The sequence below is a fragment of the Halobacteriovorax sp. RT-2-4 genome (genome assembly GCF_047085445.1).
Lineage (GTDB): Bacteria > Bdellovibrionota > Bacteriovoracia > Bacteriovoracales > Bacteriovoracaceae > Halobacteriovorax_A.
Genome location: NZ_JBKIXY010000001.1, coordinates 1,392,450 through 1,450,120, shown reverse-complemented (window position 1 = coordinate 1,450,120; position 57,671 = coordinate 1,392,450). Strand labels below are relative to the sequence as shown.

The 57,671-nt window shown below is 36.5% G+C and carries 51 protein-coding genes and 2 tRNA genes (2 of these 53 cut by a window edge); 26 read left to right on the top strand and 27 right to left on the bottom strand.

What is annotated here, in order from left to right:
* On the bottom strand, nucleotides 1–171 hold the start of the coding sequence (locus ACMAYL_RS06860; protein WP_103218960.1) for a hypothetical protein. Its footprint begins 171 nt before the window's first position; 171 of the gene's 342 nt are visible here — the first part of the coding sequence; it begins with the start codon at nucleotides 169–171; the stop codon falls past the left edge of the window.
* A 94-nt stretch (nucleotides 172–265) separates the two neighbouring features.
* Nucleotides 266–700, bottom strand: coding sequence for a hypothetical protein (locus ACMAYL_RS06855; protein ID WP_103218961.1), 435 nt, complete (start codon nucleotides 698–700; stop codon nucleotides 266–268).
* A 121-nt stretch (nucleotides 701–821) separates the two neighbouring features.
* On the opposite strand from ACMAYL_RS06855, the gene ACMAYL_RS06850 reads away from it, so the two are divergent.
* Complete coding sequence (locus tag ACMAYL_RS06850) at nucleotides 822–1,988, top strand: thiolase family protein (protein WP_103218962.1); 1,167 nt, start codon at nucleotides 822–824, stop codon at nucleotides 1,986–1,988.
* Between the two features lie 43 nt (nucleotides 1,989–2,031).
* Entirely contained in the window at nucleotides 2,032–3,096 is a 1,065-nt protein-coding gene (locus ACMAYL_RS06845; protein WP_412470908.1) for a Crp/Fnr family transcriptional regulator, read from the top strand.
* Here the strand turns inward: ACMAYL_RS06845 and ACMAYL_RS06840 are convergent.
* Complete coding sequence (locus ACMAYL_RS06840; protein ID WP_412470907.1) at nucleotides 3,093–4,688, bottom strand: hypothetical protein; 1,596 nt, start codon at nucleotides 4,686–4,688, stop codon at nucleotides 3,093–3,095. The two genes, ACMAYL_RS06845 and ACMAYL_RS06840, sit on opposite strands and share 4 nt — an antisense overlap.
* A gap of 164 nt (nucleotides 4,689–4,852) precedes the next feature.
* Here ACMAYL_RS06840 and ACMAYL_RS06835 point away from each other — a divergent pair, with 164 nt between their 5' ends.
* From ACMAYL_RS06835 to ACMAYL_RS06820, 4 genes are all read left to right on the top strand, one after another.
* Complete coding sequence (locus ACMAYL_RS06835; RefSeq protein ID WP_158246935.1) at nucleotides 4,853–5,644, top strand: GYF domain-containing protein; 792 nt, start codon at nucleotides 4,853–4,855, stop codon at nucleotides 5,642–5,644.
* Nucleotides 5,645–5,650: 6 nt separating this feature from the next.
* The gene (locus tag ACMAYL_RS06830) at nucleotides 5,651–6,379 is read left to right on the top strand and encodes an alpha/beta hydrolase (protein WP_103218966.1); all 729 of its coding nucleotides are present in this window, start codon (nucleotides 5,651–5,653) and stop codon (nucleotides 6,377–6,379) included.
* A complete protein-coding gene (locus ACMAYL_RS06825) occupies nucleotides 6,369–6,890 on the top strand; it encodes a hypothetical protein (RefSeq protein WP_103218967.1) in 522 nt (173 codons plus the stop codon). The genes ACMAYL_RS06830 and ACMAYL_RS06825 overlap by 11 nt, the downstream gene beginning before the upstream one ends.
* 61 nt (nucleotides 6,891–6,951) lie before the next feature.
* Entirely contained in the window at nucleotides 6,952–8,874 is a 1,923-nt protein-coding gene (locus tag ACMAYL_RS06820) for a serine/threonine protein kinase (RefSeq protein ID WP_103218968.1), read from the top strand.
* Nucleotides 8,875–8,903: 29 nt separating this feature from the next.
* Here the strand turns inward: ACMAYL_RS06820 and ACMAYL_RS06815 are convergent, their stop codons facing one another.
* Nucleotides 8,904–9,650, bottom strand: a complete 747-nt coding sequence (locus ACMAYL_RS06815) for a hypothetical protein (RefSeq protein ID WP_103218969.1) — start codon at nucleotides 9,648–9,650, stop codon at nucleotides 8,904–8,906.
* Between the two features lie 163 nt (nucleotides 9,651–9,813).
* Between ACMAYL_RS06815 and ACMAYL_RS06810 the strand changes: the two genes are divergently transcribed.
* Nucleotides 9,814–10,458, top strand: coding sequence for a hypothetical protein (locus ACMAYL_RS06810; protein ID WP_146037909.1), 645 nt, complete (start codon nucleotides 9,814–9,816; stop codon nucleotides 10,456–10,458).
* A gap of 21 nt (nucleotides 10,459–10,479) precedes the next feature.
* Here ACMAYL_RS06810 and ACMAYL_RS06805 read toward each other — a convergent pair whose 3' ends face one another.
* Nucleotides 10,480–10,908 carry a hypothetical protein gene (locus ACMAYL_RS06805; RefSeq protein WP_103218971.1) on the bottom strand — a complete coding sequence of 143 codons (429 nt, stop codon included), beginning with the start codon at nucleotides 10,906–10,908 and terminating at the stop codon, nucleotides 10,480–10,482.
* Nucleotides 10,909–11,166: 258 nt separating this feature from the next.
* Between ACMAYL_RS06805 and ACMAYL_RS06800 the strand changes: the two genes are divergently transcribed.
* Both ACMAYL_RS06800 and ACMAYL_RS06795 read left to right on the top strand, forming a co-directional pair.
* Complete coding sequence (locus ACMAYL_RS06800; protein ID WP_412462978.1) at nucleotides 11,167–12,063, top strand: YihY/virulence factor BrkB family protein; 897 nt, start codon at nucleotides 11,167–11,169, stop codon at nucleotides 12,061–12,063.
* On the top strand, nucleotides 12,060–13,490 hold the full coding sequence (locus ACMAYL_RS06795) for a hypothetical protein (RefSeq protein WP_412469926.1): 1,431 nt from the start codon (nucleotides 12,060–12,062) through the stop codon (nucleotides 13,488–13,490). Before ACMAYL_RS06800 ends, ACMAYL_RS06795 begins: the two co-directional genes overlap by 4 nt.
* Here the strand turns inward: ACMAYL_RS06795 and ACMAYL_RS06790 are convergent.
* The 4 genes from ACMAYL_RS06790 to ACMAYL_RS06775 are packed head-to-tail and all read right to left on the bottom strand — an operon-like array spanning nucleotide 13,483 to nucleotide 19,647.
* Nucleotides 13,483–14,331 carry a class II glutamine amidotransferase gene (locus ACMAYL_RS06790; RefSeq protein WP_392990823.1) on the bottom strand — a complete coding sequence of 283 codons (849 nt, stop codon included), beginning with the start codon at nucleotides 14,329–14,331 and terminating at the stop codon, nucleotides 13,483–13,485. The two genes, ACMAYL_RS06795 and ACMAYL_RS06790, sit on opposite strands and share 8 nt — an antisense overlap.
* Before the next feature lie 32 nt (nucleotides 14,332–14,363).
* Nucleotides 14,364–14,972, bottom strand: coding sequence for a TetR/AcrR family transcriptional regulator (locus ACMAYL_RS06785; protein WP_103218975.1), 609 nt, complete (start codon nucleotides 14,970–14,972; stop codon nucleotides 14,364–14,366).
* Nucleotides 14,972–18,166: an efflux RND transporter permease subunit gene (locus ACMAYL_RS06780; RefSeq protein WP_412462976.1), complete on the bottom strand. Its 3,195-nt coding sequence runs from the start codon at nucleotides 18,164–18,166 to the stop codon at nucleotides 14,972–14,974. The genes ACMAYL_RS06785 and ACMAYL_RS06780 overlap by 1 nt, the downstream gene beginning before the upstream one ends.
* The gene (locus ACMAYL_RS06775) at nucleotides 18,163–19,647 is read right to left on the bottom strand and encodes a TolC family protein (RefSeq protein WP_412470906.1); all 1,485 of its coding nucleotides are present in this window, start codon (nucleotides 19,645–19,647) and stop codon (nucleotides 18,163–18,165) included. Before ACMAYL_RS06775 ends, ACMAYL_RS06780 begins: the two co-directional genes overlap by 4 nt.
* Before the next feature lie 392 nt (nucleotides 19,648–20,039).
* Between ACMAYL_RS06775 and ACMAYL_RS06770 the strand changes: the two genes are divergently transcribed.
* From ACMAYL_RS06770 to ACMAYL_RS06750, 5 genes are all read left to right on the top strand, one after another.
* Complete coding sequence (locus tag ACMAYL_RS06770) at nucleotides 20,040–20,558, top strand: YkgJ family cysteine cluster protein (protein WP_412470905.1); 519 nt, start codon at nucleotides 20,040–20,042, stop codon at nucleotides 20,556–20,558.
* A gap of 12 nt (nucleotides 20,559–20,570) precedes the next feature.
* On the top strand, nucleotides 20,571–21,209 hold the full coding sequence (locus tag ACMAYL_RS06765) for a class I SAM-dependent methyltransferase (protein ID WP_412470904.1): 639 nt from the start codon (nucleotides 20,571–20,573) through the stop codon (nucleotides 21,207–21,209).
* A complete protein-coding gene (locus ACMAYL_RS06760) occupies nucleotides 21,209–21,541 on the top strand; it encodes an arsenate reductase family protein (protein ID WP_233189733.1) in 333 nt (110 codons plus the stop codon). Before ACMAYL_RS06765 ends, ACMAYL_RS06760 begins: the two co-directional genes overlap by 1 nt.
* Nucleotides 21,542–21,544: 3 nt before the next feature.
* Nucleotides 21,545–22,276: a tRNA-uridine aminocarboxypropyltransferase gene (locus ACMAYL_RS06755; protein ID WP_103218981.1), complete on the top strand. Its 732-nt coding sequence runs from the start codon at nucleotides 21,545–21,547 to the stop codon at nucleotides 22,274–22,276.
* A 127-nt stretch (nucleotides 22,277–22,403) separates the two neighbouring features.
* Nucleotides 22,404–24,710: a hypothetical protein gene (locus tag ACMAYL_RS06750; RefSeq protein WP_412470903.1), complete on the top strand. Its 2,307-nt coding sequence runs from the start codon at nucleotides 22,404–22,406 to the stop codon at nucleotides 24,708–24,710.
* A 2-nt stretch (nucleotides 24,711–24,712) separates the two neighbouring features.
* On the opposite strand, the gene ACMAYL_RS06745 is transcribed toward ACMAYL_RS06750, so the two are convergent.
* The 3 genes from ACMAYL_RS06745 to ACMAYL_RS06735 form a co-directional block, all read right to left on the bottom strand.
* Nucleotides 24,713–25,084 carry a hypothetical protein gene (locus ACMAYL_RS06745; RefSeq protein ID WP_392990832.1) on the bottom strand — a complete coding sequence of 124 codons (372 nt, stop codon included), beginning with the start codon at nucleotides 25,082–25,084 and terminating at the stop codon, nucleotides 24,713–24,715.
* A gap of 82 nt (nucleotides 25,085–25,166) precedes the next feature.
* Nucleotides 25,167–25,805, bottom strand: coding sequence for a hypothetical protein (locus tag ACMAYL_RS06740; RefSeq protein ID WP_412470902.1), 639 nt, complete (start codon nucleotides 25,803–25,805; stop codon nucleotides 25,167–25,169).
* A gap of 19 nt (nucleotides 25,806–25,824) precedes the next feature.
* A tRNA-Arg gene (locus ACMAYL_RS06735) sits at nucleotides 25,825–25,901 on the bottom strand.
* 115 nt (nucleotides 25,902–26,016) lie between these two features.
* On the opposite strand from ACMAYL_RS06735, the gene rsgA reads away from it, so the two are divergent.
* The 5 genes from rsgA (at nucleotide 26,017) to ACMAYL_RS06710 (ending at nucleotide 30,041) form a co-directional block, all read left to right on the top strand.
* Nucleotides 26,017–27,003: a ribosome small subunit-dependent GTPase A gene (gene rsgA / locus ACMAYL_RS06730; RefSeq protein ID WP_412470901.1), complete on the top strand. Its 987-nt coding sequence runs from the start codon at nucleotides 26,017–26,019 to the stop codon at nucleotides 27,001–27,003.
* Between the two features lie 133 nt (nucleotides 27,004–27,136).
* The gene (locus ACMAYL_RS06725) at nucleotides 27,137–27,598 is read left to right on the top strand and encodes a PilZ domain-containing protein (RefSeq protein ID WP_103218986.1); all 462 of its coding nucleotides are present in this window, start codon (nucleotides 27,137–27,139) and stop codon (nucleotides 27,596–27,598) included.
* Nucleotides 27,599–27,643: 45 nt separating this feature from the next.
* Nucleotides 27,644–28,732 carry a hypothetical protein gene (locus ACMAYL_RS06720; RefSeq protein WP_103218987.1) on the top strand — a complete coding sequence of 363 codons (1,089 nt, stop codon included), beginning with the start codon at nucleotides 27,644–27,646 and terminating at the stop codon, nucleotides 28,730–28,732.
* A 19-nt stretch (nucleotides 28,733–28,751) separates the two neighbouring features.
* On the top strand, nucleotides 28,752–29,495 hold the full coding sequence (locus ACMAYL_RS06715; protein WP_103218988.1) for a hypothetical protein: 744 nt from the start codon (nucleotides 28,752–28,754) through the stop codon (nucleotides 29,493–29,495).
* Nucleotides 29,496–29,504: 9 nt separating this feature from the next.
* On the top strand, nucleotides 29,505–30,041 hold the full coding sequence (locus ACMAYL_RS06710; protein WP_103218989.1) for a peptidylprolyl isomerase: 537 nt from the start codon (nucleotides 29,505–29,507) through the stop codon (nucleotides 30,039–30,041).
* Between the two features lie 19 nt (nucleotides 30,042–30,060).
* Here the strand turns inward: ACMAYL_RS06710 and recJ are convergent, their stop codons facing one another.
* The 3 genes from recJ to ACMAYL_RS06695 all read right to left on the bottom strand — a co-directional run bounded on the left by recJ (nucleotide 30,061) and on the right by ACMAYL_RS06695 (nucleotide 33,563).
* The gene (gene recJ / locus ACMAYL_RS06705) at nucleotides 30,061–31,782 is read right to left on the bottom strand and encodes a single-stranded-DNA-specific exonuclease RecJ (RefSeq protein WP_412462972.1); all 1,722 of its coding nucleotides are present in this window, start codon (nucleotides 31,780–31,782) and stop codon (nucleotides 30,061–30,063) included.
* Between the two features lie 46 nt (nucleotides 31,783–31,828).
* The gene (locus ACMAYL_RS06700) at nucleotides 31,829–32,074 is read right to left on the bottom strand and encodes a hypothetical protein (RefSeq protein ID WP_021265840.1); all 246 of its coding nucleotides are present in this window, start codon (nucleotides 32,072–32,074) and stop codon (nucleotides 31,829–31,831) included.
* A 145-nt stretch (nucleotides 32,075–32,219) separates the two neighbouring features.
* Entirely contained in the window at nucleotides 32,220–33,563 is a 1,344-nt protein-coding gene (locus ACMAYL_RS06695; protein WP_412469922.1) for a hypothetical protein, read from the bottom strand.
* Between the two features lie 144 nt (nucleotides 33,564–33,707).
* Between ACMAYL_RS06695 and ACMAYL_RS06690 the strand changes: the two genes are divergently transcribed.
* Nucleotides 33,708–34,451 (top strand): acyl-[acyl-carrier-protein] thioesterase, encoded by a 744-nt coding sequence (locus ACMAYL_RS06690; protein ID WP_412470900.1) that lies wholly within the window; start codon nucleotides 33,708–33,710, stop codon nucleotides 34,449–34,451.
* Nucleotide 34,452: 1 nt separating this feature from the next.
* Here ACMAYL_RS06690 and ACMAYL_RS06685 read toward each other — a convergent pair whose 3' ends face one another.
* From ACMAYL_RS06685 to ACMAYL_RS06670, 4 genes are all read right to left on the bottom strand, one after another.
* Entirely contained in the window at nucleotides 34,453–38,025 is a 3,573-nt protein-coding gene (locus ACMAYL_RS06685) for a fibrinogen-like YCDxxxxGGGW domain-containing protein (RefSeq protein ID WP_412470899.1), read from the bottom strand.
* Nucleotides 38,022–42,035, bottom strand: coding sequence for a tail fiber domain-containing protein (locus tag ACMAYL_RS06680; protein ID WP_412470898.1), 4,014 nt, complete (start codon nucleotides 42,033–42,035; stop codon nucleotides 38,022–38,024). Before ACMAYL_RS06680 ends, ACMAYL_RS06685 begins: the two co-directional genes overlap by 4 nt.
* A gap of 138 nt (nucleotides 42,036–42,173) precedes the next feature.
* Nucleotides 42,174–42,971, bottom strand: a complete 798-nt coding sequence (locus tag ACMAYL_RS06675; protein WP_392990846.1) for a hypothetical protein — start codon at nucleotides 42,969–42,971, stop codon at nucleotides 42,174–42,176.
* Nucleotides 42,968–43,444, bottom strand: a complete 477-nt coding sequence (locus ACMAYL_RS06670; protein ID WP_412470897.1) for a hypothetical protein — start codon at nucleotides 43,442–43,444, stop codon at nucleotides 42,968–42,970. The genes ACMAYL_RS06675 and ACMAYL_RS06670 overlap by 4 nt, the downstream gene beginning before the upstream one ends.
* 178 nt (nucleotides 43,445–43,622) lie before the next feature.
* Between ACMAYL_RS06670 and ACMAYL_RS06665 the strand changes: the two genes are divergently transcribed.
* Complete coding sequence (locus ACMAYL_RS06665) at nucleotides 43,623–45,002, top strand: M48 family metallopeptidase (protein ID WP_412470896.1); 1,380 nt, start codon at nucleotides 43,623–43,625, stop codon at nucleotides 45,000–45,002.
* 36 nt (nucleotides 45,003–45,038) lie between these two features.
* On the opposite strand, the gene ACMAYL_RS06660 is transcribed toward ACMAYL_RS06665, so the two are convergent.
* Complete coding sequence (locus ACMAYL_RS06660) at nucleotides 45,039–47,873, bottom strand: hypothetical protein (protein WP_412470895.1); 2,835 nt, start codon at nucleotides 47,871–47,873, stop codon at nucleotides 45,039–45,041.
* Nucleotides 47,874–47,965: 92 nt separating this feature from the next.
* Here ACMAYL_RS06660 and ACMAYL_RS06655 point away from each other — a divergent pair, with 92 nt between their 5' ends.
* The 4 genes from ACMAYL_RS06655 (at nucleotide 47,966) to ACMAYL_RS06640 (ending at nucleotide 52,467) form a co-directional block, all read left to right on the top strand.
* Nucleotides 47,966–48,598, top strand: coding sequence for an NAD(P)H-binding protein (locus tag ACMAYL_RS06655; RefSeq protein ID WP_103219006.1), 633 nt, complete (start codon nucleotides 47,966–47,968; stop codon nucleotides 48,596–48,598).
* Between the two features lie 169 nt (nucleotides 48,599–48,767).
* Nucleotides 48,768–50,627, top strand: a complete 1,860-nt coding sequence (locus ACMAYL_RS06650) for a CheR family methyltransferase (RefSeq protein ID WP_412470894.1) — start codon at nucleotides 48,768–48,770, stop codon at nucleotides 50,625–50,627.
* Between the two features lie 66 nt (nucleotides 50,628–50,693).
* The gene (locus tag ACMAYL_RS06645; protein ID WP_412469914.1) at nucleotides 50,694–51,788 is read left to right on the top strand and encodes a hypothetical protein; all 1,095 of its coding nucleotides are present in this window, start codon (nucleotides 50,694–50,696) and stop codon (nucleotides 51,786–51,788) included.
* 40 nt (nucleotides 51,789–51,828) lie between these two features.
* Nucleotides 51,829–52,467 (top strand): LysE family translocator, encoded by a 639-nt coding sequence (locus ACMAYL_RS06640; RefSeq protein WP_233189736.1) that lies wholly within the window; start codon nucleotides 51,829–51,831, stop codon nucleotides 52,465–52,467.
* Here ACMAYL_RS06640 and ACMAYL_RS06635 read toward each other — a convergent pair.
* The 7 genes from ACMAYL_RS06635 to ACMAYL_RS06605 form a co-directional block, all read right to left on the bottom strand.
* The gene (locus tag ACMAYL_RS06635) at nucleotides 52,464–53,162 is read right to left on the bottom strand and encodes a phosphoribosyltransferase (RefSeq protein WP_103219009.1); all 699 of its coding nucleotides are present in this window, start codon (nucleotides 53,160–53,162) and stop codon (nucleotides 52,464–52,466) included. The two genes, ACMAYL_RS06640 and ACMAYL_RS06635, sit on opposite strands and share 4 nt — an antisense overlap.
* Nucleotides 53,163–53,174: 12 nt before the next feature.
* Entirely contained in the window at nucleotides 53,175–53,660 is a 486-nt protein-coding gene (locus ACMAYL_RS06630; protein WP_412462965.1) for a cyclic nucleotide-binding/CBS domain-containing protein, read from the bottom strand.
* 276 nt (nucleotides 53,661–53,936) lie between these two features.
* Nucleotides 53,937–54,012, bottom strand: a tRNA-Gly gene (locus ACMAYL_RS06625).
* A gap of 116 nt (nucleotides 54,013–54,128) precedes the next feature.
* Complete coding sequence (locus ACMAYL_RS06620; protein ID WP_412470893.1) at nucleotides 54,129–54,983, bottom strand: AraC family transcriptional regulator; 855 nt, start codon at nucleotides 54,981–54,983, stop codon at nucleotides 54,129–54,131.
* A gap of 62 nt (nucleotides 54,984–55,045) precedes the next feature.
* Complete coding sequence (locus ACMAYL_RS06615) at nucleotides 55,046–55,975, bottom strand: KamA family radical SAM protein (RefSeq protein WP_412470892.1); 930 nt, start codon at nucleotides 55,973–55,975, stop codon at nucleotides 55,046–55,048.
* Entirely contained in the window at nucleotides 55,972–56,232 is a 261-nt protein-coding gene (locus tag ACMAYL_RS06610; protein WP_103216321.1) for a hypothetical protein, read from the bottom strand. Before ACMAYL_RS06610 ends, ACMAYL_RS06615 begins: the two co-directional genes overlap by 4 nt.
* Before the next feature lie 15 nt (nucleotides 56,233–56,247).
* Nucleotides 56,248–57,132, bottom strand: a complete 885-nt coding sequence (locus ACMAYL_RS06605) for an exonuclease domain-containing protein (protein ID WP_103216322.1) — start codon at nucleotides 57,130–57,132, stop codon at nucleotides 56,248–56,250.
* 142 nt (nucleotides 57,133–57,274) lie between these two features.
* Between ACMAYL_RS06605 and lpdA the strand changes: the two genes are divergently transcribed.
* On the top strand, nucleotides 57,275–57,671 hold the start of the coding sequence (gene lpdA, locus ACMAYL_RS06600; protein WP_103216323.1) for a dihydrolipoyl dehydrogenase. Its footprint extends 992 nt past the window's final position; 397 of the gene's 1,389 nt are visible here — the first part of the coding sequence; its start codon is at nucleotides 57,275–57,277; its stop codon lies off the right edge, out of view.

Here is a 57,671-nt window from a genome sequence, read left to right as displayed (position 1 = left end):
CGTGTATTGATAATCAAGAACAGTCATAAACCTATGTGAATTATTATAAATTTCACAATTAACAAAAGGTCCCCAATTAATTTGGCCTTCCACTGTGCGGTGTCTTTCTTCTTGTGCCCAAATCTTTTGAGTTAAAAAAAGTAGCAGCGCTAAACATAATAGCTTTTTCATAAAAATCCCTCTCTAATGAATATTTATATAAAAATGCTATTAGAGATTAGAGGCTCTGGCAAGTTAACGAGGGTAAAGCTATAGGTGCGACGTGTTACTGGTTTAGTAGTCTATCGGCCTGGATTGTTAGGCCAACATTCTCTCTTGTCACTTTGCAGTATAGTTGCGTACCTTTGAAAGTTTCTTCTTTCCACATATCCTGGTAATCATCCCAGTTTTCGTCTGCAAAGAATTGATCAAAGAAGGCACCGATTGAATCCACTAATCCTTCTAGAAGCTTAGTGTGGTCACCGTTTTCTTCTAGATCCATTGAGGCAAAGTATGTTGTAGCAGCAGCTGCTTGGTTTGATGTGTCCACAAGAGAAGCAATTACTAGAACTTCACCTTTGTGCAATCTTCCATAGACTTCAAAAACTTTATTAGCATCAAATAACTCGTTGCGATACGTATCTTGAAGAAGTTCAAGTACAGAATCTGCCCACTCATTTGGAAGATCAATTAAAAATGGCCCGTTTGTTCTTGAAAGCATTCGCAATATCCTTTTTTAACGCTACGAAAATCTATATAGAAGTAGAAGATAATTAACAAGCCACTGTTTGTGTGTCAATATATCTGGACTTTAAATAAGACTAAATAAAAAGGAGTAAATAATGAGTGTTTATATTCTTTCTGGTGCTAGAACACCAAGTGGAAGTTTCTTAAGCTCACTTGCAGAAGTTGGAGCAACTCGCTTAGGTGCAACGGCAATTGAAGCTGCAGTTGAAAAAGCGGGAATCGCAAAAGATAAGGTTGATGAAGTATTTATGGGGAACGTTGTTCAGGCAGGTGTTGGACAAGCTCCAGCTCGTCAGGCCGCAATCTTTGCAGGTCTAAGCGAAGCAACTCCATGTACAACAATTAACAAAGTTTGTGGATCGGGGATGAAGACAATTATCTCTGGTGCTCAGTCAATTATGACAGGTGACAATCAAGTTGTTGTTGCTGGTGGTATGGAAAATATGTCACAAGCTCCTCACTTGCTTATGAACTCTAGAACTGGTGTTGCAAAATTTGGTGCAGCAGAAGTTAAAGATGCTATGCAATGGGATGGACTTTGGGATGTTTATTCTGACCAAGCAATGGGAAATTGTGCAGAAGAGTGTACTGAAAAATATAACCTAACAAGAGAAGCACAAGATGCTTATTCAATTGAGTCTTTTAAAAGAGCTCAAGCTGCAATCGAAGCTGGGATTTTTAAAGATGAAATCGCTCCAGTAACAATCAAAGGTCGTAAAGGTGACGTAGTTGTTTCTGAAGACGAAGGACCATTCAAGGCTAAGTTTGATAAGATTCCTGGTCTAAGACCAGCTTTCAAAAAAGATGGAACAATTACTGCTGCTAACGCATCAACTATTAATGATGGTGCTGCTGCTGTTGTTCTTGCAGGTGAAGAATATAAAGACCAAGCAGAATTTAAAATCGTTGGTTGGGCATCTCACGCTCAAGCGCCAACTTGGTTTACAACTGCTCCAATTGAAGCAATGAAGAAGAACCTTGAGAAAACTGGACTAAAACTTTCAGATATTGATGTTTTTGAAATCAATGAAGCTTTCGCAGCTGTTCCAATGGCAGCGATGGCAGAAATGGGAATTGATCACGCAAAACTTAATATCTATGGTTCTGGTGTATCACTTGGTCACCCAATTGGAACTTCTGGTACTCGTATTGTGGTAACACTTATGACTGCTATGAAAAACCAAAATGCAAAGTACGGTTTGGCCTCTATTTGCATCGGTGGCGGTGAGGCGTTATCATTGATATTAGAAAAAATTAAATAAATTTGCAGGACTTTCGTAGTCCTGCTTTTTAGTAGGACTATGGATGGCCCAAGCTCAAACACAAAAACAACACAAATCTGGTATCGTTCGATTCAAAGCAGGTGAAGTTCTTTTCAACCAAAACGATCCAGCGGATTCTCTTTATATTATTCAAAAAGGACAGATAAGACTCTATATTCCAAAAGGACAGGGCTTTGTTGAAATTGCAATCCTTCGTGCTGGTGAAGTTATTGGTGAGATGGCCTATTTTGATGATAAGGGATCAAGAAGAAGTTGTTCTGCTGCTGCCATTGTTCCTACAGATGTTGTTCGCGTTACATTTTCTGCATTCGATAAAACAATGCAGGGTCTTAATCCATGGTTTAAAACAATCGTTAATACTCTTGCTGAACGTTTGAGAAAGACGAATGATCGTGTAAAAGCACTTGAGACCAACTCTGTTGGTTTTGGTAAAGATGGTAAAGTTGGTGAGTATGTATTCTTTCACACAACTGATGTTTTAAGAATTCTTGCAGGGATTTATCTTTCTTCTAAGGTGCACGCGCAAAAAGGTGAGGACGGTGCACACCGTATTCATATTAGCTCAATTCGTTATTACCTATTCGATATCTTTGGTGTTTCTGAAATTAAGTTTGAAGAGATGATTGAACTTTTAAAAAGAGAAGGTTTGATTGTTATGGAAGACGATAAGGACGGACAACCAAAACTTGTAAAAATACCTAATCTCGAAAGCCTTCGAAGTATTGTAGCTTTTGTTAATGCTGAAAAAATAAAAACAGATGATAAGAAAATAAAAACAACGAAGAAGTGCAATCTAATTCTTTCTCGTATGAAGAATCAACTTCTTGCAAAAGGTATTACTAAAGGAAAGTCTTCTGCCGATTTATCTGCAGTTATTGCTGAGCTTAGAGAAGGTGAAGCGATTGTTAACGCTGAAGATATTCGTCCTGCAATATTAGCGGGAATTGTGGAAGATATTTTCGTGGATGACAAAGGTAATATGACTAATGTTGTTGATATGGATAAATTGATTAAAATTTTACCGGGCCTAATCTTTCAAGTTGCTTGGCAACGTTTAAATGAAGAAAAGGCCGGTAATAGTTATTAGTTTCCAGTTGGATAGAAGTTTACTTCAACATTGGCACCATCACTATAAACAGCATTTCCATAAAGTTTTAAGAAGTAACCAGTTTCGTTCATAACAGGTGTCGCTGGAGTGTCATCTGTTGGACTTGTCACCTTAATATTGAAGTTTGAATAATAAGCAGGATTAGATCCTGATTTCATTAATTGCCATCCATTTGTCGAACTCTTATTAATAGTCTGCCCATTAATCTTAAGAGTAATCGAACTTTCAACAGGCTTACTATTAAGTTTTACGTAACCATAAAAGTTTTGTGGTGTTTGATAGCTTACAACTAAACATTCTGGATATTCCACAATTGCATTTCCATTTAAGCGAATAATGTGGCCAGAGTGTTCTTCTCCAACTGAAGGAGAGTATCTAGTTGCAAAGTTTCCTCTCTCACCAATATAAGTATAGCCGTTGCTCATTCCTTCAAGAATTGGTGTTCCAGCTTGAGAGCTTCCTCTTACATACTTTGTGATAATTAGAGAACTAGTATCGATAAGAGCACCTGGCTCTGCTACTTTCCAGTAGTTGTATTTGTGGTTTAAGATTGCATCTTTAATAGATTCATTCACATGATCAAATATATTATTGAAGTTATTTTGTGTACACACATCTATCCTGTCATTAGAACCATCAAAGTTAGCACGAATAAATGGGTATGGATTACTTCCACTTAAGTTGTCATATGGTTGACTGTAAACTAGGTCACTAGCACCATGGTAGTTGTAGTTTCTTTTCCCTTTAGATACTTGTGGGCAATTGTAAGGGCTAGGGTCAATTGATGGAGCTAAAGAAATTAGTCTCATCATCGATGAATTAAGTTCGTAGCTACCAACATTACTACAAGTTGAGTTAAACGTTGCAGCTGTACTACGTGTTGTTCCAAGCATTTGTTTATCATCACTTGTATATAGTGATTGAGAGTAAAGTGCTCCATTATAATTACCACGCATACATAGAAGGTCATGGGCCATGGCCTTACGATACTTTACAGATAGTGAGTGGTAATTTGGTAAGTTTACACCCGTTGTATTCCATGAGTTATCATCCTCGTTAGACATGATAACAATAATTGTATGAGCACCTTTTCTAAGGGCACCATTTAATTGATTTAATTTTACAAGTTCGTTAATACGAGAAAGACCGCCTTCTTTTGTTCCTGATTGGGGACTAAAGTTTGAAATAACATTTGAAGCGGCATAGCGAGATATTGTTGTAACTCCTGAAGGATTAATTCCTGAGCGAGAAAAAAAGTATGTGCCATTATTACCTGAACCAATAAGAGGCGCCATAAGAACCTGGTAATCAAATCGATCCGCAATATTGTTTACAACATTATTTAGTGCTGTTTTAGTCTGGCTACTAATAAAGCTGGTACTTGTTGAGTTATCCCAAACAAAGAGTAGGTCAACAGGTGGCCTAATATAAGTAAACTTAGAACACATTTCACTGTTTACTGTCTGAGTAGGGTCTGTCCCAAATGAGTTAGAATTCTTGCGTGTTGCAAATTCTTCTTTCGCACAAGAGGCCATGAATAATAATGTCAAAACAAGTAAGATCTTTTTCATCAATTAACTCTTCGGTTAAGAAAAATTAAAACTTAAATATAATTCAGCCTTTTTTACTAAAGTATTATTCACATTTGATGCTTCTTAGGGGCAATATTTTTCATTAATTTTGTTAATGATATCAACAGGTTAAAATAGGAAGTGCAAATCAAATGGAGAAGAAAATGGCACAATGGTATTACGTTGAAAAAGGTGAAAGAGTAGGACCTGTTGAATTAGAAGAGGTTGAAGTCCTATTTGGAAAAGGAAAGCTGACGCCTGATAGCTATGTTTGGACTAAAGGATTTGATAATTGGAAACTTATTTCAGAAGCGACTGAGCTAGGACATTTATTAAATAAGCGTGTAATGGATGAACTTCCTCCAGAGCTCGATATGCCTCCTGTCATTGATGATCAGCACGTCGTTCTTTATTCATGGGATGATATCAAAGATGATGAAAAAATAATTACGATTAAAATTGGTCTTGATCGAGGAATGGAAGAAGTTGAGTATGGGCCGTTTAGTGTAATTGATTTACAAAAGGCTTATCAGCAAAATCGTATTAATGAAAAAACTCTTGCTTATATACCTGGTGAAAACGAATGGGTTTTCTTAGCAGAAACACCAATTGCTAAGAAGGTAATGGGGACTGTTCCTCCATTAATTACAGATGATGAAAGAAGATTAAATCAAAGAAAACCATTTGTTGCTCGTATGTTCTTTCATGATTCTCAACAAGTATTTGAAGGAGTTTGCCGCGACATCTCAATTGGTGGAATGCAAGTTCTTGTTTCGAATTTTCCATTTAATGTAGGTGATGAGGTCACATTAAATGTTCACCCTGAAAATACTGATTACCACTTTATTGCCTCGGGCCTAGTAGTAAGACATCTTAATGAGAACCAAGGTTTTGCTCTCCGATTTGTTAATCTCTCAGACGAAGCTGAAAGCTCGATTAAAAGCTATATCGGTTAATTGAAGATGGATACTTCGATTTATATTCGTGAGTATCATTCAGGTAATGAGGAAGCAAAAACCCTCATTCTTTTTCATGATATTGGCGGAGGCCACTATACTTACGATAGTTTAATTCCCTTGCTTGTGGAAGAAGGGGTGAATGTTGTTTGTTTTGATTATATTGGCCATGGCCTAAGTTCTGGCACACGTGGACACTTTGAAAGTATTAATCACGTTAAGAATTTTTTAAATGAACTATATCAACATAGTAAACTTGCGCAAGGTGAGGAGATTTATACTCTGGCCGTTAATCAAGGTGCATTAATCTCTCTTTTTTATTCCACGCTATTTGATAATGTAAAAGGTAATATATTCTTAAATCCTAAAATTAGAACTGAATATAATAAGAACTTAAAAAATGAATTAATATCTAAAATACCATGGCAACCAAATTTCTTGTCACGCTCTCATATTAAGCTATCAAAGCAAAGCAATGACTTAACGGCCAATAACTTTGTAACAAAGAAGACTCTAGTTGTTCTTAACCAAATCTTGAAAAAAGTTCAATTGAACGTCTATTTCATGCAATGTCGAAACTTAATCTTTAGTAGTAATAAAGACAGTATTATCTTTGAGACAATTATGAGTGAATTTAGAGAAGAGGTTGAAATCCCTGAGTTTAATTCTGTAAAGACCATAAAAAAACAAGACATTATTTTCAAAGAAACTTATAATTGGATACATGAAAACTAAAATTTTAGCTCTTTTTGCCCTGGTTTTATTAACTTCTTGCGGAAATATGACAAAGAACTTTGTCAAAGGCGGAGAATCTATTATCAAGGGTGGTACTGCTGGTGGTAAGCCTTGGAATGATCCTTTGAAGTTTCAACGCCTCTCTTGGTATTCAGAGCTTAATTTAATGTATGATGTTTTCTTAACTAAAATCGAGCCAAGCTCTCCGTTTTGGCAATGGTTTTCTGAAGGTGAGTCAAGACGCCTTAAAGAGTGTAAGGATGTCTATGTTGCTATCACATTTAGTTTAGACTCTGACCGAATTTCTCATGCAATGTTTTATAATCAAGTTTTATCGAAAGAGCTTCAGCCTGTCGTAACTAATGACTTTGATCTTGCCATTGCAAACCATCCAGACTTCAATAAATTCTTTTTGTCGTTATACAAGAGTAAAACACTTTGTGCTACATCTGATATCGGTGACTTAAAGATTCATTTTCCAAATTATAGAGTGAAAACTCTGCATTTTTAGTCAAAAACTTATCTAAAGTTTGCACTCTGAAGTTCCGATAAAAATTCGAGGAGCTTTAGTAATGAGTGAAGAAAAGAAATTTGATAGATTTGGTCGATACCTTATTCTAGATCACCTAGTTGATGGTGGTATGGCCAAAATTTGTCGAGCTCGCTTTCTGGGGGAGCAAGCCGATAAAATTGTAGCAATCAAAATGGTTCAGCCACAATTTTCATCTGACGAAGCATTTCAAACTATGTTCATGGATGAAATTAAGACGACATTTGGATTATTACATCCAAATATCGTTCAGACCTATGACTATGGTTTTCATAATGGTCAGCTTTTTGTTGCGATGGAATATTGTGATGGTAGAAACTTAAAGCAATATATCGATAAACTTAAAGAACATAACTATGTCTTTCCTGTTGAAATCTCAGCTTTTATTACGATTCAAGCAGCCCAAGGCCTTCACTACGCTCACACATTCACTGATAAACTAACAGGGAAACCTGCAAATATTATTCACCGTGATATTTCACCTCATAATATCATGTTAACTTTTGATGGCTCAGTAAAGGTAATCGACTTTGGTATTGCAAAGTCTGAAACTAACTCTGAAGCGACTCAGGCGGGAACTATTAAAGGTAAGTTATCATACCTTGCTCCTGAATACTTAGATGGTTTAGATCTTGATCCACGTTACGATCTATTTGCTACAGCAATTACATTATGGGAAATGCTATGTTCTAGAAAGCTTTTCAAAGCTTCAAATGATCTAGCGGTATTAAAGAAGATTCAAGAATGTAAAATTCCTGTACCTTCATCAATTAACCCAATGGTTCCAAAAGAACTTGATAAGATTATTTTAAAGGCCCTTCATAAAGATCGTAACAAGCGTTACCAATCTCTTGAAGAGTTTGCTCGAGCTTTAAATAAGTTCTTATACTCAACTTATCCAGACTTCAACTCTTCAGATCTTTCATACTTTGCTAAAGAGTTATTCAAAGATGAGATTAAAGTTGACCGTGAAAGAATGTATGAATTTGGTCAGATTGAGCTTGGCCCATATATTAAAGATTATAAAAATGAAACAGAAGGTAAGCCTTACAGTAGTGATGATAGTGTTGATGCAACTCAACCATCTGTAGCTAAGAAGAGAAAAGAAAAAGAGGCACTTTTTGAACTTGATATTGATGAACAAACAGATATTCAAGTAGAAGGTTCATTACCTAAACTTGATATGGCCTCAAAGTCATCAAAAACAAAAATTAATAAGATTGATATTCGCTCTAATAAGACTAGTGCTAGTACTAAGATCAAACGAATTAAGAAAAAGAAGAAAGTTGAAGCAAAGAAAAAGAACTACTTCATTCATGTTGCCTCTGTGGCAGCAATTGCTGCTGGAGTTTACTTTGCCAAGGATCATATTCCTTTCTTGAAAAATTCATCAACAACTCCAACTGAGGTTGCAACGACAGTAGAGCCAAAGGCTAAAACAAAGCGTGAGCCTACAAGTAACCAGCGTGGAACGATAACGCTTAAGAACTTCAGTCGAAATAAAGATAAACTTTATATCAATGGATCTGAACAAAGTGTTGATGTTTTAAATCGTATAAAAGTAAATGCAAATGAACTATTAACTGTTCGTGTAGAGAAGACAGGGCGTGAGCACTTCATTGTCCAAGATATTTCAATTCAGGATGGAGAGTCTCGTAATATTCAAGTTGAATCGATGCCAAAAGCATACTTTGGATATCTACAAACAAGTTCTGCTTGTTTAAAGGGAACGATCAGTTTTGAACTTTTTGGAGAGCAAAGAGAAGAGAGATTACCTATCCGCTTTGTTCCAGGGATTCCATTTGCAACTGGAATAAGTCCACAAGGTGATAGTGTTCCAAAGGAATATGAAGTCATTATTAAGGATGCAAAGAGCTCTGTACCACATAAGGTAAGTTTCGAAATTCAAAATTCTAAGGTCGTCGATCTTTGTAAATTATTATAAAAAAAAAAGCCCGCTTAGCGGGCCTTTTTTTATCTTGATAATGCTTTAATTAGTGTTGCAAGAACTGACTCTTGAAGCTTTGTTATTTGACCAATATTGGCCATAATAATAAATGGACTCTTTAGAATATTTCCACAAATAGTTAATTCACCCTTTTCTTCACTGTATTCTACAATTTGAAAAGCATTTACGAATTCTTCTTCAAAGTGTTTCATTAACTTTGCTTCAAATTCTTTTCCCTTAACTGGGTTTGGTTTTTTGTCCCCATCAATCGTTATGTGAACGAGTGCCTTTTTATCGCTATTTTTTGAAACGTCTTCGATATCATTATAGATAAGCTTTAGATTATTAGCACCTAAGTTGATTTTGAAAATATGCCACAGTTCTTCGAAAAAGGCAGTTCTATCATTTGGCCATAGAGCTTTTAGGTGATCCACTACTTCGAATAGCTCTTCTAGTAGAACAATATTATTTTGCAAAATCCAGTTACTTGAAATCTTATCAAATACTTGTTTTAGTTTATCGTTTGATTCTGCTTCAAATTGTTCAGAGCTTTCAAAAAAATTATTTCCTTCATGTAGTGGAGTGTACTTTGATTCTTTCTTTAGAAAGTTATGGACAACCTCTTCTTCTAATAATTCAGGAGAATAAAAGATGCAGTCAAATTTCTCTTCAGATACTTCTGACACGTCAGCAATCTTGCTTTTTGTGTTGCTATTTAAATCTCTGATAATAATTTGATTCTGATTTTTAATAAAACCAATCTGGCGTTGCATTATGTCCCCTCTGTGTGTCCTATTGCAAAATATTATCGAATTAGTCGAGCATACGTCAATCTTCTAGGCCCTCGAGGATATTGTTTGTCGCTGTTTTTGACGAAATAGGGGAATAAAAGAGCATGGGGATGTTGGAATTTGAACTCGATGATATAATTAACATATGTTGTCATTAAAATTGATGATTGGCCTATGTCCGATCTTATTATTTTCAACAAATAGTATTGCTCAGGATGCCTGGCTTCTCGATGATTTTTATACACAAGGTAGCAAAAAGGAAGAGAAGAAGAGAGCTAAAACTCATTACAAGAAAGATTCCGCACTTTACCAAATTGATATAAATGGCGACATTGTAAGAGAGTATATTGGAACCTCAATTGTTGATGGTATCCCGACTTTACAGATTTATGATGTTCAAAAAAGATTAATTTTTAGTTATCGATTTCCAATTTCAGGATTTAATTCTCACATCTATCGAATTAAAAGAAGAAAGATTTCAGAAAATAAAACAGCAACACTCTTCTACCAATTTAATGGTAATACTAACTATATCAATACATATGGTTCTTCCAATTTATGGGGTATCGTAGTTGAGAATGGAAAATTAGATAATATTAAAATTCATAACTTCGGACAAATTTGGCAAGAGAACAAAGATAATTATGGCCTTTATAAGAGGGCGCATTTAGTTAACTTTATGGATGTTAATAATGATGGACAACTAGATGTCGTTATCTCTAGTGGTTCAGTCTATAAGGCTTACTCCCATGTTAATGGGAGTAAGTGGTCTCAAACATATAAAAAATAAATTGGTTCTTTTTTAGGATTTTTACGAAGCTTTCTTAACTTCGTCTTTCTCTTTTGTACTTCTCTTATCTGAGAGGTGAGTTACATTTGAATGATCAGTAGTCTCTTCACGCTTTAGGTTATTAGCGTAAGAATCTTTGTTCGCTCTGAAGAATGTATAAGCACTAACTGCAATTGGAAGTAGAATAAAGAAAAGGTAAAGTAAGCTTTCTGAGGCATTACTTTCTGTATAACTTTCTACTTTTAAAAGTTCTGGGCTATGTACTCTTTCTGTTTTTGCTGTAGAGGGTTTTCTCGTTGGAGAGAAGTCATATCCTTTTGCTTTTGAAGGTTCAACTTCTTTATATTCTTCGATTGAAGAAGTATATGTATCTTCTACCGCTGGTTTTCTTGCAAAAGAAAATTGTGACGATAAATACATTAATGAAATTGCGATAATTAACTTACTCATTATTTTCTCCATCCTAGAAGTGACCAGGGCCACCTTAGTATTTTACCACCATTTTAAAAGCAGTTTGAGATGGTAATCTTTGACCATCAGCTAATCATACTTATCGGCTAACTTTTGTAGGTACTTAAAATTGCGGAAAAAAAAAGAATGAACAAACTAAAATTCAGGGATTTATAACCGATGAATATATATAGGAATCGATGAAAAGAAGAGAAAGGGAGTCAGGTATTCGTACCTGAATAGCAAATGAAAAAATATATGAACGCCGTTAGGCTCGATCCTGACAAAATTGAAAAAGACTTTCTTGAATTTTGTAAGACATTCGTACTTCGCTTAATTGCCTCAATTTTTTTATTTAAAAAGAGAAAAGGAGAAGTACTGGCCGGTGCAACAACTTTCTTTACGATCTTAAGTTTTGGCCCGGCGATCATGATTCTTATCTCAATTATTGGTGCTTATCTAGGTGATAGTGATACGGCAAAAGAACATATCATTTCAATGATCTTTTCAAATTTTCCACAAATTGATACTTCTGTCTTAAATGCTATTAAGCATCTAGTAGAAGAGCAGGTAAAGGGCTCATTTGTGGACTGGCATCAGCTTGGTCTTTGGTTCTTTGCTTGTTTAGGTATTAGTACTTCATTTATTTTTGGAATTAATACTCTTTCAAAAGTGGATATTGACGGGGGAATGATTCAAGATGATCTAAGATCTGCTATTTTTGGTGTTGTCTTAGCTCTCTTTTTTCTAATCGTTTCATTTTTGATGGAAAAGAATGTGATTGTTGGTTTGTTATCAAATGTAACAAAACACTCAAATGAACTTTATTATCTTATTGAATTACTCTTGTTACCATTTACAATTACAACCTTTGCTCTTGTATATAAGGTCTCAGCACAAATCAAGGTTAGCTATAAAGATGCGCTCTGTGGTGCATGCGTATTTGTTATGTGCTTCTTCATCGGCAAATCGACCTATTGGGTTTATCTTAAGTATTTTAAAGATGATTTAGTTAGTGACTACGGAAGTTTTTATAACCTACTCGTAGCAATGATTTGGGTTTATTATATTATATGTTCCTTCTATTTAGGGGCCTGTTATACTTATGTGCCTAAGATTAAGATTTTCGATGGCAAGAAAAGAGGTAAGCGTTGATTAAAGAAGATGTCATTCTATTGATGTGCCATGAAATATGTGAGGATTTACATATTGATAAGGTACTTCGAAAGAATTTCTTTGCTTATTTCTATTCATGGTCTTTTAGCTCCTATAATCAAGTTGAAAAAATTATTAATGAAATTGATGAAGATCAATCCTTTTACAATCGATGGAAAAGCTCATTCAAATATATCAATGCTAAGTTTACTTATGAGGAAAAGAAGCAGATTTTCTTTCGCCTTTTTGACGTATTTAGTACGAAGATTAGAAATAAGAAAGCGCCAAATGTATTACGTGAAGCTTATGAACATCTAGAGATTAAAGAAGAAGATCTTGAATATATCAGAGATGGATTTTATCGTACCCATTACTTTAATAGAGCAGGACTTAGAGATTACTCAAATGCCTTATTGTTCTCATTAATGATCTCATATTCTAATGATGGTGTTTTGGATCAAGCTGAATTTGAAAGCCTTCGAAATATTTTACGTCATATTAGTGGACACATGCCAAAGGTTCCAATCCATTCATTTGATATTAAGAATGTTTTGGCAGTAAATGCATATTCTAAAGATGAAATTCTAAAAATGCGTAATGAAGTCATTGCCGCTGTAAAGTCTGATGGCGAAGTAAATAAAAGGGAAATTGCAGCTGTTAAATCAGTTATTAAGAAGATGCATCTCGGTGAGTTTCACGACGATAGCTGGAAAGTTGTCTCCCCATTTATTTCTTTGATTGTCCTTCTCGCAGATCACGAATTAACTGAAAAAGAAGAAGAGTGGTTTTTTGATAACTACGATGCGAACTTCGTCGTTAATAATATAGAACAGGTATTTTGGCTCTTTAGTGTCCTTATTCAAGTACCAACTGTCTTTAAGAAAAATCGTAAATTTATACGTAAAATATGGCACGAAGAGAAACCGCTTTACGATATGGCCAATATGCTATTTCTAACTTTTGCGAAACACTTCTTAAGATTAGATGAGAATAGACTGACAACTTTTTCTGATTTTATTAAATCTGGAAGAAAGAAAGGGATTGTTGAGGGTATCGATGAAATCTTATCAGGTAAGGTCGTAGAAGAAGAGATTCTTCTGATAATTAATCTTGTTTTAAATGATCGTTATGACCTTGAAAAAATCAATGGCTTTTTAAATAAGAAGTACATTGAAAGGGTTTTCAAAGGTATTAAGAAAGAAGATTCAAAGCTTAAGTATCTCGCAATTTGTCATATCTTATTTGCTGATGAAGCTATTGATGGGAATGAGTACAAGGCCCTTTGGGAAGCATTTGCTACATCGCGATTAAACCCTCAGATGCTCCAATCTGTTATTTATGATTACTCGATCAGTAGAATGAAGGTATACAAAATGGATGATTACCATGAGTACTTAAACTCGGGGAAATTCTATCGAGCTATCTAAGGCTTTTGTTAAATAATCTCATTTTAAAATCTACACCCATAATTTCCATAGGCTTAAGATCAATCCAAATATTGTCACCAGATAGTGGCTCACTTGAAAAGATTAGATGGTTTACAAAACCTGTCTTAGTTGGTGCCTCACATTCTGGGGAAAAACTACTACAGGTATCTCGATCGAGACATTTATTCTTATATGTAGAATAGTAAAGCTTTTTACCACCATTAAAGGCAAGCATAAGGTTTCCATTTGTTAAGATAAATGAAATGAAGTTATCTGTTGGTGGAGCTTTTGGATCAAAGTTCAATTCGCCAATAATTTCAATAAGCTCATCAATTGCACTGTTGATAATATTTGTGACAAATTCGATATCAATTTCTTCTTCACTTAAGTTGATCTCTTTTGAGATCTTTGAAAGGAGAAAGTAGAAGAGAACCTCACTGTCAGTTGTCCCTAAAATAAATTTTTGAAAATACTCTGGGATATGTGAAAGAATCTTGTCACGACACTCATCAAAATTTTTAATATTTCCATTGTGTGCGAAGGTCCAATGCCCATATTGAAATGGGTGAGTGTTAAGAATATTAGTCTCTCCAATGGTGGCCTTTCGAATATGTCCAAGTACGGTTTGTGATGAAACTACACCAGAAACCTTTTTGAAGATCTTATCTTCGAGTGCAGCACAAGTAGATTTGATAATATGTGGTGAGTTTCTTACATAGTAGGCAACGCCCCAACCATGTGGGTGTTCTCGACTTTGTACCTCAAGGGCATTGTCAGCCTGAACAAGGCTTTGGTGAACTTGACTTAATATAACTGATCTAAATCCAAATAATCGACACATAGAAAAAATTCCTTCTATGTGTCTGATCGGATTTATCTAATAAAATTTAAAGTTGAACGAACATTTCTTTTAATAGACTCAATTTTTTCCTCTTCAGAGAAATTGCAGACCTTTTCTTTCATGAGTTTGATAAAAGAAGACTGGGCAACAAGAGAAATAATGATGATATTATGCATGATATTTCTAGCGGCCCAGATGAGCTTTTCTTCATCACCAGAATAATTAATTTCTTTCTGAATCAGTTCCATTAAAACATGTGTCCCAGGAGGCCCCATTGGTTCCTCTAGGCATGTTGGAGGCATAATTGCTTCATCCAGTGGAAGTGTATTCATAAGAAAGAGTTTCATGGAATTAAAGAAAGTATTACTTTCATCCATGAAGTATTTGTAGATTTCAATGGCCAGGTCTTCAGTTGAAGAAATCTGTCCTTTGATCTCGTCTAGCTTATCACGCATACGTAAAACGTTTTCATTTAATACTTCTGCATAAAGTCCAGCTTTTGATTTAAAGTGGTAATTTATTGCAGAAACATTCGCATCTGCTTCCTTTGCAATGTCACGAATTGAAGTATTATCATAACCGCGGTCGGCAAAAAGCCGACTCGCAGTTGCTAAAATTAAATCTCTAGTTGTCTTGCTCATTATACTTCTACCTCTTTCGTCTCTACGATCTCAGTAGGAGCTTCTTCATTATTTGATTGAGCTGTGTTTCCTTTCTTGAAAATCTTATTCGAAATTCTATCCGTAAACTCAACAAAGTCTTCAATAATTGCGTAAGCACATGGAATGAAGATAAGAGTCATAATTGTTCCCGAAGTTAGCCCCCATGCCATCGACATCGTCATTGGAACAAGCATGGCATCTGAACCACCAATTCCGTAAGCTGTCGGTAATAGTCCCGATACAGTCGTAAGAGAAGTAACAAGTACAGCTCTTAAACGTAAGCCAGAAGCTTTAACAAGAATTTCATTTAAACTAAGTTTTCCTTCTGCTCTTAACTCATCAATGAAGCTGATTAGAACAATACCTGAGTTTACGATAATCCCAGCTAGACCAATAATACCAATTAAGGCAAGGAAGCTGATTGGACGTGAACGATCAGGGTAACCACTAAGGATTGGCGTCGCAAAGGCAATTGAGAAACCAATAAATCCAAGAGGGATTGTCATCATAATAATCATTGGACGAAGAAAACTCTTAAACAGGAATACAAGAATTGCAAAAATAGCAATAATTGCAAGGACACCTGCTTGAGCGAGTGACTCCAGTGATTCTTTCGTACTTTCTGCGGCACCACCAAAGCGTAGTGAAACACCTGGATATTTAGCTGAAACCTTATCAAAGATCTGCTTTAGCTTGATATTTGCCATTGCAGATGTCGCATTAATATTATCAACAGAGCCAATTAGTGTTTTAGACCTTTTGAAGTCATAACGCTTAACATTTGGAGTACCATTCTCTTTACGAATTTTGGCAAATGACTTTAGTGGAATAAGGTTTCCACGATTATCCATAACTTGAATGTTAAGGATATCATTTGGTTTACCTCTAAGTGCTTTCTTAAAGCGTACTTCAAGGTCTACATCCTTATTATCTAATGTAACAGTACTTGCAATACTTCCTGCGATAGCTGCTCTAATGGCCGTACCAATTTGAGAAGCTGATACACCTAGCTGATCTGCACGTACATAGTCGATATCTACGTAAACTTCTTCATCACCGTATACATCATCAGTTTTTAGATCAAGAATTCCATCGATCTTTCCTAGCTCTCCTGAAATCTCACCAATGATTGCATCAAGTTGATCAAAACTATTTGCTCTGAATGTACCTTGAATATCTTCACCAACAGGTGGACCGTTAACTTGAGATTCAAATGTTAATGACTTAAGTCCTTCAACTTTAATTTCACGAAGTTTCTTAAGCATCTGCGTTTCAGCAATATTAAATTTTGCATAATCATTTACGTAAATGAATAGTAGACCTACGTTATTACCTTCTTTATCTTTTGGATCAGAGAAACCAATAGCAGCTTTCCCCGAGAAACCAACGATATGCTTAGCTTGGTCACCGATCTTTTCTTTGATCTTACGACTTACTTCAAGCATATATTCTTCTGTCTTCTCAACAGGAGTTCCTCTTTTAGCTTCAAAGCGAGAAAGGTAAATTTCTGTTTGATCTGCTGGGAAGAGAATAAATTTATTACCAACGGCCATGAAAACAAGTGAGCCGATAATAATAGTTGTAAAGAAAAATGCTGAAATATAGCGGTGTCTAATCGCGATAGTCATTAACGATTCAAACTTTGCTTGAAACTTAGTAAACCAGTCTGCTTTCTTTTCTGTACCAGTCTTCTTTGCTGAACCTGAGTACTTTGCAAGTCTCATTGGAAGTAAGAAGAATGATTCAACTAATGAAAGAATCAGAGAAACAGTTACGATGATTGGAATCGCCATAATAAATTGTCCCATGATCCCTTTCGTTACTAGCATTGGGATGAAGGCCGCAATCGTTGTCATCGCTGTTCCCGTAATTGGAAGCCAAAGAGACTTAACACTTGAAAGGGCTGCTTCTTTAGCACTATATCCTTCTTCATTCATTAGACGAGTGAAGTTTTCACTGATAACAACACTGTTATCAACAAGCATACCTAGAGCAATAACTAGCGCTAGAACTGTCATCGCATTTAGTGTCAGTCCATAATCTGGCATAAACCCAAGAGTACCGAATACAGCAAGTGGTAGAGACATACTTGCTAGAAGTCCAATACGTCCAGGAAGGAAAATAAATAAGAAGAAGATTACAAGCAGTAGACCTGAAACTGCGTTGGAAGCTAGTACTTCAAGTTTGTTAACAACTTTTAATTCTTCGTTGTTGTATACATAGAACTTGTACTCAGGATAGCGTTTTTCAAACTTCTCCATATGAGCTTTAATCTCTTCAACCATCGCGATTGTGTCTTCACCTGATTTTTTAGAGATTGTGATAAGAGTCGCTTCTTCACCATTGTATGAAGTGATTACTTTCTTTTCTTCTTTTCCATCGATTACTTGAGCAACATCTTCTAAAAAGATATTTGCCCCAGAAAAGTTCGAACGAATAAGAATATTTTTAAGCTCTTCAACATTTCTAACTTTTGCTTCAATACGAACAAGTTTTTGGTCATTGTCAGTTTTAAGTGTACCACCTGGAACGTTCACATTTCTAAGACGTAGTTTATTTAAAACCTCGTCGATACCAATGTGTTGTCTTTCAAGTTTTTGAAGATCAAGAATGATTTCAAATTTTCTCTTTGCAAAGCCATCAAGTGTTACGCCTTTTACGGCCTTGATATCTTCAATATCTTCTTTAAGAATATCTGCTACTTCATCTCTTTCTCTGACGTTGTTTGGTCCAACAAGAGCAATTTGATAAACTGGAATTTCATCCGAAGCAATTTCTTGGAAGAGCGGTGCATCTTGTAGATCTTGTGGAAGATCAGATACACGATCGACTGCCTTTTGTAGATCACTCATTACATCATCAACACTGTCAACATTATCCATATCAACGCGGATGATAATTTTAGATAAACCTGCTTGAGAAGTTGACTTAACGTCTTTTACTCCAGAAACAGTTCTAATTTCATCTTCAATCGGTTTTGTAATTTTAATTTCAATATCATTTGCTGAAGCACCATCATAAATTGTCGTTACGACTGCTGTAGCAAAGGAAACTGTTGGGTATGATTCTGATGTCATTTTGTTTAATCCCATTAATCCATAGATTAAAAGGAAAAACGTAACAACGATCGTAAACTTATGATTCTCTATAAAGAATTTTGATAATTGATTCATAGCTTAACTCTTCTATTTAACTTACACGGTGTTTGGTTGAAAACTGTGAAGTAATTGATAATAGTTTCTATTACTTGATACTTTGTACTAACTTCATCAAGATTTGAGTTTAAAAGTTGGTTCTCATCGATCAAGAGGTCTTGTGATGTAACACGGGCCTGTTTAAACTTTCTCTTAGAGTCTTTTAATGTTTCTCTTAGGTGAACTTCATTTCTTTTTTGAGCTCTAATAACATTTTGTAGTGTTAGTACTGATCGAAGTGTTTGTGCATGGAACGCATCGAGCTTTCCTTTCACTTCTTGTGCTTGAGCAAGGTTTTGACGTTTGATAATTTTGTCTTGAATCTCTCTTGTCTTATCCTTTTCTCCACCAATCGGCATAGTCCATTGAATACCAACTGAAAAACGATTATCTCCATTGTCAGTCATTTCTTGAAAACTATTTGAGTAACTATACTCTTTTCCAACAACTTCAAATTGAGTCGTTAGTTTTAGATCCGATTTGTCGTAGTTATTATTAACTTTTTGAGAAAGTTCTAAATCTTTTTGAAGTAGTCCAAGAACTTCATCATATTCAGTATACTCAAGTGGTAGGGAAGACGAGTGTTGAGCAATAGTTTGAGTACAACCCATAACTTCTTCAACCGTACTATCAAGATCATAAGATTCTAATTGTACTGTCTTACCACCTAGCTTTTCAGGAAAGAGAGACTTAAGTGTTTTAAGTAATTCATTTCTTTCAAACTCAAGTAGATATAGCTGCCCATTACGAGCTTCAACCTGAGAGCTAATACGTGAAAGATCACCTTTGTCAGCGATATTACTGCGGTATCTCTTCTTTGTGTCTTTTTCTAGCTCTTTTGTTGTTTTTAGAAGTGCCTTAGCAATCTTAGTTGATTCGTTATTTGCTACAATTTTCCAATATAGCTTTCTTACTTCCTGAATAAATGCATGTGAAGAAATTGTTCTTTGTCTCTTTGCAATCTCTTCTTGAACCATAAGGCTTGCGTCCTGTGCTCTTGAAGTTGAACCTAGGAAATCCTTGTAGATATCTAAAGCTAAGAATGCACCTGCAGAAGAAGTCGTTCCATCTTTTACGAAATTATTTGAGTATTGATTTGCATTAACCAAGACTCCGTAAGAAAGACCGTATTTAGAATTCTTACTTAATTTCATTTGGAAATCTGCTAGTGGAGAGGTTACCGGAATAAACTGTGCAAAAGATTTCTCTTTCGTTTCTTGATAATTAGCTTGAGCATCTAATTTGAAACCAAAGTTTTCATCATACTTTGCTCTTTCTTGTTTCTTGGCAAGTTCCTCTAATGAGATCCTTAATTGATTAAAGTTTTCTTCCTCGGCCCAGGTAATGAGCTTATCCTCACTGAGCAGGACAGGAAGGGAATTGGCCCAACTAAATGAAGTGCCAGTAATCAGTACCATGAGGACTGAGAAGTTGAGTCCGTGGCGTAAGTACTCTTTCATAATAAAATTACTCCCTTATGTATTCAAACAATTGTTTGATTCAAACGCTTGTTTGAAATTTACTATAATTTGGTTTAACTGCCAAACACTTTTATGGCCGAACATTTTCACTTTATAAATGAACATTGTTGCCTAGCGATAAGCTTAAGTTGAGCTTTAGAATATAATAGTGATAGAGAGTTAGCCGTGACCAGGAGGTCGAGCTGAATTATCCGCAAAGAGCACTTGAAACTTTTAAGAAATACTCACAATTAAATGAGTTTAGAGAGTTTTATATTTCTGTCTATAAGCGCCTACAAAAGAGGGCTGGCCCTATTGAGAGGGTTCAGCTTTCTCATGAAATCATTGATCATTATACGAATGAAGCTAAGTCAGATCCTGTTGCCGCAGCAATGATTTCTTGTCGGAAGGGTTGCTCTGCCTGTTGCCATACTCAAGTATCCGTAAACAAAGATGAGGCGGAGCTGTTGGCCACGCGAATTTTGGAAGATGGAATAAGGGTTGATGTTGAATTACTGGCGATCCAATATGCTGCTGGAAATGATTCTGCTGCTTGGTTTTCAATTCCTTATAAGCAAAGGGGCTGTGTATTCTTAGATGATAAGGGTGCTTGCCGTGTTTACTCAGATCGACCTAGTGTGTGTCGCACGAATTATGTCATAAGTGATGCAAAACATTGTGATACATCAAATGGTGAGTTTGCTACGATTAGAATCCTCAAGACTAGTAAGGCCGATTTTGTAACGATGGCGGCTTTTAATCTCAGTTCGCAAGGTGGCGCATTACCTCAAATGCTTGTTGAGTCTCTAAATAAATTAGGGGAACAAAAATTATCTAAATCAATGAAGAAGAACTTCAAGAAGAATAGCTTTAAAAGGCTAAAAGAGCTTTTCATTAGTGGTGCGATGTAATAAAAATATTTCATGCACTGTCCATTATGTCATAGTTACTCAATTCATTTATACGCGAATACTTTAGGTAGTGATTATTTTGAATGTAAGAATTGTTCTTACGTTTTTAAAGATCGTTCTAAATTGCTTAATAGTGAAATTGAAAAATCTCGCTACGATACTCATGAAAATAATTGTGAAGATCAAGGATATATTGATTTCTTGAATCGATTAATCCTGCCTTTAAGTGAAAGATTATCTGAAAATAGTCGTGGATTAGACTTTGGCTGTGGACCAGGGCCTACGATTTCTAAAGAAATGAAAAAGCGTGGGCATCATGTTGAAGACTACGACATTTACTATGCAAATAGACCTGAGCTTTTGGAAAAACAGTACGACTTTGTTACTTCTACAGAAGTGTGGGAGCATTTCTATGAGCCAGCAAAAGATATTAAGAAGTGCTGGGATCTTGTAAAACCAGGTGGTCACTTAGGAGTGATGACTTACTTTATCCCTGAAGAAAAAGAGAAGTTCTCTAACTGGTGGTATCTACGTGACGAGACTCATGTTGGTTTTTACAACGAAGAAGTCTTTCGATATATTGCTAAGGAACTTGGGGCGAGCTTAGAGATTTTAAGTCGCCAGGTTGTTATTCTAAAAAAGGATTTATGATGAAAGTTTACGGAATAAAAAATTGCGATACTGTAAAAAAAGCTCTTAAGTACCTTGATGCAAAGGGTGTATCGTACGAGTTTATTGATTATAAAAAAACACCACCAACAAAAGATGATTTAAAAAGATGGGATGAAGCTTTTGGAGAGCTTCCTGCTAATAAGCGTGGACCAACTTTTAGAAAAATTAAAGAAGAATTTGAAGGAGCAACAAAGGCAAAGCAAATTTCTCTTCTTGTTGAAAATTCATCTGCAATAAAAAGACCTATTCTAGAAAAAGGTAAGAAAACTCTAAGAGGATTCTCACAGGAAGAGTGGGATCAGTTATTCTAATATATGCTTAAAGATTTAAAAGACACAAATTCATATCGCATAAAGTGTATGGGCTGTTCAAGGCCCAAAACACTTTGTGTATGTAGCCTTATCAAAACATCTCAAATTCGCTCTAAGATTGTCATTCTTATTCATCCAATGGAAGCAAAGAAAGAGAAGCTGGGTACAGGTCGTATAACTCATACTGGATTAGCTAATAGTGAACTAATCATGGGGATTGATTTTACTAATGATAAGAAGGTGAATGATCTTTTAAGTGATGAAAGATATTATCCAATGGTTCTCTATCCAGGTGAAGATGCTCTTAATATTTCTGCACCTTCAAACAAAGACATTGAATTACTAAAGAATAAAATTCCTTTGATCTTTGTGATCGATGGGACTTGGCCATGTGCTAAGAAAATGATGAAGCTTTCAACAAATATCAATGAGCTTCCTCGAATTTCTTTTTCTTCTGATAAGGAATCAGCATTCCTCATTAAGCACCAGCCTCATAAGCAAGCACTTTCAACTGTTGAGTCTGTACACGTCCTAGTGAAAGAATTAGGTAAGTATGGAGTCGAGGAGCTTGATGGTAATGAGGATACGATGATTGATGCCTTTAAGGTTATGGTTCAAAAACAAATCGATATTGCCTCAGATCCTAATGTTCCCACTTATCGTGGACGTAAGATGGACAAGCAGAGGGTCGCTCTTGTGAGAGAGAAGAAAAACCGTTCATTTATTCTCAAATAACTCAATTTTTTGGCATTCCTAATCTTAACTAAGTGGTTAATATTAAAGAGAATGCACTTAAGTTCCCGCTTTTTTAGGAACTCTTAAGGCCCTATAATAAAATATAAATTATTAAAGAGGGATTCTTATGAGAAGCTTAAACGTACTCAATAAATTATTAACGGCGACCATCATCTTCACGATGATTAATCTCAATATTGCAATTGATATCGAGCAAGCGCGCTTTAATATCACGGGCCAACAGGCGATGGCACAAAGTACACTTCCGAAAGAAGATCGTTCGATGTCAGGTGATGGGTCATTCAAATTAAAGAATGCACAAGAATCAGATAACGATAGTATGGCCCGCAAGCGTCAGCAAAATAGTGGGACCTATACGAAAGAAGAAGCAAGCGGTGGACTTGGAATTTTCAACAATCAACTTTTTGTTCCTCTTATTATGCTTACGATTGCATTCTTAGTTTCAAAAATCTGGTTATTCTTTAAACCAAGTAAGCCTTATGATGTTTATGCTGCCGCTTTAGGTGCAGGTATTTTATTAGTGAATGAACTAATGAGTGCCTTCAAACAAAATACTTCTCTTAAAGACCGAAAAGATCGAATTGAATATGAAGGACTTGATGAAGATGGACAAGTTGATGTTTCACAAAAACAAATGCTTGAAGAAGAGAAAGCGGCCCTAGAGGAAATCAAGGGGACAGCAGAAGATAAGTCAAAATATCAAAAAGCAGCTGCTGCGGCATTTGCTGTAGCATCTGGTATCGCATTTGTTCAAGGGAATGGAGAATTAGTTCAAGCACAGGCATGTGCTGCTGCTGTCAATGCGAGAGCTAAAACAATTATGGCTCTAGAAGGTGGTGCAGCTGCGTGTTTTAACACAACAGCGGCAGGTGCTAAAGCTCCGATGACTGCATGTGAAGCGACGGCCGTAACAACAGAGAATATTGAAGCCTTAAAATTACAACCAGGTGAATCAGCTACTCAGTACACTCTTTTAACTGAGCTAATTACGGTGAAAGAATCAAGTAAGCAGACATGTACATTGGGTGGAGACACATACGCAGCAACTCAAATAAAAGAATGTGAGGCCAAGATTAAGGCAACGACAAAAGCTGCCGCAGCGACTGGTCCTGGTGCAGCAGCGGCTGCAGCTCTTCTTGTTAAGTTAAATGCTGCTTATGCTACGATTCAAACAGCAAATGGAGCACTTGTAGGAACAAAAGCAACTCTTGAGTCAGCTTGTTTAATGCATACAAAAGAGACGGTAAAGAACTCAGGTCAATCGAAAGGGATTGATAAGGTATCAGAAGCTAAACCAAGCGCAAAAGCAGGTTTCTACGCATCTCTTCTTTCCCTATTAATTAGTAAAGCTCAAGCCGGTAACTATGGAAGTCTAATTGGTGCCCTTGGTGGATTAATTGCTGCTTATAAATTACCTGTAGGTACTGCAATGGATACGTTTATGCTTTCAAGTATAAAAAGAGGGACTCTTTGGATTGCAATGAGTGGTACTTCTCTAGCTTCAGCAAAAGCAATGGAGAGTGAAGCGGATGCGATACAAAAGAATATTGATAAGATCGATGCTATCTTAGCAAAGTTTAGATCTGCTGATTCTGTGACTAGTGCTCAAGCAAAGACTCTACAAAAGAAAACGACAATGCTAAGTGCTTATACTCCTCAGCAAATTGGTGAACAAGTTGAATGTATTGGTGGTCTTCCAAAAATCGCGACTAATAACGGTTCAAAGGCGTGTCCAAACGCTAAAAAGTATATTGTAAGTGGAACAGATAAGTTAAATGCTGCTGGATTTAGTATGCCTGATAGCTTAGTGGGATCACTTGTAAATGCTGCAAACGGTATTCAAGATACTTCATCTGTTTCTCCAACTACGCAAGAGGCTTTTGACGCTCTTGGTTCATCTGCAAACGCTCTAAATAAGAAAGCAAATGCAGTTATGAAGAAAACACTAGAGCGTGCACAGAAGGCGAATAAGAAGAAGCCTGTTGCTAAGAACTTATTAGCTTCTTTTGGAAGAAAGTTTGGAGGCTTAAATAAGAGAGCAGGTGGAACAGGTGGCCTGATGTCTGCACTTCCATATCTTTCTCAACCAAACCAAGGTTCTAACTTTGGTAATGATGATGAAGAGGAAGAGCTACAAGATGGACTAGCAGTTGATGCAAAAGGTGGGAAAGGTCTTGATGCAGCTGGCGCGGCCAATAATGGTGGTTTTAAATTTGACTTTGGAGAGGGAGCTGCAGATCAATATGCGCTTCAGAAGAATTCTGAATTTGCTGCCAATGCTGATGCCGTTGCTGCAATGGAAGAAGATGGTGAAGGTGAAATTATTGAAGATTCAAATGTCGATATTTGGCAGGCAATCTCTGTTCGTTATAAGAAAACAGCTTACGATAGATTATTAAAGCGAATTGAATAAGGCTAGAGGTCAATTTTTTTGATTCGCTTATCAATACCTAGATTTTTCTTACGATATTCTTCACCGAATTTCTTTGGACAATCGACTTCCTGATAAGAAAACAATTTCGTATCTTGGAAAAAGTAATGTGGTTTCTTTCCTTCATAAAACCATTGGGAATGAGACCACGAACTTACTTTGATTTCTGCTTCTTTACTCTTTTGATTAATAACGACATCATCCACTCTATAGATTGAGCTTGGAGAACGATTTGTTCCTGTGTAGCGATTATCTAATTCCTCTACACACGTATCAACATCATATGCCACATGATAGCTAGGTGAGCACGAAATAAAGAAAGAAATTGAAAGTAATGCTAGAGTGATTCGTTTCATGCACTACTTATCGTCAGCTCATGAAAATTCCTTTAACTGTCAAAGTTTCAATTAAGTAAATTTAATGGTTTAGACGATTAAATTAATTTAAATATCTTAAAAAGACACCCAGACCTAAATAAAAAGTGAAGTGAAACCCTAGCGATAGCAGATAGCCGCGATAGAAATATGAAATAAGATAGGCAAAGAGCACTCCTCCTGCAATTGACGGCAAGATAAAGTACAAGGCCTTAAGTCCAAATACATAGAATAGAGGCAGGTGGATTACTGCAAAGAATATCCCAAAATATTTTACACTATCTCTTCGAGTATAGAATTTTAGATAATGTTCAATGAGAATATTGATTAGTAATTGCTGAAAAATAATATCTGCTGATTTTGAAACAAAAACATTCCAACTAAAAAGTGGAAAGATTATTTTCGAATTAATGATTTCAAATTTCTTAATAATTGAAATTGGAAAGATGTAATTAATTGAAAGCGCCATGGCCAAGAAGACTATGATTACTAGCAAGTAAGACTTTACGTGATCTTTCGAGATTTGAATTGAATTCGTTAAGTAATTGAAGATCAGGGCACTTGCAATGAAGAATGCCGAAGTAGCGGCCCAACCTGAATCATAGTCAATTCCATATGGTTTAAAGACTAGATTAATAATACCCATGATTAGGATCCAAAAGCATCCCACGATAATAGTAAATTTAAGAGATTGTTGTTTCATAGAAAGTCGTCGAAATAAATGGCGCACTCGTCAGGATTCGAACCTGAGACCGTTCGCTTAGAAGGCGAATGCTCTATCCAGCTGAGCTACGAGTGCGTACAGTGACTTTGTGTTCAGTTAAAATAATGGCACTCGCCACATTTGTCAATATAAGATGTAAAAATGTTGAAGAGATGGTAAAGTTTATAGAAAGTTTACACAGTGGAATTCTATGTCAGATAACGTATTAAAAGCTAAAATCATTCGCTCTCACCAGCGCGACTTCGATTGTCTCATCGATGAAACAAAGGAAGTAGTGAAGGCGACGGCACTTGGTAATCTCCTAAAAAAAGGAGAAACTCTAGTTGTTGGCGATAATGTTTGTTTAGATACGATAGCTGAAACTGGTGAATATATCATCAAGGAGGCCATGCCTCGTAAAAATGAGATCTTTAGAATTCTAGTCAGAACGTCAAAAAGAAAAGTTACTGCGGCCAATTGTGACTACTTGGTTATTGTTTCATCCGCTGCTAAGCCAAGATTTAAACGAGGAATTATCGATCGCTTTCTTGTGCGTGCTTTTCAGTGGGGTGTTGAGCCGATTATTGTCTTCAATAAGATGGATGGTTATGACCCAGAAGAATTTGATATTCAATATGAAATCCTGCGTTTGAAAGAGCTCGGTGTGAAGTATTTCGAGATTTGCGCCCTTGATAAGGACTATGAGACTCAATATCTTAAAGGTGGGATGAATGAGTTTAAAGAGGCCCTAAAGGGGAAGACGGCCCTTTTTGTTGGCCAGTCTGGTGTTGGGAAATCACAAACGATTTCTTGTTTATCAGATGGCGAAGTTGAGCTAAAGACTAAGCAGGTTGGAAAAGTTGGAAAGGGTTCACATACGACCACTTGGTCTGAGATTGTGGATCTTGGGGACTTCTATCTTATTGATTCTCCTGGAATTCGATCATTTTCACTAGATGATATTGACCCAGATGATCTAATGGAGCTATTCCCTGATTTGGAAGAGATTGCTCGTCACTGCCAATATTCAAATTGTAATCATGAGCCAGAGAACCGAGGTTGTGCATTTTTTAGCGAAGAGTACGATCCTGAAACTGAAGAGGGTTTAATGGTTCACTCTAGGCTTGAAACTTATCAACTGATTCACTCAGAGATTTCTTCGACACCATTTTGGCAGAAAAAGAAAAAATATCGATAAGTATCTAAATTTATTTAGTTTTTAATATTTGGACCTTCTTGCCTAGCGCAAGTTTTATCTCTTATTTACCTCATGATTTATGCCTTTTTGACGATAAGTCAGACAGCAAAAATATCTGTAATAAGGGGTAATAATGTCTGATAACAAAGTAATCAACTTCCAAGCAAAGAGAGAAGAGAATATCGAGAAGAAGCGTAGAAGCTTTGAGCGTATTTGCTTTAATAACTTTATGGGAGCTTACTCGGTAATTGAGTCAGATGGTTATTCTTATGCAATCAATATGGTTGATATCTCTCATGATGGACTTTCTTTCAATGTTCCGTGGACAGATAAAACAGATGCAAAGCTAAAAGAAGGGGATGAGCTAAAGCTTAAATTCTATTTTACAAAAGGATCATATATCCCTGTTATCGTTAAAATTCGTCACAGCGCACTAACTCAAGGTGCTGACGGTGTCACTTATATGCAATATGGTTGTGAGTTCGATAAATCGATGCACTCGTTCAAGGCCATGGAGCAATTCATCAACTTTATTTATGCATTCTCTGAGTATTCAGTAGTGGATAATGGAGAGATGAAATCTCTTTTTATTTAATGGTATCTAATTGTCATTAAGCCTTTAAGCTTATAAGATCGGGCCATGAAAATCGCGATTTTAGGTAGTGATAAGAAGGCCCTTGCCGCTTATCGTTTTTTTGAAGACTTAGGTGTCCACGTTAAAATTATTGGTCAAATTCCAACAGACTCGCAAGGAGAGTTTAGGGAAATCGCCCACCGTAATGTGGAAGTGATTCGTGTTCATAAGCGCTTTTTATCGCCGAACTCTGTCTTGGAGAGTCGCTCTCGTATGGCCGATACTTTTCGCGTCGTTTTTAAGGTAAATGCTACAACTGAAATTGAACGCCAAAAATTAGAAAACCCTGAAGTTTTTGAAAAGCTTGGTAAAGATGTTCTTGAATCATTAAAAAATTCGATTGAATCTTTTGAAGACTTTGATTTTATCTGTTACTCAAATGAGTTAACAATAGCAAATCCTATGGGTGCAGCTCAAGTTCATGCTCTTAATGAGCTTGCCCTTGCCGATGATGAAAGAATCACTTATCACAATGAACACCATGCTAGTCTTGAAGATATTAAAGCGACAAGAAATCTATGCTTAGTTGGAACTGGTATTGAGAATCTAAGGCTTCTAAGTCTAATAAAAGAAGATTATCTAAATGATCTAACAAAAACACTCCAGCTAATCACTGCTGAAGAAGTTCCTTTCGGGAATCTAACTTCAGCTCAGGTTAAAGAATATAAAGATGAAATTTCTCAATTTAGTGACCTTTTAGCAAAGGATCGCCAGCAATTTGACGAAGAGAAGAGAGAGTTTGAAGAAAAGATTATGCAGTGGAGATCTCTTGAGCCTCATATTAAGGCCAAAACTCCTACACCGGCTGAACCAAAGCCTAGGCTAATGATTTATAATAGTGCAGTCGTTTCTTCTGTTGATAAGCTTTTAGATCGTAAGGGTCTATTTGTTACGATTGAAGGCAGTGACCTACTTGGTGGAGCTGAACAGCTTAAGACTCTTGCTTGTGATCGAATTTGTGTTGATCAGGGTGTAAGTGTTGAGTCTAGTAAAGTTAGGGGCCTAGCAATGGATGAAGAAGGCTTCTATCCTCTTCATGCAATGACGTTAGATGAAATTAAAGAAAATATGTTAAGATATTTCTCTAAGCAATAATTAAAAAATAGGTTTTATATTGAGATTACTTTATATCGTATTCATATTAACACTTCTTTCTTGTACCACGACTGTTGATCGTGAGTATAAAAGAGTGCAAACAGATGAATACTATCGTGACTCGGGTGCTGCCGTTTATATGCTTCCAATTCTTCCTGAATGGAGAAACTTTTCAGGAGAAGGACAATGTAAACGCACAAGAGATATGAGATACTTAAATATTTTGAATCTAATGGATAGTTTCTCAATAGATCATCAAAGCGCTTCGCAAATACAATTTGCCTTTAATCGTATGTACTCTGAACGTGCGCATAATATGGAGAGAAGCCCAACTCTTAAAGAAGTTGAGCAAATCTTTTTTAGCGCTAATGATTTTGTAACGGCCACTGGTGGCTATATCAAGCTTCCAAAATTTAATCGAGTTAATATCATTTGGTTTGATAGCTATCGTGAGAATTTAGATCAGTTAAAAAAATTAATGTCCTCAAAATCAATGTTAGAAGGAAGACCTGTATTTGTCTCTCTGTGCCTGAATGATATTGAAGTGAAGGCTTCTTTAAAAGAAGCTAATGTAAATTTTGAAGGTGCCTACTTTGTCGATTATCGTTATCTAACTTACTATACGCCTAAGGGAGAGTTATCTTCAGAGGAAAGTTTTTATTTAGATCAATACTTAAGCGCAAGTGTAAAAGTACGCCGTGTTTATTCTCATAAGAAACGCCCGAATTTTATTAAGGGACGCTTTAAATATATAAATTATTAAGGAGTAATTATGTTCGGTTTTGGAACTAAGAAAGATGCCCACAAAGAGGATCTTGATCGTCTATACGCAAACTTTGAAACTAATATGGGAAATTTCAAAGTAGAGCTTTACGCAAAAGAATGTCCAGAAACAGTATGGAACTTTGCTAACCTTATTGAAGGGAGACAAAAGACTCCTGCAAAAGAAGGTCCTTACTATGATGGTCTAATTTTCCACAGAGTTATTTCTGGTTTCGTTATTCAAGGTGGATGTCCAGATGGGACAGGAATGGGTGGTCCAGGTTATAAATTCGAAGACGAATGTCGCTCAGACCTTCGCCACGATAGTGCAGGGATTCTTTCTATGGCAAATGCTGGCCCTGGAACAAATGGTTCTCAATTCTTCATCACTCTTGGTGCAACTCCACACTTAGATGGACGCCATACAGTGTTTGGTAAAGTTATCGAAGGTATGGATGTTGTTGAGAAGATCGGTGAGGTTCGCACTGGTATGCATGACCGTCCAATGCAAGATGTAGTTATGGAAAAAGTGACTATTGAAAGATAATTAGATACGGACCTTAACTCTAGTTAAGGTCCACTCTTTCAACCATTAGCTGAATATACTTATTTCCATTGAAGTAGTTTAGAGCAAGTGTGAAGTAGACATCAAGTTCAACACTTGGATCATTTTGGCGCTCATAAATTTCGTTCGGTGTAAGCGCTCCCCACTTAGACATATAATTAAAACTAATCCCTTTAAGATTAATTTTCTGATTTGTTATTGATGTAAAATTCCATCTAACGTGTACATCTTTTAGAAGATCAAAACTTTTAAGCTTTGCACCTTTTAATTTAAAGATTGGTTTTGCATTTCCCATTCCAAAAGGCTCAAGCGCATCTAGCCCTCTAAGAAGATTTGGATCAATTTCATCTGGAGTTATCTCAAGATCATAAAAATCTTGTACCGTTCTTTGGATCAAGGGAATTTCTTTTAACATTGCATTCATCGAAGTTTTAAATTTTTCCAGATTTTCAACTGGCATTGAAAGCCCTGCGGCCGCCTTGTGGCCTCCAAATTTTAAGAACAGATCGCGATGCTCATTAAGTAGGTGATAAATATCGAGATCACCTGCAGACCTTGCTGATGCTTTAATCACACCTTCATCTTCGGCATCACTGAAAACAATGGCAGGTACTTTAAACGTTTCAACAAGCTTTGAAGCAACAATTCCGATAACACCTTCATGAAAGTGAGGAGCATAGACAATTGCAATGTCTAGTTCGCCATCTCTTTTAAGTTCGTCTATGACTTGTTCTTTTGCCTCTTCAAAGACTTCTTTTTGAATGGCCTTACGTTCTGTATTACAGTTAACAAGCTGGTGATAGTACTCACGTGCTTCGTTATAGTCTTTTGAGATTAAAAGTTTTAATGCTACTTCTGGGTGGTCTAATCGCCCTTTAGAGTTGATTAACGGGCCAACATTGAAAGATAGTTTTTCGCTTGGAATAATATCTTTTCCACGATCTGTTGGATCAAAGAAAGCCTTAATTCCTTCATATTGAGTGTTCTTAATAAGTCTCATTCCATGACGAACAAGTTTTAAGTTCATTGGACTTAGTGGTGCAAGGTCACAAATTGTACCAATCGCTACGTATTGAAGTAGATCATATACCGAAGGGATATCTTGTCCACGGGCCAAGAGCTTCTTTCTAATTTCAACACAAATCGCAAATGCTACACCAACACCAGCAAGTGGTTTCATGTCTGAATCTGCTGGCTCGTCTCGGCGCGAAGGATTTACAACAGCGATCGCTTCTGGCATTGTTTCGCGTCCATCTTTGTGGTGGTCGGTGATAATTAATTTTAGACCTTTCTCTTTTGCATAAGCGGCTTGCTCAACGTTTGAGATTCCACAGTCGACTGTGATCATTAAATCGATACCTTCTTCTATTGCACGATCAATTGAACAATTATGAAGTCCATAACCTTCAACAAAACGGGAAGGTTGAATGAGGTCTACTTCGAGATTTAGCTTTTGAAAAAATTGATAGAAGAGAGCACAAGAAGTCGTCCCATCAACATCATAATCACCATAAATGGCAATTTTCTCATTATTATCAATAGCTTTAATTATTTCATCTGCGGCAACATCAATATCAATGAGTGCTCCAAAGTTTGGTAGGGAATTCAGATCCCAAGATAGGAATTCTTGAATCTCTTGAGGTCCCATCTCTCTTTTAGCAAAGAGCCTTTGAACGACTGGATGTAAATTAAAATTCTGAGTAGCGTGTGTAGTGTTCTCCATAAGAGAACGATATCACGTTGGAACTTGATCGAGAATTAATAAAGTCTTACCAAAGTACAGTAATGCCTTTGATGATATCTTCTTCGTGCAGCTCGTTAACATCTGAAAACAATAGCTTAAAGTCTGAAGAGTTCTTTGCATGGACTTTATCAAAGTATTTTGTTGGTAAGAATGACTTTTTACAACTCTGACATTTTTGAACTTCAGTTGCGGTATCGTGCACATGGCCACAAACATGACATTTCTTGATAATTCTTTTCTTCGCAACTTCCATATTTATTTCTTTCATCATTCTAACCTTAATTCCTTTAGATTTAGTACCTACCTCTTCGAAACATAGATGAATAAGTTTAGAAAAATCGGCAATAATTACCGAAAAAAACAAAAGGCCGAGTGTTAAACTCGGCCTTCAGTATCAAATTAAAGGGGGGAGGGTATTAAAAAAGCTTTATATTAGCGCTATTAGTAGCGTCTAGAGCAGTCGTAAAATTATTTAAGATAGGAGAGCTGCTTGCAGTATTGATTCCCATATTAAAGTTTTGATTTGGAATACTGCTTCCCCAATTATATCCACTTTTAGAGTAGTCAAAGTTTTGTACTTGAATCGATTGTTCTGGAGTGTAGTAATTACCCCAAGGCATCGATTCACTTACTCTTAGCATTGGTGCATTTGCTCCATAGTAATCATTATAACTATAGTTCCAGTTGTTTAGTCGATTAAGATCTTGCATCATAAAAGACTGTTCTCTAAAGTCGCGTACCATACTTGAGAAACTATCTTGTCTCTGGTTAAGCGCATCGTATGTTCCAAAGTAAGAGTTAACTTGTGGCTGCGTAAATTGAGATGTAAGCATGCTTACAAATTGTTGCATGGCCATGGCCTCTTGTTGTTGCTGGCGCTGGTACTCTGCTTGCTCTTTCATTTCTCTGATATATTCGATAAGAGCTAGCTCTGCTTCTGAAAACTTATCGTCTTTATCTTCTTTATCTTCTTTTTTATCCTTCTTCTTTGCTTTAATTTTATCTTTATCAATCTCTTTGCTACCTGCTTCTGCGATAACTTCTTTCTGTTCTGACTCGTTCTTATATTCCTCAAGTTCTGCCGTAATTTTTGCAAGTTCATCTTGAAGCTTTTTTATCTCGTCAGTATCTATTTTTGATTTAGCATTTTCTAGTTCACAGGCTAAAACAGCATTTTCTTTCTTGAGCTCTTCATTCTCTAGTTCTAGAGAAGATAACTTTTCACTAATTTCCTGAAGTTTCTCTCTTGTTTCATCAAATTTTGAAATTGCTTCTTTGGCCGTATCTAGCTCAGAAGTTCTTTGCTCGATTAGTTCTTCAAGTGCCTTAATTTTTTCTTGGCGAATATTATCATCAACAGGATCTGATGATTGTACATTAGCAAGTTGAGATTTTAGACTTGTGATTTCTTCACTACTTTTTGCAAGCTCTTCAGTTAGTGTATTAGACTTACCTTGAAGCTCTTCATATCTTTTTGAAAGATCTTTAAAATCTTTTACTAGCTTTTCATCAACATCTTTAATTTCAATTTTAACGATATTCTCTACTTTTCCAAATAGCTTTGCAGTATCAAACCAAAGATCAAAAATACCTTTTTGGTGGACTTGATAAGATGTTACAGAAATTTGCTTCTCACCTGCGATCTCGCGGTAGTGGCCACTATGGTATGAGTTGTCAGAAACTAACATTTCATTTTGCACATAAGTGCTCGATAGAAATAATGCACTCATAATAAATAGCTTTTTGTAACAAGCTTTCATAAATTCCTCCCAAGAATTTGATTCAATTTATTAGTTGCAACTGCTATGCCAAGAAAAAGGCCAAAAACCATGCAAAAATGCCATGGATAGTGTTCATCTTTTAGACACTGGCCAAAACGAATGCGCTTTTGCTTTAATATCTTTATGAAAAATCCAATCTATCAAAAGACTTATCAGGTCAGTATCAATAATGTGAATATCAACAAGCGCCTTGGGCTCTTTGGAATGCTCGGCTATCTTCAAGATATTGCGACTGTTCACGGCGAAGAGGCAGGCTTTGGTATCGAAGATATGATTAAGGATCAATCCTTTTGGGTACTGGTTAGACAAAAGCTTCGCATGGACAGGTTTCCTCATTGGAATGAGGTTATTGAGATTAAGACGTGGTCTCGAGCACCTGAGGGTATGTATGCCTTTCGCGAATTTGAGATCTTCCTTAATGGTGAGAAGATTGGGGACTGTTCAACGGTATGGATGATTCTAGATGGTGTGACAAGAAAGGTGAAAAAACCTGACTTTCCAATGGATAAAATAAATCCTCGCACTGATTATCATTTAGATTATATTGCTCATAAAGTTGAGGTAAGGGATAACTTTGAAAAAGTTAATACCATTACAGTACGAAATAGTGATCTGGATTTAAATATGCACGTTAATAATACGAAGTATTCTCAGTGGATTCTTGATTCAATTCCAATAGAGCTTCATAAAACTGCAAAGTTAAATGACTTTGAAATTAACTTTATGGCCGAAACACACCTTGGTGATAAAATTGATATCTTACGAGCACGTAATGAGGAAGGTGAGGTTGCTCACGATATTGTCTATAAAGGTATTAGGGAATCAGATGGCAAGACCTGTTTCTTAGCAAAGCTTTTAGCAGACTAAATTAACGTAGGTAGAACTCAAAGCTACATGCACCTTTTCCTGAATAGCAGACTTCTGTTCCATAAGCTGGCACGACACCTTCGTTACCACCATTGAATGTTATATTATAGGCATCAACACCATTATAGTTATCATTGGCATTCTGGCCTGAACATCCTGCTGTTCGGCTTGTATGGCGCAGATTTCCTGTACAGTCCACATAGTCGTAATCCCAAGTTCCATTTCCATTTTCAATAATTGGTGCACCACCATTGTATGAAGGTGAAATGAACATGGCATCAGTTGTTCCATTGGCACGAGAGAAGTATTCTGGATTAATTGAAGCTCTAGTTGCAGGAAGTGTTCTTTCAGTTATAAGGTTATCAGCAATAGAGCTTACCATGATTGAATTATCAAGATCTGTAACTCCACTTGAGCGTGCTACTAATGTCCAGCCACCACCATCTGTTGTCATATCACAATAGACGCTTCGTAGAGCATTTTGACCAGGATAGAAGTTAATAGTGTAATTACCTGATGGAGCATTTGGATTTTCTTCCAGAATCTGCTTGCATGAAGACTTATAATCTCCGTATGAGTTTGACTCTCGAATCATAAACCAACCGTTCCCCGCACCAATTGCAGTTGCTGGGTCAGTAGCAAATTCCATAGCAGTTCCATTCCAATAGGCACCATTGAAATAACCACCTTCTGAAGTTTCTCCTCCTCCATTGATCTTACCGTTCCAACAGTTTGCATACCAAAATGGAGTGTCAGAATAGAATGACGGACAATTTCCAGTATGATTATCGTTATCTTGATCAAGTGTTGACCACATCATTCCATTATGACTTGTGGCAATTGCCGCTTTTACTGTACCTATTAATTGAGTATAGGATTCAATATTTAAACGGTACTTATCCGCAGGATTAAAATTTTTCACCGTCATCATCGCCTGTTGTGAAAATGACTGATCGTAATCGTAAGACCAAGAATAGAGTAGTTGAAAATCTCCATTACCAGCAATATTATCCCAATGAGAGAGACCGACGAAGTAGTTTAAGTAGTCTAGGTAGTCGTTAGTGTTATTTGATGCAATACTTGTAGTCGATAATAGACTACATTTTCCTGTTGTATCACTTACGCTTCCAGCGGCTGCAGAGCATTTTGGCAGAGTTGAAATTGAATCAGCATATGTAATAGCAGTTGTAGGCTTATTCGTTCCACCACGAGTATTTCCCCATACAAGCGTCCAGCCTCCACCATGAGTTGTCATATCACAAACTGTTGGGAAGGCCGGATTTGAACCTCGTGGTCCATCTGGATCAATTAAGTAAACCCCTGTGCCACTTGAATAGCCACGGTCAAGAAACTCTCGACATGACTTCATTGAAGGAAGAGAGCGTACCCAAACGCGTGTTTCTTGGTATTGTTTTAATGTTAGACCAAGGCCTGATTCTACCTCTGTACTATTGTAAGCATTTGTACAGTAACTATTACCGGTTGAAGTACAAGTTGTGATTTCAGCTCTGGCCATGGAGTCTCTTGGAGTACATCTTTTTCCATAGGCACCACCGATAAAAATTCGATCCGTAGTATTGGGGTCAACATTTACGCATGAATAAAAAACACGCCAATTATTTCCGTAGCCATGAAAGAAATAGTTTCCAACAAGTCCTACGTTTTCATTACCGTCCATATCTGCAAACTTTACTTGTGGTTTACTTGCATCTGTAAGAGCGGCCACTTGTTGAAAATAGTTAGGAATTGTTTTGTCTAAATAAGCCGTCTCCCAAGTATTGTCAGTGATACTGAAATCTGTATTCACACCTTCAACGCGCATTTGATTGAAGGCAATTGAATTTGATCTTGAGTAAACTTCCGCTGAAGTATCTCCACGAATAGCGTGAGTAGGGTAGCCGTGCCATACTTTTGTCCAGCCACCACCTTCTGTGGTCATATCACAATCAACTGTGACGGCCGTCCCTTCTGGATAAATTGTGTAGGAACCGTTTCCTCGAGATTTACCATTTAAAAGAATATCCATACAGTTCTTTGGACGGTCGTATTTCTCTCTTAAAAAGTAGCGTGCCTTAACAGTTGCCTGTCCTGTGTTGAAACCACCAACGCCACGAACACGGTTAAGGTCATCACTACCATTTGTATGATAAATATAGTGTCTTGGATAATCGTGTACATCAGAATTTGGTGTTTGCGTATAAGTAGGGAAGCAGTCTCCCCATCCAAAACCAACACCGGCCCAATTCGTTTGCTTATCTAAATAGTAGTTTGTTCCATTGCTATTTCTAAAGCGAAATTGTGAGCCACCTGTCATAATGTCACAATCTCCTGGTGTCGTCCTACTTGGTCCTGCTTTGATGTCGAGAACAAGATTTAAGTCATTAGGATTAAAAAATTCTACTGTCGAGAAATCTGTCGCTCCCCAGTTACCGATATCACGGGCCATCATTTGCGTTGCTGAAAAATCAAAGAAATTATGCATACCAACGGTATTAATTTCTGCGTAATTTGTGCTGGTGATATTAATGCCAGCAAATTCGCTTTTCATCGTATTATACGACTTCTTTGTCGTCATTGTAGGATCTGCAGCGTTGGCATAGAAAAGAGTCCAGCCGCCATTATCAATATCCATTTCACAGTAGACTTGAGTCGCTGTTACTTGATCTGGGTATACTGTATAGAGACCTGAGCCTTTCGATTCACCAAGCTCAACGAGATGTTGGCATGACATCGGTCTCATCCCTTCATCATGAAGATAGAGCTCTACTAATTGTGTCCCTACGTCATTATTATGATCTGAAGGAATTCCAGTTTTATAAACTTGATCTGAACCGATTGCAAAGTACCAATTTGAATGATTAACTGAGCCATCTAATAATGAAGCATCACCATTTGAGTAACCAAAACTATTGTTCCCAAGCTCTAGGCCACCCCATCTTTGACTATTCATTTCAATATCAATTCCTCGATAGCCACGTACAGGAGTGTCGTAAATTGGATTTGTAAATTGTGACCAAATATTTTTCTTCGTTTCATTCGGATAATTAATCCAAAATGTAAAACGATTTAGACTTTCGAGCTCATCAATATATTGAACAATTGAGTAGAGGTTTCCTGTAGGTGCTGCTTGATTGTAGAGTAGGGCCGAATTCGTTGTTGGAAAGTATCCTCCAGCTACATCGTGTCTGTAAATTCTCGTCCAACCACCGCCATTATTATCCATATCACAAAAAACACTTAGAGCAGCAAGTGGTCCTGCGCCGTCTATGTCGATTGTATAAAGTCCACTAGGATATGATCCTGTTTTATTTAAAGTCGAGCAAGAAACCTGGCAGTCGCGAACGACAATATCAGATGGTGCATTAGCATAGAAATTCATCCACTCTGGATTAGTTTTCGTTGCAACAAAATGTTCATTTGTTGTTGATGTATTCCATACTTTCTTACAAGTATTATGGGCCACAATAGTTTTAAGTTCATTGCTTGCTAGTTTAAAACCAGTATCAACTGTATTGATCGCAAGAACAGCTTGCGAGAAGAGTAGAGTAAATAGAAAACCTATTTGAATTTTCATTTCTTATTTGCTTTTTGTAACTCTTTAATTGCTTTGCGCATCTCTTGCATATCTGCTTTAAGTTGCTCGTTTTCTTCTTTAAGTGAAGCAATCTCTCTTTTTACTTCTTCATCATTATTAAAGAGCTTATCAATTTTACTTGAAATTGATTTTACTGCTTCTACTAATAGCGCTGTGATATTACCGTACTGAACTGATTTATAACCATCTTGACCAGTCTTTACTAACTCTGGTTGAACTTTTTCAACTTCCTGAGCGATAAAACCTACAGTCTTTTCTTTTGGAAAATTTCTTTCTGGAAATTCATCTGTTTTCCAATCAAAAGTTACACCACGTAGAGCGTTTACCTTATGAAGTGGATCAATAATCGTTTCAACGTTTTCTTTGAATCTTTCATCTGAAGTATAAAGGTAAGCTGCTGCAAGAACGTTTCCTGCTACGTGGAGTTTTTCTGATGGTGTTGTTGTTCCAATTCCAACATTTCCTGCAACAGTAACAGATAAAAGCTCAGTTGGAGCAGATGGCGTGGCGCCATCTCCAGTTGTATAATCAGTTCTACCAATAAAAAATCGATTTAAGAGTCCACTAGGAGCAAAGTCACCACCTAATAAAAAACCATTAGCGTTATCTTCACTTATCGATAACCCACTATTGTAATTTGAGCCAATTCTTAAATCGAGATTTGTAAGTGGAGTCGTCGTTCCAACTCCAACTTTTCCAGTGTTATAGTAAATATCACTACCTGTCGTTGTCCACTGAGATTGATTAACTCCACCAATTTGAGTCGTTACATAACTTTTCATCGCGCTAACTGATGGAGCTTGTACAGTTTCTGTTCCAGCTGTCGAATTTACAACTGCTGCTGTTTGGGCACGTCCATTTGTGAAGTATAAATTGGTCGCACCTTCCGCAAGATCATCAGTGTCTGCTAATCCTGTAATTGCAGTATAGTTTGCATTGATTTGTGCTTGTAATTTTCCATAAGCATCGAGAACCGTATCTGTTGCTACTAAAGCTGAGTTTGCACCTACAGAGTATCCTGTTAGAGGTGTACTAAGGACAGTAGATCCATCGATAACTGAAGAAGGAACACGTCCACTCGCATCGAGTCTTAGAAGCTCATTGGCACCATTTGAAGTATTAACGGCCAAATTCACATCATCAGTGTTTGCCGTTAGAGTTAGATCACTAGAAGCTGTTAAACCTTTGAATACCAAGTCAGTTCCAGTCTTTGTTTTATAAAGAGAAGTTCCACCGGCACTTGAAGCTGTGTTTTGTTCTCCACTTGCTGCAACAACTGTTGATAAACAACCTGCACCGTCTATACAGATATCATTGCCTGTTGTGACATTCATGCCACCATCAACAGTTAGTTTTTGCGTAGGTGCAATATTTCCGATGGCTACATTTCCACCAGAAGACTGTAGATAAACATCGACATCACCAGCATTAGGACCTGATGCTAAAGTTCTAAGATAGGTATGTGTTGCACCACCTTCATAGATTAGGCGGAAATTCATATCTTGAAAGTCAGGTTCACCATTATCTTCAATCAAATCAAAGAAAGAAGCTGTATCACCAACAGTTAGAGAAAAGGCTTCTACTGTAGCACCTGCTCTTGAAATATAGAATGGTTGTGTACCAGATGCTGTTGCAAAGTTTGCACCACCATTTACGGTAAGCTTGTGGCCTGGAGATGCAACACCAATCCCAACATTACCTGTACCATCAATTCGCATTCTTTCTTTATTAAGATCTGCAATTAGTGGCCCACTTGTTCTAAAAACAAGAGCCGCTTGTCCGTAATCTGCATTCGCACCATCAGTTTCTTGGATTGAAGCAATTGATGCGTTAGCAACTTTTGAAGATCCAGAGTAGTTAGATGTAAAAAGAATATTTGTTTCAGCGCCAATCGCTGGATCAGTTGAGTTTAAACGTAGCATCGCAGGGAAGTCTCTAGCTGCTGCAAGGCTAACCGTTTTATCCACACCGTTAATATCAAGAAGAGAATAAGGTGTTGTTACACCAATTCCAATATTTCCAGTCGGATAGTGAATATCACTTCCTGCTGTTGTCCATTGAGTTGCACGATTATCAACATATGATTTAATCGCAGCAACTGAAGGTGCCTGGTCTGTCTCGCTACCTACTGTCGAGTTAACAACTGCTGCAGCCTTTGCTCTAGCATCAGTGTGATAGAGGTTTGTTGAACCTTCTCCAATATCATCTGTATCATATCCCGAAATAGCAGCAAGAGAAGAGGCGTGTGAATTAAGTTGACCTTGAACTTTTTGAAATGCTTGAATAACAGTATCTGTTGCTAATACACTTGACGCTGCACCAGTTGTAAAACCCGTTAAGGCAACATCAATTGCAGGATTATAATTAATAATTGAATCTACTAACTTATCACCGGCCCCAACTTGCGCAATTTTACCATTAGTTGTTCCAACATCTACTGCTAGAGTTCCTGATGACGTAATTGTTCCACCTGTAAGTCCTGTTCCCCCTGTCACGGCAGTAACAGTTCCTGCATTACCTGTCGGCCATGCTGCACGACAATCGGCCGCGATACAAAGCTCGGTTGCTTTGACTTTACCAGCAACATCAAGTTTTTCAGTAGGCTCATCCATACCAATACCAACATTTCCAGTGTCACCATCTAAGACTAGAGCTGTATTATTACTTCCATTAAAGAAGTTAAAGTGAAGTTCATTGCGACTTGTTGTTGCTGCTGAGTTTAAGCCGAATGCCATAATATCCCAGTAAGCACTTGCAGTGTTTCCTGTTTGCATTCTTATTGCACTCTTCTTATCTTCGTGTCCAAGAAGGTTCAGGCTTGCTCCTGCTGCTGAAGTTGTACCTTCTATTCCAATCTCGGCCCATGTGGCACTCTGAATGTGTAGTGGGTAAGTTGGTGTTGTTGTACCAATTCCGATATTACCTGTGTTGTAATAAAGGTCACTTCCTGTTGTCGTCCACTGAGATGACGTAATAGCACTAGTTTGGGCCGTTACATAATTTTTTACTGAATCAACAGAAGGGGCAGTATCCGTTTGTGTTCCTGCCATTGAGTTAATAACTTTTGCATCGGCCATGGATTGTGCCGTCGTATCGACGTAGCCTTTTACTGCAAGTTCACTTGGAACTTGTGTCGCTGAATCTAGAGTTCCTGAGTTATCAAGATCACTTGCCGGAATTTGTGCAACGTTGGCAACATTTGCAAGCCCGACATATGTTTTATCAATTGTTGGTGCATTAATTTTTGACCAAGCAATTGCTGCACTCGTGTTGATATCAGCATCAACGATTAAGTTGTCTTGAATATCATTTGCCGTTGTTGAAGGAGGTGTTGTGTTACCACTTTTTACACGTCCCTGCGCATCCACAACAACAGAATAGTAAGTAGTATTATCAGTCACAAGGTTTGGTAAACCTATAACCCCTGCATTGTTAACAAGCGTTGAATCAACAGATACTGCAGCAGTTTGATTCACACATTCAAGTTCATTAGATGCGTTTACAGAAACCACTTGTCCAGGAGAGCAAGTAGTTGCGACAACTAAGTTATCCGCAAAAGCTGAGTGATTGGCGTAAACTGAAATTGGCGTCGCTAAGATATTTTGATAATCATAGGCGATTGGATTTCCAACATCAGTCACATCTGTCACACGTATTACAAGAGTTTGTCCCGATGGTATTTTATCAATAACATCTGCAGTACTCGAATAGAGAGGGTCAAAGGATCCTAGGTTATCAAAGTCCAACTCAACAGTGTAGATTCCATTAGATAGAGGGACGCTATTGATTGTTTGAGTTGCAATTACTGTAGGAAGATCATTTGAATAGAAGATATCAAATTTTAAGTTAGGAGTTCCTGTAACAGGAGTACCGTTACTAAGTACAAGTCTGCCTGAGTAACCAAGCTTACTTGTCGAAGCATATAGATTTAAGGATAAGAAGCTTAAACTAAACGCTAAAATGAATGTAAAGATTCTACTAACGTGCAACAAAGTTCCCCTGTGTTTACAGTGGCATATCGACATAATATTACGAATCATTAAAGAAATGAAATTTAGGTAGTTAAGTGGACAATATTTCCAGTTTAGGGCAGAAATGTGCCAATTAAAGGTGGCTGACCCCTTAGATTAAGGGGTCGCATTACAAGGTGGATACATACGAGCAAGCTCGCCAATAGGTCCACCAGTTTGGCTATGATTCGGTCTTAGCTTTTCCCAATAAGAGTTAGTTGGAAAAACCTTACCATTTGCCTTATACATACCTTTTTTACCAAGAAGAATATTGTACATAATATCCATACTGCATCTAACTTGGTTTCTAGGTTCTATTGTCGTTTCATATCCAGATGCAAATTGGCAGTTCTTACCTCGCCAATAACGTGCATCTTTTTTTCGGTTTAGCTGAAAGAGTCCAGTAGGGCGATCTGTAGCATCTGGTACACGACCAGTGTTTACCTTTGTAGGATCGCATGATGACTCAACTTGTGCGATTGAAGCAAACATCCAAACCCAAAATCTCTTTCTTTGCTCATTATTTAGGTTGTACCAATTGGGACAAGTATATGGAGCCGCTGTCATCCCTTTGATTTCATCATAGAGAAACATCTCAGAAGCGCCCGATTCATTTTCAATATACTCTGTAATCATTTGTCCCCAAACGCCTTCTTTACCATCTTCAGTAATAAACATTTGGCAGTCTTTATTAAAATACTTTCCATCTCTTCTGTGTTCAGTTGGTAGGGGATCACCCTGAGAAATTGTATTGTCCTCTACCTGACAGTTATGACAACCACCATCCGGCGGATTTGTGACACTATTAATAACGCTGTTAAGTTCATTTAAGAAATCAGTTTTTCGAGAATTAAGATCAGAGCTATAAGAATTAAAATTAAGAATTAATGTAGATACAAGAATAAGTGACTTCATTTTTTAGCCTCCTTACTCTTTTGTACTTTTTGATAGACACACTTAATTCCACTCTCTTTCGACTCGTAGTTGATGGTATCATTTTTTAATTCAAGAATTTGAGTACTAATCGAATCCTTTTGATTCGCTGATGCCTTGCAATCTTTGACTTCACTTACTTGGGTAACTTTTGTCTTTGTATAAGTGAATACTGAACTATATGTACAATCCGACTTTTCAACTTGTTTCTTATCAGAAAATGGGCCTAGGAAAATACGATGTCCTACTCTTAGTCCTTTTTGTGGAGACTTTTCATCAATAAATTGTACTTCAGAAGCGTCACAAAAATCAGAGCTTCTCACTAGGGTTTTGTATTCACCCACATGCTTTTTCATCGCAGAAATGAAGTCATTTGCTGAAGCGGCCAACGCCATTGTTGGTAGTGCTAAAATTACTACCAATTTACAGATACTTATAGTGGAATTCTTAATCATACCTATCCTCTTATTAACTCTCGAATTATACCATTTTATAAGGGTTTAGAGCTCTTGGGAGACAAGATTTCCCCATGGATAATTATTTGGCCTAAGTATTGTGTTCATTATTACACACTTTAAGACATATAGAGGCTTTCACTGGTAGTAATGCCTATTACAAAAATGGGAGAAACATATGAAGAAAATGGTCAATATTGCGACGTTAATGACATTAGCACTTCTTGTGTCATGTAATGCCGAAAAAATATCAAAGGTTAAGTTTGTACATGCTCTTGAGGGTGAATCTCTTTCAGGTGAAATGAAGATCAATGGCCAGGAATTAAATTTAACTGGTTCAAGTGAAGAGTCATTTGAAGTGAAGCCAATGTACCCAAGAAAATTAAATCTAAAGCTCGAATATAATCACGGGCCAGAGCTTAACAAGTTATCAGCTACTGAAATTAAGATGGAATTTGAAGTACGTAACTACGATTCTGAAGAGGGAAGTGTTGATCTAAGAAAAGCAGGTTCTGTAAAACTTCAAGGTGATAAGCTTAAGCTTACTAATTGTACAAACACAGTTGACTTCAAAGTAAATGGTAATGAGCTTGTTGTCGATATGTCTAAATTTAAAAGTCTTGCTTCTTGTAAGGCCGTAGGAAAGTACAAAAACTATAACCGTATTGGTGAAGAAGGCCGTCTACACAATGGTTTTGGACGTAACTTTTTTAAATTTGCGACTGATACTCAGTTTGGAAAAGAAGCTGCTTATGAAATCGTAAATAACTTCTCTCGCTACATTTATCAAGATGGAGAAATGGCCGAGTACTTAAAGACAATGATTACTAAGATTGCTAAAGCATCAGATATGCCAGATGTAGAACCTAAGGTTTTCTTTATTAATGCTCCAATTGAAAATGCTTTTGCTCTTCCAGGTGGATACGTATTTGTTTTTAGAGGTCTAGTTGATTCTCTTAAAACTGAAGCTGAGTTAGCTGGTGTATTAGGACACGAATGGGCACACGTTACTGAAAGACACGGTACAGAGTCTGTAACAAGAAGCTTAAAGTCTATTGCTACTAAGTTTGTTGGAGCTGGTTTTGTTTGGGCCAACTTTGGGATTCTAGGTGGTGCAGCTACTTATTATGTATACGATAAATTAGAAGATATTCCACTTATGGGATTTAGCCGTATTCAAGAGCTTGAAGCTGATAAACTAGGTGTTCAGTATGCATATAAAGCAGGATATTCACCTTACGGACTTGGAAAGTACTTCTCATCGGTACCTGATTATGATGAAACTTTCTTTCAAGCAATTACTTCAAGTCACCCAAAGTCATCTACTCGCGTGGAAAAAATTGAAGAGTTAATCTTTAATTATATCCCATATGATACATCACTTGTCGTAACAAGTGATGAGTATGAAGCAGCGAAGGAGTCAATTGATGATCTTCAGGCGATGCCTCCATATGTTGTAAGACAACTTATGGTATCAATGGGAGCACTTGTTCAATCAAGTATCAAAAAGAGTGTTCGTAAAAAACTTAAGCTAGATCACAAATTAGAAGAAAGATAACAAAAAGAAGGCCCTCATATGAGGGCCTTTTTTATTCTAGTATGTAATTCCAATACCTAAAAATACTTCACTTTCATTTTCTTCTGTTTCGTGTTTTCTAACAAAACGGTATCCAAAGTCCACGGGAATGGCCCTGAATATCGATGTGTTAAAGACTAGTTCCGCTCCATAACTACTAATATGAAATCCATTGTCTGCTGATATAGCGTATACTTTAGTGTTATCGTAGAAGAGATTCATATAAATTCGCTTAAAGTAGATGAATGCTGAAATATTATAATCCGGATAGAAAAGTGGAAATAAATAATTAGAAGTGGTTTTTACATATCTCTTCGTTGCGAAATAATTATAACCACGAGAAAAAACGTATCCCATAATTTCTTGTGAAGTTGGCTGAAAGCGATAGCTTGTTCCATCTCCATACTTTTCACCAGTAACAGAAAATTTAAAGCCATTATTATTAAAAAAACCAGGTGTCGTAATTGTAAGATCTCCAAACCAGCGATAATCACCAACTAATCCAGTCGTGTCATCTGTACTTGCATCCTGATACATTCCTAAAAGAGAAAAGCTCCATGGCGAGATAATCGATCTTGCCGTATAGTCTTTATAAAGATCGACTAGTAGTGACGTACTTTGACGAATTAAATCCGATTCTCCTGATGTGTCAACGTCATTTGAATTGTAATCCTTAGTTTGAACGAACTCAGCACTATAATCTAAAGTTATATTTAAGTTATAGAGATTTTTTCTGAAAACGAATGGTAGTTGTACTTTTGCTCCTACTGCATTTTCATCCCAGCCATAGTCATCATTATCTGTCCCTAGACGACTTACTTCTCGTTCTCTTAAGTCGGCGATTAGGCTGAAAATTGGCCAGTATCTTTTGAAATCAATCTGCAAAGAAGAGTATGGTGTGTTTTCAGCCGCTTCATATCCTAGGTTAACATTCCATCCAAAGTCTCTTAAGTAATTATCTGCCCACAATGACAGTCCATAACCTTGACCAACAAAGAAGCTCCAAGAGTGTGGAGTAAAAGCTCGCCAGTCAAAACCAGAGTAATCTTTTTCTTTGTAGAGATTGAAGTTTTTATTTGCTACTTCATCACGGTCTTTAAATTCTATTTTTTCAAAGTTATTTAAGCGATCACTAGGGCTATCTTTGGAATAAAACTTATCAGGATTAATTAAATTATCGATTGGTAATTTCTGACAGTTTGACATCGAAGTATTGCTAATTCTCTTACCATTTATTGTTTGTTCAGAGAATAAAATCTCATCATTTGAAAATGTAGGTGAGTAGGCTGCAATTCTGGAAGTCGTACACTTTTGTAGCTCTTTTGCGTTTATGTTGAATTTGAAAACCTCAACTGAACCATTGTATTGAGCTTCAAATAAAATATTATCTTTGTAATCAGATTGTAGCCAATAGAGATTGTTAAAACTTACTGGAATTAGATTAGTTATATTATTATTTCTTAAATTTGCACGTACGAGACCTTTTCCACCACTGGCCTTTGTCACAAGTGCTATAACCTCATCTTCATTGATTGAAACAGCTTCTAAGAATTTGTATTCATTGCTTTTGATTGTTCTAAGGAGTTTGCCATTTAATTCAAGTTCTTGAACTATCCATTCATTTTTGTCATTAAAGTTAATAGCAATGATCCTTGTCCCATCTTCGTTGAAGTGTGGATTATAAAGCCTCATTCCCGAAGTAATATACTTCTTATGACCATTTTTTAAATTAATTAGACTTAAATCAGAATAGCTTTTGAACCCATATCGCCAGTGCGGTAAAAAATGAGATTGTACGGCATGATTTTTACTATAGTCTAATCGAGTAATGTCTTCACTGTAGGCTAAATCTGTTAGAACTTCTTTTTTACCATTAGTTTCTTTAATTAAGCGATAGAAGTTATTAAGGTCATACTCTAGATAATATAGATCAGCGCCATTTTTGTATTGATTAGTCTTAATATTAAAATCTGTTATTTTTAATTCTGGAAAGCTGTCCTTTTTCCACTTTTTTCTTAAATCTTCAAATGCTTCGTAGTAGAAGTCATAAAAGTCGATGCCTGATGCATTTTCAATTGCGCCAACAATTCCGTTTGGATAAGGCCTTGCTGTAACATTGTCCATGACATTATCCCAAAAGTTGTCACCATACTTTTTGTAACCATGAGATATTAGAACGTATCCATAAATATACCAACTCACTAATCTATCATTATATGTTCCATTAACAAATTGATCGTATGTTGGTGTTTCGCCTTTGAGTAAAATTGCTTTTAGTCTTGCCATAAAGCGAGAAGAGCGACCTCGTCCTGATTGAGTATATTTTGTTTCAGCATAAACAGCATCACCTTCCATATACCAAGGCTTTCTAGCTAAATAACTTAGAAGTGCTTGCCCAGTATCACCCATAAGTACATCAAACGCCTTTACAGTTTTCTTATTAAAGATATCTTGCTGGATAACGTGGCGATACTCATGAATCGATAAATTTTCATGCCACTCAAGTGTACTTACATGGGCAAAGAAATTTGTTGAATCAAACCACTCTGTACGTCTTGGAGCAAGTGTTACAAATCCATTAGGATCACCCATTTCCGGACGATAGATCAAGCTAACTTGCTCCGGCTTTTTTAGCCCATAAGAAAGTCCTACATATTTTGAGTAGTGCTCCATTAGATTGGCCATATAAATTGCATTCTTCTTAAAACCTTTAGGGTAGATAACTTGCACAAAATCATTCTCTAAAGTTGACCAATCTTGTGGTGGGCTTTGAGTATTTACCCAATTATGTTGGGCCAATGTGTGAAAAGAAGTTGATAATATAAAGGCAATATATAGAACAAACTTTGTCATTAATTGTCTCACTGTGGTTAAAGCTAATTTTGTTTATTAAAATTAAACTTTATTGTAGTGAATATGTAAATGAATTGGTTAGGGAGTATTGAATGAGATTACTAATACTAGGAGCAACAGGCCTTGTGGGCAGTCATGTGTTAAAGCAGGCCATCGAAAGAGATGAAATCGAATATATTGTTGCACCTGTACGTCGAGAAATTAATTCACACACTAAACTATATTCACCCATCATTAATTTTGATCAGGTAACTTCAGCAATGCTTAAAGAGTGGAATGTTGATGTCGTCATATGTGCTCTTGGTACAACAATTAAAGTGGCCGGTAGTAAAGAAGCATTTAAAAAAGTAGATCTTGAGTATCCTCTTACTTTTGCAAGATGTGCAAAGGAAGTTGGAGTTGAAACTTTTGTCTTAAATTCGGCAATGGGAGCGAATGAGAATTCTATTTTCTTTTATAATCAAGTCAAAGGGAATTTGGAAAATGCATTGATGGACTTAAAGTTTAAGTCTCTTTGTCTAGTGAGGCCTGGACTCATTGGTGGAGAGAGGAATGAGTTTCGATTAGGGGAGGTTATTGGAAAATGTTTATTGAAAATTTTCCACTATATCCTACCAAAAAGCTTACGTATTAACCCTGCTTCATCAATTGCAAAAGTGATGCTAGAGGCGGCAATAGAGCAAAGAGCGGGGATAAAAATCATGACCTCTGACAGGTTAACGTAAATTGAAAACGACTTTTCAGTACCTTACTAAGCAATCTATATAAATTTTGTTCCGATTACTTTTTATCATTTAACTATCTGAAATTATTGTTAAGAAATTATAACAGTTGACGATAAGTCGAGATATAGATTTTTCATCTATTGGGATTTTTTATATTTCGGAGAACTATGTGAACCAAGCTTTTAAGAAAGGTATTGAGTGGGATATTATCAGTCTTGCTAATTATGTGTCAGAAATTGTTTCAAAAGAAAGTGGCAATATTCTAGGACCGGCACAACAGTCGATGGTAACAAGTCGTCTTAAAAAGAGAATGATGACCTTAGGTTGCTCGACTCCGGAAGATTATTATAGTTATTTAACAAAAAATTATGCAAAAGAATCATCGCATTTAATTTCAATGTTAACGACTCACCATACTTACTTCTTTAGAGAGTTTTCTCACTTTGAATATTTATTAAAGAATCTTGATAGTATTGTTGCGAATGCAAAGAAGCGTGGCGATTCTACGATAAGAATTCTTTCGGCAGCTTGTAGTCGTGGGCAAGAAGTTTACTCACTTGGAATGTTTTTTCATCATCATTTAAAAAACTATCCTGGGATGCGTTTCGAAATAGTTGGAACTGATATTGATCCTGAAAGTGTTAAGATTGCAAAGAATGGTGTTTACCGTTATCGTGAAATAAAATCAATCCCAACTGTATACTTAACTGGTAACTGGATGCGTGGCTCTGGTGAAATTTCAAAATTTGCTAAAGTTAACGCAAATATTAAAGATAACTGTCAGTTTGGTGTTATGAATTTACTTGCACCAGAAAAGTTTCTAGGTAGCAAAAAATTTGATATTATTTTTTGTCGTAACGTTTTCATCTACTTTGATCAAAAATCAATTGAAAATATCGTAATGAACTTCAAAAAGTATCTTCATAAAGATGCTCTTTTTGTTACTGGAATTAGTGAGTCTTTAAAAGGAACGAGCTTAAAGGTTCAGACACTTGCTCCAAGTGTATATTGCCTAGACCCTGAAGCACCTAAGGCAGAAAGAAATCTTAGTCTTGTTAAAGATGGTGTTGCACCACTTTCGAGACCTGCTATTAGACCAATTTCAAGTCTACCTTCGATTCCTAAACCTATTCGTATGCTAATAGTTGATGATAGTTCTTCTGTTGTAAAACTACTAACTAAGATATTTGAAAAAGATGAGGACTTCGAAGTTGTTGGAAGTGCGGCCAATGGTGTTGAGGCCCAGGAGTTCCTAAAAACTAATAGAGTCGATGCGATGACTCTTGATATTCATATGCCAGAAATGGATGGAGTTGAGTATCTGAAAAAGAATTATCGTATGGGACATCCAAATGTAATTGTCGTATCAAGTGCTAGCCGTGAGGATACACGTTATGCTCAAGAAACTCTTAATAATGGAGCATGTGACTTTGTTGAAAAACCAGCTCTAAATAACTTAACTGAAAGAGCAGAAGAGATTAAGAATAAGGTGAAAATGTCTTTCTTAAATGCAGGACCTGCTGTTACAAAAATTGATCGCTCATTCCAGAAAAGTTTTGATATCAAGAATCCAGATACAAAGGCACGTTTCTTTGTTGGAAGCTTTAGTGATAAAAAGAAAATCGTTGCAACACTTGATGAGTTAAGAGGTAACCAACCTCCGACATTCTTATTCTTTGAAGGGAACGGAAACTTCCTTGAGATGATTAGTGAGGAATTTAAGTCTGTTCCAAATATCGAAGTTTTCTCTCAAATGACAACTATTGTGAATAATGCTGTCTATATTTGTGATTTCAAGTCTCATTTTGCTTCTGTAAACGCGAAAACTTCTTCACGAAAGAAGAGCTTATCAGTTTTTGGAATTGTATCAAAACAAGTTGAAAACTCATTTTTTGATTTAAAGAATACTCAAATCCTGATCGAAGATACTGAAAGTATCAATGCTAGTGTTAAGGAAGTAGCTTCAGATATCTTTCCATGGACTAGTTTTGCTCACTTAGGCACAGAATATCTTGCTGATGATGAATAGTTAATAATGTTTACTATTCTATTGTAATATTGTTTAATCTCTTCTGAATAAGATTCGGGAGAGATTATGCAAAGTCATACAAAATTATTTTGGAAAATTCGTCTACAAACTATTCTTTGGCTTGTACTAATCCTCGGCTTTATTTCAAGTCTTCCAGTTATTCTTAATTGGCCTACAATGTATATTTATATATTAATTGCTAGTGTGTTAACTGCAATTCCTCTTGGTTGGCTTCTTACTAAAATTTGTCATTCTCATTCAGTGAAAACAAACTGGATACGTTGTAGTGTTGGCCTGTTTTTCTTTGCTACAGGAGTAGCGTCGTTACCTATTTATTATTCGATTGTTATAACAGAAACAAATCCAGCTCTTCAGCCTCAAGCTGTTTTAGTCAATGGTGATAAAACTGTTACATTTCAAGGAATGCAACATATTGGATCTGAAAACTTCTATAAATCTGTAATTTATGATGTTGAAGAAGCACTTTCAAATGGATTTGTAATTTACTACGAAGGTGTTCAAACAAACTCACCAGAGTCGAAAGATTTTTTTGAAAAATTAACTGCTGGTATTACTGGCGGTCAAAAACATTTAGATGAGACTTATTCTGCAATTGGAAAGGCATGTGGTCTTAAGTTTCAACTTGATTATTTTGGTTTACTTGAAGCTGATAAAAAAGAACATCCAGAAAGGCATGTCATTGCAGATGTGGATGCTCTTGAATTGAAGGGTGAATTTGAGCGTCTAATGAAGACTGATGTAAAATTTGCTAAGGCCAATAAAAACTTTTTCGATGTAGCTGAACAGGATAGTAGTGCAGATCCAAGTGCTGCACTTGTATCGTTTTTAAAATCAGGTAGTGAAGGTCAAAAAAAGTTAGCGGGGATTGTTTGTCGAGGCTTTATGTCTAAGAAGATTGGTCAGTCAGATGGTGGAAAAGTCGCTAATATTGAGCCAGTTATTTTAGATTATAGAAATCGTGAACTTGCTAAAAGAATCACGAATGATACAAATAAGAAGATTTTCATTACTTATGGAGCGAAGCATTTTTCAGGAGTTTTTGAACTTTTAAAAGAAAACGATCCAAAATGGGAAGTACGTTCAGTAAAATGGATGAGAGCTATAGAATCACCTAAAAAGGAATATGAGGCAAAACTATAAGCTATTGACGCAAATTCTTTATCGAATGTAGTATGTCTACATGGAGAATTCTTTTAGCGCTTTCTTATTCTTATGTTTCATCTTAACCATTACTCCTGGTTCAGATACAGCGTTAGTTTTGAAAAGTTCAATAAGTGGTAATCGTAAGAATATAATGGCCACTATTTTGGGGATTTGTTCAGGACTTTTTATTCACGCTGTGATGTCATCACTTGGGCTCTCTGCAATCTTGCAACAATCTGCTGAGCTATTTCACTTTGTGAAAATGATTGGAGCTGCTTATCTCATATACTTAGGTGTGCGTGCATTATATGAAGCATGGTTTAGTGGTAGTAAAACGAACCTCTTTCTCGTTTCGAAAAATGAAAGAAAACAGGTGTCTGTCTCTAGTGAGTTTCGTAGAGGTCTTTTAACGAATATCTTAAATCCAAAAGTTGCAATTTTTTACTTAACTTTCTTACCTCAATTTATTGATATTAATTCTAATCCACTAGTTCAATCAATTGGCCTGTCGTTAGTTCATATTGCCTTAAATCTAATCTGGCTCTTTCTATTTGGATACTTTGTTACTTTCTTTAAGGCACAGTTTGAAAAGGGAAGAACTAAGCGTGTTGTTGAAACACTTAGTGGTTCAGCATTCTTATTCTTTGGTCTCGCTCTAGCAAAAAGTAAAGATTAGCCCTTGGATTTTCTGAACATTCGATCTTGTTCTTGTGCTAGTATTTTTCCTTGATATGTTTCATAGGCTTCTTTTAATAGTTCTCCTGCTCTTGTATTAGAAACTGGTAGAAACTCTAGATAGCACTCACCAACGGAGAGAAAGTTGTGTGGAGTTTCAAGTACAAGAATATCATCTACCAGATTTATAATTTCACTCCAAGATTCTCTAGAACATACAGGTGTTACAACTTCAATTTTATTTGGTGTTTGCTGTTTGATTAATTTGATTGCGGCCTTCACTGTTGCACCTGTTGCGATCCCGTCATCAACAATCAGAATATCTCGACCTGCTAAATTAATTGGCTCTCTCCTTCTTCGTAAAATTTTCGCCTGCTCCAGGGCCTCTCGTCTCTTTTCATTTGTTAATCGACGTAATTGAAGTTCATTAACTCCGAAGTGACTTATTAAATCTCTATTATAGTATGTGTCTCCAGTTTCGGTGACAGCGCCAATAGCTAATTCACTGTTTCTAGGTGCACCAATCTTTTTTACACAAAATACATCAAGAGGAAGACGGTGCCTCATTGCTATTTCGTAGGCTACAGGAACACCTCCTCTAGGAAGAGCAATAACTACAGCGTTATTTTTTTCGCGTATCTTATCCTTGAATTCCTCGGCCAATAATGCACCGGCTTCCTTTCGATTTTTAAACATCTTCGCTTCCTATTACGCAATTTTAACTTGTCGTGTTTCGTCAATTGGACATTGAATAGCGGATTCTTTTTCTATCTCTAATTTAACAATTTGTGAAAGGTCATGGATTTCATTACCAAGTCTTTGAATAATATCGTCCGAAGAAATGATTCCTACTATTTGATCTCTACTGTTTACAACTGGTATACGTTTAATACCATTGGCCTGCATCTTTTTTATTGTATCGACAATACTATCCTTCGGTGTGCACAGAACTACATTCTGAGTCATAATCTCACTTACTTTAGAATAAGGTTCAATCTTTCCTTCTTTTCCAAAAGATATGGCAATATCTCTGTCTGTTAAAATTCCAACGGGAGTATTTTTTTTTCCTGTTATATTATCCACAACGATGATGGCCCCAACGTGCTTTTCATACATCTGTTTGGCCGCATCTTTTAAAGTTGCATTTGAATTTATGATAACAACATCTTTTTGAATGATATCTTTAATCGCCATTATTTATCTCCTGATAAGCTTTTCTTTCAAGTTGATTATAAGAGGAGTTATCAGCAGATAAGATTTAATTATTTTTAAAGAAAGGTTTTGATTAATTTTCGCTTATCGTTCACGAAGCAAGCGTCAGCGCTAGCGTATCGTATAAAAATGAAAATATCTTATTTATTAAAAGAATGGAGCGCGTGATACTGAATGCGCAAGCATTCAGCAAGAATAACAAGCGTTAGCGCTGTGTATCGTTTAAATGTAAATAGTATCTTAATTTGAATTAAAGAATGGAGCGCGTGACAAGATTCGAACTTGCGACATCCACCATGGCAAGGTGACACTCTACCAACTGAGTTACACGCGCTTATTTGAGTGAGATGAAATATATTGCTGAGAGAAAAAGTTGTCAATAGGTACAGAATATTTTTTTTCAATAAAGTATTAACTACTTAATTTTACAAATATATTCTGCACCTTAGTTTAAATTAAAGGTAAATAAATATCTGTGATCAGTTCATTTTCAGGAACCTCTGGAAAGAAGTTATGATAATGAAAGAAAAGTGGAAAATCTCGAAGCTCCTCGCCACTTGTCGGAAGCCATTTTCCATATAATTCGTAGATCTTACCCTCAATATTATCAGGTGAACCAAAGTGGCGTGCAACAGCACATCGCCCAGCTGGAATCGTTTTTTCGATAACTCCATCTTTATTTTGTTTTAAGTCTTCAAATAGTTCACCACAAATATCAAAGGCAAAATCCTCTGGTTTTGTATTATTTGGATCGTTGTAGACGATACCAAATGTGCGTGCTTTGTTTATTGGTGATTGCTTACTTTGAATTCGCCAATTTTTAAACTTTTCAACTGAGTTGTTAAGAGTTGTGGGTGAAGCTCTATGTTCAAGAACGGCCACCTTCATTTCTTCTAATTTTATTATTTTTATTTCCATGTGATTATCTCCTGTAGGAATTATGAATTGATATTTCTCATGCCACTTTTCCCAGTTAGGTGCACTTCTAAATTGAGAAGGAGTAACATTAAAAACTTTTTTAAAAGAACGAGAAAATGCCTCAGGACTATCGAAATTAGCATCAAATGCGATATCGATAATCTTCATTTCTTTGTTGAAGACAAGTTGATACGAGGCCCTCTTTAATCGTGTTAATTGAATAAAGCTGTATAGACTAATATTAAGTTTTGCCGTGAAGACACGGTGAAAGTGATACTTAGATAAACCTGATACTTCTGATAGTTTTTCAAGGTTAAGATCTTCATTAATATTATCAGCTATATATTTACAGATAAGAGCTATTCTATCGTTATATTCATTACTCATAAAACTATGATAGCGTACTTTAATTTTGGAAACTTGATTAATCTTGCTCTTTAAGAATTTCTTTATAGATTTCTTTTTCCCGAGCCATCAGGTGAATCGAGAATATATTGAGGTAGAAGCCACCCTGGGACTTGGCGGCGAAGCTTACGATAGATTTCTCGCCCTTCATCTTGTGTGAGGTAGAAGTGCATGGCACCTTTTGCTTGGTCAGGATGGTGGAGGTAGTAGGGCCTAACTCCTAAATCATGAAGTTTATAAATAAGCTTTTCTAAGTCTTCGACTTTATCATTCACGTCTTTTAGAAGCACAGATTGCGAGAGTAGTGGAAAGTATTTTCCAAGTTTTGCAAGACAATCACGCACATCGCTTGTGATCTCATCGGCGTGATTTATGTGAATAACAATATTGATATCGTTGAATACTTGCTTGAACTTGTTAAGAACTTCGATCACTTCATTACCAATATAATTTGGAAGGGAAGCGGGAGTTCTGGTATGAAAACGAATGAATTTAATATGTTCTAATTTGCTAAATTCATTTAGGTAGAAATCGATTTTTGCAGCTGAAAGCATAAAAGGATCGCCACCTGAAAAGATAATTTCATTAATCTCAGTATGGGCCTTGAGGTAAGTTATAACTTTTTCAAAATCGGCCTTAAAAATTTCATGCTTTCCACTTAATTCATTCTTTCTGAAACAATAGCGACAAATTACCGGACAAATAGTTGTCGGAGTAAAAAGGGCGCGATTATCGTAGCGATGGATTAGTTGTGGAGCGACGTATTTTTGTTGATCACCGATTGGGTCATCAAATCCATCCTGATGAAGTTCTTGATTAGAAGGAAGAAATTGTTTGGCATGAATGCCATCAAATCCTTCTTTTTCAATTAGCTCATTTATATGATTGGGGATAAAAACTTCGTAGCGAGATGGTTCTAAATTAAGACCAAAGCGAGCATTGACTTCATCTGTGCTTCGCAGTCCTTTTCTCATTCTTCGCTATTATCTTTTTTGTTTTGTTCTTCGTATTTTTTAATGTCATTTAGGTGATGCCACTTGGCCCAATAGGCACATCCACGAATAAGAAGGGCCCCGTAAAGAGCAATTCCTGTAAAGTGAAGCATTACACTTACTGTAGAGAGCACACCTGTGTTTTGAAGTAACCAGTAGATCCAATAAAGTAGAGCGATGTGAATGATGAAGATCACGACAAATTGGATTTTATATGAGATTGATTTTCCTGCTAGCATGGCGTCTTTATATAACTACTTTGAGTCATTTTCAACATGCTCACGGATTTCTTGGATCTTTTTAATGGCAAAAGATTTGTAGATATCTGTAAGTAGGCAGTGAGCGTAGAGAACATCGCCGGCAGGCATTGGTAAAAGAGCAACAGGTTTTATTGGTCTAAATTTACCTTTGTATGTTCCACCCTTGTATTTGATATCAATGACTTCTTGTTTAGCGATATGTGCTTGAAGTTTTTGAATCGTTTCAGGGGCTTCTGCGATATTGGCCTTTCTAAAGTCTTGGATATTTAGAATTTCACCTTCTTTAAGTTGGCGATTAGACTTCACTTCATCCAGGGTTTTAGCAAAAACACGAAGACAGGCAATTGTATCATCAAGTGCACGGTGATGATTTTCAAGAGGAATATCAAAGTGTTTACACAATGAACTTAGTTTATGGTTCTCACTTCCTTTCACATATTTTCGAGAAAGTTTGCATGAGCAATAAACCTTAGCTTTATGTAATTCCATCTTAAGTTGGTGCATCGCAAAGACGATAAAGCCTATATCAAATTTTGCATTATGGGCCACAAGAGTGTGAGTTCCACTGAACTCAAGAAATTTTGGTAAGACCTCTTCAATTGAAGGAGAATCTTTGACCATCTCATCTGTGATACCATGGATTTTTGTTGTGAATTCAGGGATTGGATTTTTAGGTTTTACTAGGGACTCAAAAGTTTCTATTTTGTTCCCGATGACTTTAATAGCCGCAATTTCAATGATTTCGTCAACTAAAGGAGAAAGTCCTGAGGTCTCTAGATCGAGTGCTATAAGGCCTTCTGGGAAATACTTATTGATATTTTTAATTTCGCTCTGTGTAAAATTAATGATAATCCCTTTAAGTTGGCTTATAGAGGGCAATTACAACGATTTGTAAATATTAACGAATCGTAGCAATGTGTCATGCCAATTTTAAATAATTTTAGTACGTTGAAGAACCTTAAATCTTAACTTTTATTACTGATTATGGGCCTTATGGTCAATAGTTTGAGGAAATATTTTTATGAAGAAATTTGATGTTATTGTTATTGGTTCTGGGCCAGGTGGATATGTCGCCGCTATTCGTGCTGCCCAACTTGGAAAAAAGACTGCGATCGTTGAAAGTAAAGAACTAGGCGGTGTTTGTCTTAACCGTGGATGTATTCCAACAAAAGCGGTTCTTAAAGCAGCTCACAGTGTACACGAGCTTGCTGATATGAAAGATCTTGGTATTGATGTTGAACTTAAAGGTTTAAACGGTGGCCAAGCTGTTAAGCGTGCAAAGGGAATCTCTGCAAAGATTTCTGGTGGTGTTGCTTACCTAATGAAGAAAAATAAGATTGAAGTTTTTGAAGGTTATGGAAAGCTTCGTACAAATACTCAAGTTGAAATTACTTCATCTCGTGGTCACACTGAAACAA

What these genes read in the sequence shown, in the direction of transcription:
- ACMAYL_RS06855 (WP_103218961.1), bottom strand. Translation starts at nt 700, where the DNA reads ATGCTTTCAAGAACAAACGGGCCATTTTTAATTGATCTTCCAAATGAG.
- ACMAYL_RS06850 (WP_103218962.1), top strand. Translation starts at nt 822, where the DNA reads ATGAGTGTTTATATTCTTTCTGGTGCTAGAACACCAAGTGGAAGTTTC.
- ACMAYL_RS06845 (WP_412470908.1), top strand. Translation starts at nt 2,032, where the DNA reads ATGGCCCAAGCTCAAACACAAAAACAACACAAATCTGGTATCGTTCGA.
- ACMAYL_RS06840 (WP_412470907.1), bottom strand. Translation starts at nt 4,688, where the DNA reads ATGAAAAAGATCTTACTTGTTTTGACATTATTATTCATGGCCTCTTGT.
- ACMAYL_RS06835 (WP_158246935.1), top strand. Translation starts at nt 4,853, where the DNA reads ATGGCACAATGGTATTACGTTGAAAAAGGTGAAAGAGTAGGACCTGTT.
- ACMAYL_RS06830 (WP_103218966.1), top strand. Translation starts at nt 5,651, where the DNA reads ATGGATACTTCGATTTATATTCGTGAGTATCATTCAGGTAATGAGGAA.
- ACMAYL_RS06825 (WP_103218967.1), top strand. Translation starts at nt 6,369, where the DNA reads ATGAAAACTAAAATTTTAGCTCTTTTTGCCCTGGTTTTATTAACTTCT.
- ACMAYL_RS06820 (WP_103218968.1), top strand. Translation starts at nt 6,952, where the DNA reads ATGAGTGAAGAAAAGAAATTTGATAGATTTGGTCGATACCTTATTCTA.
- ACMAYL_RS06815 (WP_103218969.1), bottom strand. Translation starts at nt 9,650, where the DNA reads ATGCAACGCCAGATTGGTTTTATTAAAAATCAGAATCAAATTATTATC.
- ACMAYL_RS06810 (WP_146037909.1), top strand. Translation starts at nt 9,814, where the DNA reads ATGTTGTCATTAAAATTGATGATTGGCCTATGTCCGATCTTATTATTT.
- ACMAYL_RS06805 (WP_103218971.1), bottom strand. Translation starts at nt 10,908, where the DNA reads ATGAGTAAGTTAATTATCGCAATTTCATTAATGTATTTATCGTCACAA.
- ACMAYL_RS06800 (WP_412462978.1), top strand. Translation starts at nt 11,167, where the DNA reads ATGAACGCCGTTAGGCTCGATCCTGACAAAATTGAAAAAGACTTTCTT.
- ACMAYL_RS06790 (WP_392990823.1), bottom strand. Translation starts at nt 14,331, where the DNA reads ATGTGTCGATTATTTGGATTTAGATCAGTTATATTAAGTCAAGTTCAC.
- ACMAYL_RS06785 (WP_103218975.1), bottom strand. Translation starts at nt 14,972, where the DNA reads ATGAGCAAGACAACTAGAGATTTAATTTTAGCAACTGCGAGTCGGCTT.
- ACMAYL_RS06780 (WP_412462976.1), bottom strand. Translation starts at nt 18,166, where the DNA reads ATGAATCAATTATCAAAATTCTTTATAGAGAATCATAAGTTTACGATC.
- ACMAYL_RS06775 (WP_412470906.1), bottom strand. Translation starts at nt 19,647, where the DNA reads ATGAAAGAGTACTTACGCCACGGACTCAACTTCTCAGTCCTCATGGTA.
- ACMAYL_RS06770 (WP_412470905.1), top strand. Translation starts at nt 20,040, where the DNA reads ATGATTTCTTGTCGGAAGGGTTGCTCTGCCTGTTGCCATACTCAAGTA.
- ACMAYL_RS06765 (WP_412470904.1), top strand. Translation starts at nt 20,571, where the DNA reads ATGCACTGTCCATTATGTCATAGTTACTCAATTCATTTATACGCGAAT.
- ACMAYL_RS06760 (WP_233189733.1), top strand. Translation starts at nt 21,209, where the DNA reads ATGAAAGTTTACGGAATAAAAAATTGCGATACTGTAAAAAAAGCTCTT.
- ACMAYL_RS06755 (WP_103218981.1), top strand. Translation starts at nt 21,545, where the DNA reads ATGCTTAAAGATTTAAAAGACACAAATTCATATCGCATAAAGTGTATG.
- ACMAYL_RS06750 (WP_412470903.1), top strand. Translation starts at nt 22,404, where the DNA reads ATGAGAAGCTTAAACGTACTCAATAAATTATTAACGGCGACCATCATC.
- ACMAYL_RS06745 (WP_392990832.1), bottom strand. Translation starts at nt 25,084, where the DNA reads ATGAAACGAATCACTCTAGCATTACTTTCAATTTCTTTCTTTATTTCG.
- ACMAYL_RS06740 (WP_412470902.1), bottom strand. Translation starts at nt 25,805, where the DNA reads ATGAAACAACAATCTCTTAAATTTACTATTATCGTGGGATGCTTTTGG.
- rsgA (WP_412470901.1), top strand. Translation starts at nt 26,017, where the DNA reads ATGTCAGATAACGTATTAAAAGCTAAAATCATTCGCTCTCACCAGCGC.
- ACMAYL_RS06725 (WP_103218986.1), top strand. Translation starts at nt 27,137, where the DNA reads ATGTCTGATAACAAAGTAATCAACTTCCAAGCAAAGAGAGAAGAGAAT.
- ACMAYL_RS06720 (WP_103218987.1), top strand. Translation starts at nt 27,644, where the DNA reads ATGAAAATCGCGATTTTAGGTAGTGATAAGAAGGCCCTTGCCGCTTAT.
- ACMAYL_RS06710 (WP_103218989.1), top strand. Translation starts at nt 29,505, where the DNA reads ATGTTCGGTTTTGGAACTAAGAAAGATGCCCACAAAGAGGATCTTGAT.
- recJ (WP_412462972.1), bottom strand. Translation starts at nt 31,782, where the DNA reads ATGGAGAACACTACACACGCTACTCAGAATTTTAATTTACATCCAGTC.
- ACMAYL_RS06700 (WP_021265840.1), bottom strand. Translation starts at nt 32,074, where the DNA reads ATGATGAAAGAAATAAATATGGAAGTTGCGAAGAAAAGAATTATCAAG.
- ACMAYL_RS06695 (WP_412469922.1), bottom strand. Translation starts at nt 33,563, where the DNA reads ATGAAAGCTTGTTACAAAAAGCTATTTATTATGAGTGCATTATTTCTA.
- ACMAYL_RS06690 (WP_412470900.1), top strand. Translation starts at nt 33,708, where the DNA reads ATGAAAAATCCAATCTATCAAAAGACTTATCAGGTCAGTATCAATAAT.
- ACMAYL_RS06685 (WP_412470899.1), bottom strand. Translation starts at nt 38,025, where the DNA reads ATGAAAATTCAAATAGGTTTTCTATTTACTCTACTCTTCTCGCAAGCT.
- ACMAYL_RS06675 (WP_392990846.1), bottom strand. Translation starts at nt 42,971, where the DNA reads ATGAAGTCACTTATTCTTGTATCTACATTAATTCTTAATTTTAATTCT.
- ACMAYL_RS06670 (WP_412470897.1), bottom strand. Translation starts at nt 43,444, where the DNA reads ATGATTAAGAATTCCACTATAAGTATCTGTAAATTGGTAGTAATTTTA.
- ACMAYL_RS06665 (WP_412470896.1), top strand. Translation starts at nt 43,623, where the DNA reads ATGAAGAAAATGGTCAATATTGCGACGTTAATGACATTAGCACTTCTT.
- ACMAYL_RS06660 (WP_412470895.1), bottom strand. Translation starts at nt 47,873, where the DNA reads ATGACAAAGTTTGTTCTATATATTGCCTTTATATTATCAACTTCTTTT.
- ACMAYL_RS06655 (WP_103219006.1), top strand. Translation starts at nt 47,966, where the DNA reads ATGAGATTACTAATACTAGGAGCAACAGGCCTTGTGGGCAGTCATGTG.
- ACMAYL_RS06645 (WP_412469914.1), top strand. Translation starts at nt 50,694, where the DNA reads ATGCAAAGTCATACAAAATTATTTTGGAAAATTCGTCTACAAACTATT.
- ACMAYL_RS06640 (WP_233189736.1), top strand. Translation starts at nt 51,829, where the DNA reads ATGGAGAATTCTTTTAGCGCTTTCTTATTCTTATGTTTCATCTTAACC.
- ACMAYL_RS06635 (WP_103219009.1), bottom strand. Translation starts at nt 53,162, where the DNA reads ATGTTTAAAAATCGAAAGGAAGCCGGTGCATTATTGGCCGAGGAATTC.
- ACMAYL_RS06630 (WP_412462965.1), bottom strand. Translation starts at nt 53,660, where the DNA reads ATGGCGATTAAAGATATCATTCAAAAAGATGTTGTTATCATAAATTCA.
- ACMAYL_RS06620 (WP_412470893.1), bottom strand. Translation starts at nt 54,983, where the DNA reads ATGAGTAATGAATATAACGATAGAATAGCTCTTATCTGTAAATATATA.
- ACMAYL_RS06615 (WP_412470892.1), bottom strand. Translation starts at nt 55,975, where the DNA reads ATGAGAAAAGGACTGCGAAGCACAGATGAAGTCAATGCTCGCTTTGGT.
- ACMAYL_RS06610 (WP_103216321.1), bottom strand. Translation starts at nt 56,232, where the DNA reads ATGCTAGCAGGAAAATCAATCTCATATAAAATCCAATTTGTCGTGATC.